A 50498-nucleotide genomic window follows, 5' to 3' on the forward strand; every position below is an offset into this window, starting at 1 on the left:
AGGGGTCGAACCTGCGACCCGCTGATTAAGAGTCAGCTGCTCTACCAACTGAGCTAATCATCCATAGTCGCTTAGGACGCGCACAATAATAGAATTAAAATGGAGCCCTGTCAAGGGGTGAAAACGCATTTTTTCAAAAAAATTGCCGAATTTCAGCGCCACGCGCAAACGGCCACCGATTAACGGTGATGATACGGATGATTCTGCATCACCATCTGCACGCGGTAAAGCTGTTCTGCAAAAAGTACGCGGGCGTGGTCATGGGTAAAGGTCAGCGGAGAAAGCGACAAGAGCAAGTCCGCCGTCTTTTTCAGGTTCTCGTCAATGCCGTAAGCCGACCCGATCAAAAAGACGATGTTGCCCGGAAAACGGTCGCGCAAGGTATCCGAAAGCTTTACCGTATCCATGAGCTTGCCTTCTTCAGACAAAATCACACGGCGGTATTCCGACTTCGGAAATTTCTTGTCAAAAAGTGTCGCTTCTTGGGCAAGGGCCTGCAGGCGGTCGTCAATTTTAGATTCCTTGAGCTCCACCACTTCCAGCGGGAACATTCCCCCACGCAGGCGCTTGACGTACTTGTCCACCTCGTCGGCAATGAACGGCGAGCCAGCCTTACCAAATACAGCAAGAACCCATTTCATGGGACTAGCGGCCTACACTCAGGCGGTCAATCAAGAAACTCGGCATGCCGGCCTTTTTCATGCGTTCCTGGGTCTGGTACACATCGTAGTCCACGCGAATCAGGCGCACGCACTTGGTCTCGGTATCCAGCAAGCACCAGCAAGAGCGCGGATCGCGGTCGCGGGGCTGGCCCACGCTACCCACGTTCACCAACAGGCGTTCCGTGTCTTCGATGGTGTATTCGTATTCGTCCAGAATCTTCGGAATGGCATTGGGGCGGCTAGCGACAATCACCGGACTGTGGGTGTGGCCCACAAAGCAATAGCGGCCCTTAAAGTGGTCAAAAGCGTCGAGGGCGTCTTCCAGTTCGGTCACGTACACCCAGTCGGCAGGCGAAAGGGGCGAAGCGTGCACAAAGCAAATATCGTTTTCTTCGCAAATGTACGGGAGCGTCCTCAAGTACGAGACGGATTCGTCAGACAAATGATTCTGAGTCCATTCAATCGCCTGCTTGGCATAGGGGTTGAACCCCGCGCTGGATTCGTGCTTAATAGCCACACTGTCATGGTTACCGATAATGCAAATATCCATATTCTCGCGAGCAAGACGAACGCATTCGTCCGGATCGGCACCATAACCCACTAAATCACCAAGGCAAACTTTCCTATCGACATTGTTGTCTTTCATAGAAGCAATAACCGCTTCAAAGGCAACCGCATTCGAATGGATGTCAGAGCAAATTCCGTAAAGCATAGAGCAAATTTAACAAAACTTGCTATATTTGGGCGCGTATGGAAACGATTCAAGACAAGCTGAAGGTCAGCATTGCCTACTCTTTAAAAGAACGCACCGGAAAAATTCTCGAAGAAGTGCCCGCGAGCTACCCGTTCGTGTATATCCACGGGTTCAACAACATTATTCCGGGACTTGAAGACGCCTTGGAAGGTCGCCACCTGAACGAATCATTTTCAGTCGATATTCCTTTTGAAAAGGGCTACGGCCCCTACCGCCCCGACCTGGTCATGGAAGTTCCCAAGGACGAACTCCGCGAAGTGGGCGAAATCTGGCTGGGCATGGAACTCGAGATGTACATGGACGAAGATGTGCGCGAATTCCAGCTGCCCGAAACTGCCGACGAATTCGTGGACGGCCTGAACCTGGACGACGATGACGAATCCGACGGGATTTACACCATCAAGGAAATCAAGAAGGACACGGTGATCGTGGACGGTAACCACCCCTTTGCCGGCAAAGACCTGACCTTCGACGTGACCGTGGTGGGCATTGACCAGCCGAGCTTTAGCGAGCTCGAAAGCGGTTACCCCGATCGCGACGAATATGACGATTTCGGCGATTTTGACGGCGAAAATGAAGATTTTAACGACAACAACCTCAATAGGAGATGGCGCTGATGGCATCGATGGATGAACTCAAGAAGGCTGCAGGCGTACGCGCTGCAGACATGATCAAGGACGGCATGACCGTGGGTCTCGGTACGGGAAGCACTGCTGCCCATATGGTGAACCGCCTGGCCGAACGCATCAAGACCGAAGGTTTGCATGTCGTGGGCGTGAGCACCAGCTGGAGCACCACGCTGCAGTGCCGCAGCCTGGGCATTCCGCTCAAGGAAATGGGCGAAGTCAGCCACCTGGACATGGTGATTGACGGTGCCGACGAAATCGACGACCAGCGCAATTTGATCAAGGGCCGCGGAGCTGCTCACCTGCTCGAAAAGATTGTGGCCTCCATGACCGACAACTACGTAATTATCGCCGATTCCGGCAAGAAGGTGAACAAGCTCGGCGAAAAGTTCGCAGTACCTCTGGAAATCATCCCGGGTGCTATCGCCGTGGTGACCGAACGCGTGAAGAAGCTGGGCGGCGACCTGAAGGTGCGCATGGGCGCTCCGGGCAAGGACGGTCCGGTGATTAGCGACTCGGGCAACCTGATTGCAGACGCCAAGTTCGGAATTATCGAAGACGCCGACAAGCTCGCCCGCGACCTGGAACACATCGTGGGTATCGTGGGTCACGGCCTGTTCGTTGGCATGGCCACCAAGGTGATTCTCGCTGACGCCGACAAGGGCCTGGTAGAGTTCTAATTTCAGATAAATTATTATGCCGAGCTGAGGCAACAGACAGCCAGTCTGTTGTCGAAGCGAAGGGCGAACAATGACATACTAATCCTTTTGGAGTTCTCATAGATCATTGTTCGCATTGGAAAAAAGAAAACCTCCGGTCAATGACCGGAGGCTTTTAATTTTTCGCGCTAGCGCGTGCTCAATTATGCTTCGTCGGCGAGTTCCGGAGCCTTCTTGATCACGTTGCGACGGCCATAGCGGACCTTGGACGGATCGAAGGTGGTTTCGACGGCTTCGACAGCGGCTTCAGCGACGGGTGCTGCAGGGGCAGCGACCGGAGCTTCAACGGCAGGAGCGGCCGGAGTTTCAACCGGAATACGCGGAGCCAGCGGGCGGCGAGCTTCAGGAGCTGCGGCCGGGGCGGCTTCGACGGCGGGGGCTGCTGCAACAGGAGCCTGGGCTTCGGCAGCGGCGTTCTGAGCTTCAACGTTCTGTTCACGACGGCCTTCGCGGCGGTCGCGACGATCGCGGCGGTTGCCACGGTCACGTTGTTCATTACGTTCGCGAGACGGCTGCTGCTGTTTGTCAGCGGAGCGGTTGTCGCGATTTTCCTTAGCAGGACGGTCCTTGCCATTGTTGTTCTGGCGATTTTCCTTGCGTTCACCGCGCTGAGCCATTTCCTGTGCGCTGATCGGGCGACGGGAAGCCGGCTTCAAGTTCATGTCCGGTGTGAGCTTCTTGAAAATCGGGGTACGAAGCATGGTAAGGAGCTTGTTAACCTTCGTGAGGATAACGATGCACAGAATCACTGCAACGAGTGAGAGTGCGAGTGCGATGTATTCCATTCGGGGCACCTCATAAGTAAGGGTTGACCGCAGGTGCAGGCTGGAAATAAACCCGCAGGCGGTGTGGCTGGTTCGTGTTTTTGTGTGCTTAAAGCCATCTTACTAGCGCCTCCTGAGAGGCTTGACGGCGATAAGGTTTCGGGCAAATTGGGCCTGCGAAACTATTTAAGGTGCCTCTGCCGTAGCAAGAGGCCATTGTGAGCCACGGCGGCAAATATAACAAAACTGTTAAATGATTGGGGATTAATGGTTAAGAAATATCCCTAAAACCGCTCTACCGGTGGCGGTTTAAGGATGCATATCGAGCTTTTCCAGCGATTTTTTGACAGAATCGCCGTAAGCGGTCAGTGAATCCAAGTTTTTCTGCAACGAATCCACCTGCCCCTGGAGCACGGCATTTTCGGCCGCCAAGCGATTCATTTCGGCCTCGGCCGCCTCGTCTGTGCATGCAGATAACGAAAAAAAGGCAAAAAAGGCGAAAGCGGAAAGGATGGTTGCAGACAAAGTAATTTTGGATTTCATACACAGAATATAGAAAAATAACGAAGATTTATATCAAGTTTTCTATCTTTGGCCATATGATTAATGCAACGACATCGCCGGAACTGCTTTTGCCGGTGGGAACCCGCGAAATGCTCGAAGCCGCCGTTAAAAACGGGGCCGATGCGGTTTACTTTGGAGTCCCCCACTGGAATGCCCGAGGCCGCACCGAAGACTTTACGTTCGACGATGTCCGCGACATGATCCGCTACGCCCGCATTCGCGGAGTACGCACTTTTTTGGCCATGAACGTGCTGGTTTTCGAACGGGAACTTTGGGAATTGCCCGAATTTCTGGAGAAAATCATCTCCCTGGAGCCCGACGCCTTCATTATTCAGGACATCGGCCTTGCCCGCCTGATCCGCGCCATAGCCCCCAATCAAGAGATTCATGCCAGCACTCAGATGACCCTGGCCAGCGCCGAAGGCGTCAATCTGGTAAAATCCATCGGTTTTAACCGCGCCGTCTTGGCTCGCGAACTTTCGGCCAAAGAAATCGCGACAATCAAGGGCGGAACCGACCTGGAACTCGAAGTTTTTATTCACGGGGCCCTTTGCGTTAGCTACTCGGGCCAGTGCCTCACCAGCGAAAACTTTGGCGGTCGCAGCGCGAACCGTGGCCAATGCGCCCAAAGTTGCCGACTTCCCTACCGCATTTTTGTAGACGGCAAGGAATTCCGGGACACCGACGCCCAATACCTTTTTAGCACCCGTGACTTGTGCGCCCTGCCGAAACTGGCCGAATTGGAAGAAATCGACGTAAATTCGCTCAAAGTCGAAGGCCGCCTCAAGAGCCCCGAATACGTGGCAGCCGTGTCCCGGGCCTACCGCAAGGCCCTGAACAAGATTCCGCTAGATTCCAAGGACATGGAACCCCTGGAAGTGCTCTTTAGTCGCGGGCTCAATACTGGCTGGCTCGATGGTGATAACCATCAGGAACTGGTGAACGGTACCTTCAGCAACCACCACGGCATGGCTCTCGGGCAAGTCGCGAAAACCGAACGCGGGCAGATTATCATCGCCCTCGATGAATCGGTAGGTTCCACTTACCCGCAACCCGGCGACGGCATCCTCTTCGAAAATGCAGCCCTCAGCGTTAGCATCGGCAGCAGACTCTACGCCGCGCAAGTCACCCATTTGCCGCACCCGAAGCGCGGCGAGCCCAAGTACTTGCGTATGGAATTCGGGCGCGATTTCGATACCCGCCAGATTGCCGTTGGCATGCAAGTTTACCGCAACGACTCCCCTGCGCTTGAACGTGAACTGCGCAAGACTTTCACGGACCGCAATCTCGAAGAACGCATTCCCGTGAACATGGAGCTTTCCGGAAAAATCGGCGAACCCCTGAAGCTTACGATGAGCGACGGACCGAGGCATTCCGCAGAAGTCGAAGCCGAAACGCCCCTCGAAGCCGCCCGAAACAGCGAAAATCGCAGCAAAAACGAAGCGGACAAGGCTCTCCATGATTTGGCCCAGAAGGAACTTTCGGGCCTGAGCGCCACCGCCTACCAGCTCAAGCATTTGGACATCCAGGTGGAACGGGGGGCATTCATCCCGGGGAAAGTCCTGAGGACTCTCCGCCAGAACGCCGCCGAAAAGCTGGACGAAATTCGCTGCCAATGGAAAGATCTTTCACCCAAGGCGGAGGCCGGCAAGGCGTTCCTGGAAAGCACTCGTGCCACATTTAAATCGGCGCAATCCTCGCCAGAAAAGCCGCAAAATACACGCCCGATGATCAGCGTACTCGTGCGTAACCCCGACCAGATTGCCGCCCTCAAGGGCCTTGATATCGACCGAGTCATCATGGATTTCGACTGGGGCGTCAAATACGACGAATCCCTGCAGCAGATTCGCGACCTCGGCTTTGCGGCGGGCATGGCGACGCTTCGCATCCACAAGCCGGGCGAAAGCCATTACCTCAAGAACATTTTACGGCTTTGCCCGGACTTTGCCCTGGTGCGCAATCTGGGGGCGCTCTCCATCCTCAAAGAAAGCGGAATCCCCCTCACCGGCGACTACAGCCTAAATGCCGCCAACAGTGCAAGTTACGACTGGCTCCTTTCGCAAGGCCTCTCGACACTCCACCCCTCTTGGGACTTGAACAGCACCCAGCTTTTCGACCTACTGCAAAACATCGACGGTTCGCGCCTGGAACTCACGCTGCACCAGTACATGCCCGCCTTCCATTCGGAATACTGCGCCTTCGCCCGCGCCCTCACCACGGGCCGTCGCTTCCCGGAATGCGGCAAGATTTGCACCAAGCACAAGGTGGAAATTCTGGACCACAAGGGCGAACGCCACTTCTTGCAGAGCGACGCGGAATGCCGCAACACTCTGTTTGTGGGCAAGCCTCAATCGGCCTTAAAGCTCTTGCCGAAACTCAACGCAGCCGGAGTCAACCACTACCGCCTAGAAATGCTCACCGAAGACACCGAAACCGTGCGCCGCAAAGTCGTCATTTACACCCAGGCCATCCGCGGTAAAATCGCCATCGAAGACGCCATCCGCGAAGCCGGAATTCAAGAAAAATACGGTCTTTCCGAAGGCCAGCTCTTTAACGAGAGTACCTGGCAAGACCGCAAGAAATAGCATTCCTGCGATTTAGAAAGAAGCCCCGCCGCACCTAGAATTGGCGGGACTCCCCAACTGAAAATTCGCCATCGGGTGGATAGCAAATTGCCGACATTCGCCGGCAAAAACAAATTTAGTCACAGTCCAGCCCCAAAAGCGAAAAAACATAAAAACCTGCAAACACGTGTTTGCAGAAATCTTCATTTTTTACAAATTGTCAAACTTTGATTGCAGAACAAACACCTGCCTCGGTCATGCCGACTTTATTTCTTGGCGCGGGCAATGGCGTCCTTGGCTAGCTTGTCTACAAGTTCATTCCACTTGACGCCGGTATGGGCTTCTACCTTCTCGAAACTCACACGATGCAAGTAAGGCTGGGCCGCCGCCACGTAACGCTTGGCGATATTGCTTTTGGCCTGCCATTCGCCTTTAGCCCAACGGGCGATGCCTTCGTAGTCATGGCAAATCACACCGCACTTGTCGTTGGCATCGAGCCAGCGCATGGCCTGGTAAGAGGCCATCACCTCGCCATCAATGTTACGACTTTCGGCATCGAAGGCCGTAATGCCGGAACCTCGGGCAATTTCCTTGTCGTTTTCGGTTACCACGAATGCCCAACCCGATTTTGCAAATCCTGGCGAGAAGGATCCGTCCACAAAAACCCGCAAGCCTTCGGGCACGGGAGCATCCATTCCAGAAATCCATGCTTCTGCTTCGGCACGGGAACCGAAGGATTTAAAGAGCACACCCTTGACCCCATGGGTCAATTTTTCGCACTCGGCCCAAGTCATGACGATTTTACTTTCGTTAGGGGACTTTATCGCATAAAATTTCTGTTTAGGCATGGCCCAAAATTAGTATATTTTGGACGTGAAACCGTCACCATATTTTAAAGATTGTTTTAAATACTTTTTTAAGCGATTCAAGAGCAAAGAATCGTTGTTCAAATGGTTTTTAAATCAGGCTGGCGAAGACTCCGGTGTGTTTGATTTTCCGGCATCCCTAAAAGGGTATCCCAAGACATTGGTTTTCTTGGACCGCAACTTGGAAAAGTCCGCCGTATTCATGCGAGCCATGCCCGATGTGTTTTTTAAGAATGCATTCCTGTGCGCTCACGAATCGCAGCAGGTCCTAGTTTCGGCAAGGCGTGCAACGGCCGTTTACTACAGCGACCTTGAATGCCGTTACGGCGAAAGTGTTTTTGAAGAAATGGAATCCAAGTGCAAAGAATTCGCTCCGAAGGTATGCATTTACCTGGGCGAAGCATTTTTGCCCACCCTTTACCTAGCCAAAGTCAGTGGCGCAGGTTGCAGAATCGGCTTCTCGGACGAGAACTGTTTCCCCTTCTTGAACGTCTGCCTGCACCCCACCCAATCCACTGAAGCGGCCCTGATTAGCCAGTACTACGGGGTCAAGTAATGCAAAAAGGTTATTCCACCATCATTACCGAAAGCGGTGGCTATGCGGACCTCCACATGCACACCAAACTCTCGGATGGTAACCTTTCTGTCGAAGAATTGCTGGTCCTTTGCAAACGCAAGGGGCTTCGCTGCATTTCCATTACCGACCACGACAACCTGGATAGCTACAACCTGGCCGCAGAACCGGCCAAGGATATTGGCCTCGAAATTATCCCCGGGATTGAGATTTCGGCCGTATGGCAGGGCAAGGACATCCATATTCTGGGCTACTACTGCGACCCCACGAACCTGGCCCTGAACATGGAACTTCAGGATTTCGCCAAGCAGAGAATTACCCGCGCCAAGGCCATTATCAAAAAGCTGAACGCCCTGGGCATCGACATTTCTTACGAAAAGGTCGTAAGCTACTGCAAGGGCAAGGTCATCGGTCGCCCCCACATCGCCATGTCCATGGTGGACGAAGAATACATTTCCAACTTCTCTGAAGCTTTCACCAAGTACCTGGGTGACGGCTGTGTGGCCTTTGTAGAAAAGAAGGGCCTGAACCCCCAGCAGACCATCAAGCTCATTGAAAATGCCGGTGGAATCGCCGTGCTCGCTCATCCCTACAAATCGGGCCTTTCCGATGAATTCATCGAAAATATGGTAGAATGGGGCGTACAGGGAATCGAAGTCTACAGCCCCGCCCAGAAGGGTGCCGTGGGCCGTAAGTACAAAGAGATGGCTCAAAAATTCGGCCTTATAGGCACCGGCGGTTCGGACTTCCATACCGAAGCTGGCGCATACCCGCCCAACTGCATGAAAATGCCCTATTCCGTAGTGAACGCCCTCCGTGAACGCCGTGAAAAACTGAGAGCAGAATGGTACTGATGCGCGCGCTCCTTCTTTTTATTCTTTTTTTGGTAGCTTCCCTATTTGCAGAGCCCCTGGTTCCTGACCGCTATGTGACGCCCTCTGCTCAAGATTCTGTCTACAAGACGCCATGGGGAATTGATCCGGCAGCCCGCGAAACCGACGCAGGCCGTTGGGTATTGCCTCACCGAGAACTCATGCAGCGCACCTACGACATTTCGGGCCAAAAATCCGAATGGTTGCTGGGCACATCCATTCTCGGAGCTCCCGAACTGGATCCCGACCATATGGGCATGGGTTCTATCCAGACCCGCTACCCCAGCAAGCTGGCAGGCATATTCACCACCCGCCTCGGTTATGACGCCACCACCCTGGGCTTGAACGGCGAAAACGGAATACTCTTTGAAGAACGGAAGGGAATCCCCGTCGATACCCCCGTGACCGACCTGAACTGGGAACGTCCAGCCTTCGGTGGAAACGCTTTACGCCTCGACTTTCGCAGACTGGTAACCGATTCCGTCTCCCTGGAATTCGGGCTAGCTAGCCACTCCGATATAGACTCCAAGGAATACAGCTACCAGAACGTGACCCACTCGCCCTATTTCGCCATGGGTCGCGACTCCTCGCAAATTCCTTTTGCCGGCCGCAACATCGCCATGAACAGCATGCACATCCAGCCCATTCTTACCTGGCGATTCGGATGGGGCAAGGCCTTCGCTAAGCTGAACTATGTTGACCTGAGAAATGCCGACAACCCCAATCACAAGGTTCTGCTGGATACTCTCGACAAGTCTGTTCGCACATTTCAGGCTGACCCCTACGTAACAGAAATCCATACCTTTGGTTATGGCGGAGGCATCGAAGTCTACCCCACTAAAAAGCTGACTCTTTCTACGGACTTCACCTACAACGAACACGAAATTGCACTGGATTCCCTGCCCCATATTTTCAAGGGAACCCGAGACTATGTAGACACCCTCGGCGAACAGCACACCGATACTCTCTATTACGATACCCTTAGGGCCACAATCTACGAATCCATGCTGGGCAACTTCGGCATCGCCTACCGCACCATTTTTAACCCGGCCATCAAATTCAAGTACGAATTCCTGAACACCGACAATACCGGCGACAACGACACCACCCGCTCTTATTTCCAGGATCGCGAAACAGGCTACCTGGAACTGAAAGACACCCTTTGGAACAGGTTTATTTTCCGGACCCAGACCGGCCTTCAGAGAAACAGTTCCGTCCGTAACGAAGTGGACATCGCCCCCGCCTATTCAGCCGACGTTCTGGCCTTTTTGCCATACCATCTGCGAGCAAACGTAGGAATGCGCCACGACAACAAGTTCCCCGACGTAGGTCAGCTCAAGATTGACGAAACTGGTCGCCTGGCCTTCCACCGCAAGGACCTCAAGTACGAAGAACGGGACCGCTACACCTTTAACCTGGGCTACCAGCAGCGGGAAGTTTTTTACGGAATCGGCCTGCGCTACGAAAACGTGGATAACCTCATAAAACCCCGCTGGGTCAAATGGGGCTATGCAGATTCGACCAACTCCTTGGAAGACGTCTATACCTGGACCAACATCGATAACGTGAACAGCCTGGACTGGCTTTTGCAGGTTGGCTTCAGACTGGGTAACTGGAAATTCTACCTGGAACGTGGCGAGACCCTGGACCGCAGCCTAAAACTGATTGATACGCCGGAACTCTACTACAAGGGCAGCATCCACTGGCAAAACCGCTTTGTGTATGACCGTCTGGGTGTAAGCGTCCGCGTAGACTGGCAATGGTTCGGCGAACGTTACGACTGCACCATCGGCGAAAGCGGTGGCCCTGAACTTGAACTCATGAAGAAATACCTGGCTCTGGACTTTGAAGCCCGCATGCAGATTCTTTCCTTCGAGCTCTACACTCGCATCGAGAACTTCAACCACAGCATTTACATGCCGGCCAGCGGTTATACTCCCGAAGGACTCCGCTTCGCTTACGGCATCGTGTGGTCCTTTAAAAATTAATCTTGTAAATCCACGGCCAGTTCTTGCCGGTAATCCACAGGTTCTTGCCGTCATAGGCGATTCCGTTCAGCACGTCCACATCAGGGTGCTGGCGCTGGATTTCGGCCACTTTACGGCTTAAATCCAAATAGCGCACCACCTTTCCGCTAGGGAGCGAAATCACGGCAATGACGCTAGTCTGCCAAACGTTGGCATAAAGAGTATCCCCTACGATTTCCAGCTCGTTCAAGAGTTTTAGAGGGTATCCGCCATCGGTAACGGAAATGACTCCCACTACATTGAACCCACCTAAGGCAATCTGCAAAAGTTCGCTGGAACCATTGCTCATCAAAAGGGCGTTTTTCCAGTAGGTCAGCCCCCAACCTTCTGTAGGAATGCGAAATTCACCTTTGGGGGCAAAAGGCTTGCGGCTATAGATAAAGGCCTTTTTCGATTTCCAAGTCAAATAAAAAATGTCTTCGCCAACAGCGATGGAACCTTCACCAAAATAGCGTTCCGAAAGCTTGGCAGAATCCAGAATCTTGCCATCCAGCGTGCGGCGGTATAGTCCCGACTGTCCGTATTGGCCGGTGGTTTCTATCAGTTCTTTTCCGTCAAAAAAAAGCCCCTGGGTAAAATGAGTCTTTTCGTGGGGAATGGAATCCAAAATTTCGGGAATAACGCGAGGGGCCTCGGCAAAGGCAATTGATGCGAGAATACAAATAACAAGTGGAAAACGCATGGGCAAAAATTACTAAAAAATTTCTAAATTACCGCCCATGGGTGAGCTAAGGACACCGGCAAAAGTAAAAATCATCGTGGGCATTCTCGCAAAGGATGCCCAGGCGGTTGAAGGTGTCCGGGGGATACTCCGCGAGCGTTTCGGCGAAGAAGAACTGGCTTTGCCGCCATTCCCCTTTACCTTTACCAATTACTATGTCGACGAAATCGGTGCAGCTCCCGTTCGCGCCTTTTTCAGCTACGAAACTCTGGTAGACCGCGAAACCATTGTGGACATCAAGCTCTGGAGCAACGATGTGGAACTGGAAATCGCCAAGCAGAATGGGACACCAGGACTGCGTCCCGTAAACCTGGACCCCGGCTACATGACCCTCGGACAATTCTTCTTGGCCACCACCAAGGACCAGCGCCAGCGCGTGTACATGCAACGCGGCATTTTCGTAGAACCTACGCTGTACTTCCAAGACGGGCATTTCCACGCCTTCGACTGGACCTACCGCGACTATCAAAGCGAAAAGTACATCACCTACCTGGAACAGGTCCGTGCCCGCCTAGCCTATCAACTCAGCACAGGCAAGCCTTACCGCCTACGCGCCAACCACTAAACTAAATCTATCATGAAAGTTGGAATTTTTACCATTATCCTCCTGATTATCAGTAACGTCTTTATGACCGCCGCCTGGTACGGCAACCTCAAACTCAAGGAAATGCACATCAGCACCGACTGGCCCCTGATTCTCGTAATCCTTGCCTCCTGGGGCGTAGCGCTCATCGAATACTTCTTCATGATTCCCGCCAACACCATGGGTAGCCGGATCAACGGAGGTCCCTTCACCCTTATGCAGCTGAAGGTCATCCAAGAAGCTATTTCCCTGACCGTATTCACCGTCATTGCCACCACGGTCTTCAATAACGAAGCACTGCAGTGGAACCACATCGTCGCCTTCGTCCTCATCGTCGCCGCCGTATTCTTCGCCTTCCTTAAATAGTTTCATGGTTCTTTCGGGATTTCACAAGTGGATGGGCTGGTTTGTCGCGATTCTCGTAGCGACCGCCCTCTTGTGCACACCCGCCGATGCCAAGAGCAATTCCAACTCCAAGGAATCTCACAAGACGTCTAGCAAGACAACCAAAAAAAGCAAACCGGCAAAGAAAAAGGCTGAAAAGAAAGTCGAAAAGAAATCCAAGAAAGTCAAAATCAACGAAGACGATCCCAAAGCATTCACCAAGGCGCTCCTTGCCGATAAAGAAGGCGTGGAGTACGAAATCGTTGAATCCCAAAAGAAAAAACGGGCGAAAAAGCAGAAAAAGCAAACGGAACAAGTTCAAGAAATCGGCGAGACCTTTGACTTTTCCACCATGCTGCTGCCCATCACCCACGAAGCCCTGGTGGGTTCCCCTTACGGTATCCGCAGCCATCGATTGCACCGCGGCGTAGACGTGAACGTTATCAAGGACGAGCCCGTAGTCGCAGCCTACCCCGGCGAAGTTACCATGTCCCGCTACAATAAGGGCGGCTACGGCAACTATGTACTTATCAAGCACCCCAATGGTCTAGAAACCCTTTACGCCCACCTTTCCAAACGCCTGCTAAAAGTCGGCGACCAGGTGTTCCCCGGCGACATCGTAGGCCTCGCAGGCAATTCCGGCAGGTCATCCGCCGCCCACCTCCATTTTGAAATCCGCTACGGCGAAGTCAACATCGACCCCTGTACCGTTATCGATTTCCCCCACTGGGCCCTCCGGGAAGGAGTGTCCAAGTTCTCCATGAAAAAAGCCATTGCGGACCACCGCAAAATTCAGGCAAAACTTCGTGACAGCAACTATTACGTTGTGCAAAAAGGCGACTCCCAAGGGGATGTCGCCAACTGGTTCAATATTTCAATCGAATCGCTCTGCCGCATCAATAACTTGAAGCCAGGCGCTCCCCTTAAGATCGGACAAAAGCTCCGCGGCAGCAAATAGTCTACGCATTGCGAGAAGCGCAGCGACGAAGCAATCCACTCTTAATTTAACTTAAGGAATGCGGCCTTCAATTCGCAGGCTGCGCTTTCCGGATCAGCGGCCTTCATAATCGCAGACACCGCACAAATTCCTGCAATGCCCGAATCCTTCAGCACAAAGATGTTGTCCTTGTTGAGCCCGCCAATGGCATTCACCGGAATGGGTACCGCCTTCACCACTTCTTTCAAAGTTTCTACCGGAGTAATAACCGTTTTCACGTGAGTCGTGGTTGGGTAAATCGCGCCACAGCCTAAGTAATCGGCTCCCTGTTCAAAAGCTTCAAGAGCCTGCGGCACCGTCTTCGTGGTAGCACCGATAATTGCGCTCTCGCCCATGAGCTTGCGAGCCACATGCACCGGCATATCGGACTGCCCCACATGAACACCCTCTGCACCAATCGCCAGCGCCACGTCCACGCGGTCATCGATAATCAGCGGAATATTGTAGCGGCTCGTAATCGCATGCACAGCCTCGGCAAGCTGCATATATTCGCGGGTAGACTTGTCCTTTTCGCGCAACTGAATGATTGTCGCGCCCCCCTTGCAAGCGGCCTCCACCACCGGCAAAAAACGTTCTTCCGGCACAGTCGTGCTATCCGTAATAAAGTAAAGCGTCGTATCAAGATTCTTCATTTCAAAACCTAATTATTTTCACCTACAAAAATAAAAAATCCGCTTCATCTGAAGCGGACTTTAAATTCATAATTTGGATTAGAGCCTAGTGAGACAAGGCGAAAAAAACACCTATCTCAACAAAATGAGATAGGTATTTTAAAGTCTTAAAGAAACTCAGAGAGCCTAGCGAAAGCAGGAGCCTTGACCGAAGGCGTATAAGTCATACGACGAGAGTCAAGGCGACGAACTATCGCGACGGCTATATGGGTTTCTTAGCCGAGAGTGACTTCGACCTTGTGAACACCCTTCGTGAACACCGGTGCGACGTTGGAATCGATTTCCTGACCGTCGACAACCATCTTAGCCACACCCTTGCACACGTGCTTCGGGTTCTTCACCGTGATCTGGTAGGTAGCACCGCGGAACTTACGGGTTGCTTCGAAGCCAGCCCATGCGCTCGGGATGCAAGGATCGACAACGAGACCGTCGAAGCTTGCACGGATACCGATGATGAACTGCGTTGCAGCCTGGTACGTCCAGGAGCTAGTGCCGGAGAGCCATGCGTTACGGCCCATACCGAACTGCTTGTGTTCGTCACCGAGGATGTTCTGCGGATAGCAATACGGTTCAGATTCGAAGATGTCGAGGATGCCGTTCTTGGAAGCCGGGTTGATCTGGCAGTAGTATTCAAATGCCTTGTCGCCACGGCCGAGGATCGTTTCGGCAATCATCACCCACGGGTTCGTGTGGAGGAAGATACCGCCGTTTTCCTTTGCTCCAGGAGGATAGGTGGAGATGCCACCGACCGCCGGTTCAAAGCCACGGTAACCCGGAGTAGAGCTCTTCACGCCGTACTTGGTGTTGAGGAGCTTGTTCAAGCTGTCCATGCCCTGCACTGCGCGGTCGCCGAAAGCGATACCGGAGATGACCGGCCAGGACTGACCGTTACAGTAGATCTTGCCGTACTTAGCAGAGGAAACACCGTAGCCGTTGCCGTCCTTGTCGAACCAACGAGTCCACCACTTGCCGTCCCAAGCGCTGTCGTTGAAAGCCTTCTTGACATCTTCGTACCAGCCCTTGTACATTTCAACGGCTTCCTTGTCGCCGAGGGCTTCTTCAATGCCCATCATTTCGAGCAAAGCCTTTGCGTACAAAGCAGTGTTGAACGTAGATTCAGCACCGAGCGGGAGGTTCATGCAGTCGTTCCAGTCAGCAAAGCCGAGGAGCGGAAGACCGTGCTTACCGAGGTGTTCGCGAGAGAACTTGACAGAACGCTTCAAGTGTTCAAGGACAGTGCCCTTTTCACGCTGAGCACGCTTCTTGCCTGCTTCGTAGAACGGAATTTCTTCCTTGAGGAGGTCCATCTTGCCAGTTTCTCTGAGGTAGTTGGCAACTGTGAGGACGATCCAGAGGTGGTCATCGCCGTACCAGTCTGCGTAAGCCGGGTTGCCGTTTTCGTCGAGCACGCCCTTCTTTTCGCGGGAGTCACCGGCGTTAGCTTCGTTGCCGTTGTCTTCTTCGAGGGCAAGCGGAGCGTACTGGTGCATAGCGTTACCTTCCGGACGCTGTACGGAGAGGAGGTTCTTCGTAAGAACGAGAGCTTCTTCCGGCATGTGGCTCATCACGCCCATGAGGTCCTGGCTGGAGTCACGGTAACCGATACCGCGGCTGGTGCCGTAGCCCAACTGGTAGAGGGACAAGTAGCGGCTCCAGTTCTTCGTGGTGTGGCACTGACGCGGGTTGTGTACGTTCACCATGGAGTTGAATGCAGCATCCGGAGTGTTGACCTGGATCGTGGAGAGATAGTTTTCCCAGAACTTGGCGAGTTCTTCGAAAGCCTTGTCGACGTTCTTGAGGTCGCGGTACTTCTTGATAGCCTTGGCTGCAACCTTGAGGCTCTGTTCCTGACCGAGCTGGGTGCAGGTACGGAAAGTCTTCTTGGCAGCGATCTTGCCAGCGTGGATCATGAGAGCGGCAATGTTGTCGCCACGGTCGCATTCGCTGTTAGCAAGTTCCTTGTTCTGGAGGCTGAGCGGATTTGCCCAGGAACCCATTTCGTTCTGGCCGAGGAATACACGGCGGTCGCCATCGAAGGAACCGACCTTGCAGTCAGCAGTAACATAGTTCACGGCGTAGTCACGCTTCATGTAAGCGTACTGTTCGAGAACAACGTGGCCGTCCTTTTCCCAGTGGCCCTTGAGGGTCATGGTCTGCGGAACCCAGTCGGCGTTCGTGAGCTGCTTTTCAGCTTCGAAGTGGCTGAATTCATAAACCGGGATAATGTCCACTTCCTTAGCGCCACCGGCGATGTTGGTCACCTGGATGTCCTGGAGGAGAGTGTTGGAGCCCGTCGGAACAAAAATCGTGACCTGCACGCGAAGACCGAAAGCTTCGGCAATCCAACGCATGTAGGAAAGACCCACGTGGCATTCCCACTTGTCCATCTTCGTCAAAGTCGGAACGTAGAACGGGGAGAAAATCTTGTAGTTCTTGCCATCCTTAATACGGATGTAGATAGTGCTGGCCTTGAAGTCAGAGCACGGCATCTGTGCAATGTACTTGGTGATACGGTTAAGAGCCGGGTCGCCTTTGCAAACGAGAGTGCCGCCGGTCGTATCGACGATACCGCCGAAGTTCAAAGTACCGACGTAGTTGCACCACTTGATCGGGGTAGCCGGGGTGGTGAGCACGTATTCTTTTGCAGCGTCATCAAAGTAGCCATACTTCGGGGCAGCGACCTTAGCGGTCTTCTTTGCCGGGGCCTTCTTTGCAGCGCTCTTCTTCACTGTTTTTGTAGCCATTTTATCTCCGTTAGAGAGGGGTTGTTAAAATTCAACGCGGTAAATATAGAAAAGTCAGAATGCGCTGTTTACTAAACATCGCTCTTCTGATTCGGTTTCACAAAATCTCTATTCCCAAAGTTGATATAAAAGTATCCGTTCAGTTTGCTGCTGCGAACAGGGTCGCGCAAAATTCCAATCGCGGCACGCACGTACTTGAGCTCCACCAGAATGTGGTCGCGGCTCATGCAGTTGAGGAACGGACCTTCGGCAAAAAGAGTCGGACGCGGTTCTTCGGCAATCATCTGCTCCAGACGTTCCACTTCTTTCACCAGGCGACGTTCATGGGCTTCCAGCGAACGAATCAGCTCCTTTTGGTCAGAGCCAAACAGGAACGCAAATCCCAGCGTTCTCGGGTCGTCGTTAAAGCCGGTCAAATGCTTGAGCACTTCCTTGCGCAAGGTTTCTCTACCCTTTTCGGTAATCGAGAACACTACACGTTCCGGACGGTTGCCGTCACGAACACTCTGGCCCGCGATGTCACCGTGTTTTTCAAGCGTAGCTAGCCTGTTGTAAACGGTAGATGTGCTGAGGTTTGCCCAGCGGTCCAATTCGCGGTTACGGACCTCGGTAATGATGTCGTAACCACTGCGCTGCTTCTCCAGGATCAGTCCCAGAAGAACCAAGTCATAACGATTCATATTTTACCCTCTTCTTCTTATTCCACAGAATTTCATCTGTTAGATTATTCCAATTTGGAATATAACTAAAAATTGGGCCCCGTGACGAAATTTTTTCAAAAAATGCTTTTTATACATAAATTTTTTCTATAGATGTAAAAAAGAACCGCGGCCAGCCATATAGCTAGTCGCGGTTTCTTTTAAGGATTTTCCGTTAGGAAACGATTATGCCTGGCGCTCTTACGAGCGCAAGCCTTTTGCCTCGGTCATGGACAAGCAAGCTTGTCCGCGACTCTCGGCTTATTAGGCTTTGTTCAGACGATCCTGGATCATGTCGATGATGTCGGAGAGTTCCTTCGGGAGGTGAGCGCCGAACTTCGGATAGTGATTTTCCTTAACGTCAGCGAGTTCCTTCTTCCAGCCTTCCACATCAACCTTGAGGATTTCCGGGAGGGTTTCCTTGTAGTAGTCAGCGAGACCATCGGTGTTGAGGGTCTTCGGCATGTAACCGATAGCGGTTTCAACAACGTTGGAGTTGTCGCCGTTGCAACGGTCGAAGATCCAAGCGAGCACGCGGCTGTTGTCACCGTAACCCGGCCACATGAAGCCACCCGGAAGCTTTTCGTTGTTGGCATCCTTACGGAACCAGTTAACGTAGAAGATCTTCGGGAGCTTGTCTTCAGAGGACTTCTTACCGATTTCGATCCAGTGCTTGAAGTAGTCACCCATGTTGTAGCCGCAGAACGGGAGGATTGCGAACGGGTCGCGACGGATCTTACCGACTTCAGCAGCGTTGATGGTGGAAGCAGCGGTGATTTCAGAACCCACGATGGAGCCGAGGAACACGCCGTGGTTCCAGCTGAGGGACTGGTGAACCAGAGGAATGGTAGACGGACGACGACCACCGAAGAGGATAGCGTCGATAGGCACGCCAGCAGGATCTTCCCATTCCTTAGCAATGCAGGGGCACTGGTTGGCAGGAGCGGTGAAGCGAGCGTTCGGGTGAGCCATTTCTTCGCCCTTCGGAGCCTTGTCCTTCGGGAGAGCGTCACGGGTATTGCCCTTCCAGTCAACGAGCTTGCCAGTTGCCGGGTAGCCAATGCCTTCCCACCAGATGTCGCCATCTTCAGTGAGTGCGCAGTTCGTGTAAATGGTGTTCTTTTCTGCAGAGATAAGAGCGTTCTTGTTGGATTCTGCAGAGGTGCCCGGAGCAACGCCGAAGAAGCCGGCTTCCGGGTTGATAGCATAGAGACGGCCATCCTTGCCAAACTTCATCCATGCAATATCGTCACCGATGGTTTCGACCTTCCAGCCCGGGATAGTCGGGATGAGCATGGCGAGGTTCGTCTTACCGCAAGCAGACGGGAATGCGCCAGTCACGTACTTGACTTCGCCCTTCGGGTTGGTGAGCTTGAGGATGAGCATGTGTTCAGCGAGCCAGCCTTCGTCGCGAGCGAGAACGGTAGCGATACGGAGAGCGAAGCACTTCTTACCGAGGAGGGCGTTTCCACCGTAGCCAGAACCGTAGGACCAAATGAGCTTTTCATCCGGGAACTGGGTGATGTACTTGTGTTCGACGTCTGCGCAGGGCCAGATACCGCCGTCGGTTTCACCGTTGTTGAGCGGCTTACCAACAGAGTGGAGGCAGGGCACGAATTCAGCGTTCTGGTCGGCATTGAGAATGTCGAGAACCTTCTTGCCGGCGCGAGTCATGATGTCCATGTTGAGCACGACGTATTCAGAGTCGGTCAGTTCGATACCGTTCTTGGAGATCGGAGAACCAAGGGGGCCCATGCAGAACGGAATCACGTACATGGTACGGCCGTGCATACAACCCTTGTAGAGGCCCTTCATGGTTTCCTTGAGTTCCTTCGGGTCGATCCAGTGGTTGGTCGGACCTGCATCTTCTTCCTTCACGGAAGAAATGAAGGTACGGGATTCGACGCGAGCCACGTCAGACGGAAGAGAACGGAACAGGTAGCAGTTTTCCTTCTTGGCGAGCTTCGTAGCGAGGCCGGCCTTAACGCACTTCTGCATGAGGGCGTCATATTCTTCCTTAGAACCGTCAACGACGACGACGTTGTCCGGTTCGCACATTGCGATGCATTCTTCAACCCAAGCCTTGATCTTGTTGTGCTTGATGTCGTTGAGTGTAAGACTCATATAGGAACTCCTATTTGGTTTAACGTTAAGTTTCGATAATTTCGAACGCGGTTAAATTTACAAAAAATAAAGTTTAAATTGCAGGGGCTTTCATAAAAATTTGAACGAAAACACCCCACCCGTCCGCCACACGCAGTCTGCCCTGTACAGACAAACGCAAAAAAAATCGATTTTTTTTGTAAAAATCTTTTCATTTTGCCTAAAATTACATAAATTAGGCTTGTATACACGAAAGGGGCATTTTTCCCCTGAATACAAGGTTATAAATATATGAGTTGGTCTTATTCTAGAGAACACCAGAAAAACATCCTTTGCATGATCATGGCCGGTGGCCAGGGCAGCCGTCTGCAACCCCTCACCCGCGACCGCGCCAAACCGGCAGTCCATTTTGGCGGAACCTACCGCATTATCGACTTTGTGCTGAACAACTTTATCAATTCCGGCATCTTCAAAATCAAGGTTTTGACCCAGTTCAAGAGCGATTCCTTGAACAAGCACATCTCTGCCGCCTGGAACCTGAACGCAAGTCTTGACCAATACGTGGACCTGGTACCTGCCCAGATGCGCACCGGTGATGACTGGTACAAGGGTACTGCCGACGCCATTTTCCAGAATATCAACTTGATTACCGACGAACGCCCGGACTTGGTGGCTATTTTCGGTGGCGACCACATTTACAAGATGGATATCAACCAGATGATTGATTTCCACCTGAGCCGCGCCGCCCTCTTGACCATCGCCGCTATCCCGGTGCCGGTCTCCGAAGCCCGCGAATTCGGCATTATCGAAGTGGATGCCGACAACCGTATGATCGGTTTCGAAGAAAAGCCCAAGAACCCCAAAGAAATGCCCGGCAATCCCGGCTACTGCCTCGCCAGCATGGGCAACTACATCTTTACGAGCAAGTTCCTGGTGCGCGAACTCTTGAAGGGTGCCGAAAACGGCGCGACCGACTTCGGCAAGCACATTATCCCGAGCCTTTACAAGGACTACCCCGTTTACGTGTACGACTTCAACACCAATATCGTGCGCGGCGAACAGGCCAGCACCAAGGGTTACTGGCGCGACGTGGGTACGCTGGACGCATTCTTCGAAGCAAACATGGACCTTTGCTCCGAAAACCCGCCTTTTGACCTTTACAACAACTACTGGCCCATCCGTACTTTCAACTGGAACCAGCCTCCTGCAAGATTCTTTGCCGGCGACGGCAACGCCCATCAGGGTGCCGCCATCGACTCCATCGTGTCTTCGGGCTGTATCATTGGCGGTGGCACCGTTGTCAAGAGCATCCTCTCCCCCGGTGTCTCTATCCAAAAGGACGCCCTGGTGGAAGAATCTATCCTCTTCCCGAACGTGACGATTGGCCCGGGTGCCAAAGTGCGCCGCGCCATCATCGAGAAGGGCCTGCACATTCCGGCCGGCTTCCAGATTGGCTACGACTTGGAACGCGACAAGAAGCTCTTCCACGTGACCGAATCCGGCATCGTGGTGCTTGCGAAGGATACGATTATCAAAGCCTAGCGCAACACTAAACGCAATAAAGCCGAGCGGTCTTAAAAAGCCTCCCGAACGGGAGGCCTTTTTGATGATTCACTATTTAATTCCAATTAAAAGACTTAATAATCACCATACTCTTCAAATTCAGCTTCCATTTCCTTACAGGACTCTTCAGCATCAACCCTCATCTCTTCGATAGTTGCATCTTCTGCATCCGTCGTATAAGTATGTGTATTGCCATCGCATGTGCCGCCACCGAATTGACGTTTCAAGTACTCACAAGTTTCATCTACTTCTGACGATGTAAAGCCTTTTAAAGTTGTAGAGACCACAAGCTTATCGCCCTGGAGAGTAGCTTCAGTCGACATAGATTGACCCATATTGCTCATGACCATCGTCACGGAATTTGCGTCGGACGTAACTCTACAAGAAAAATCATCAGAGCTACTAGAATCACCACAAGCAATGAGGCCAAAAGCGGCAGTAAGGGAAAGGGCCAGGCCCAAAATTTTCTTTTTCATTTGAAACTCCTTTTAAAATGACTAGCCGAAAAATATCTTTTTTTTATTAAAAAATCAATACCTTTTATAGAAATGTTGTCTGTAGCATCTAAATTAAGACAAAAGCCTCCCAGATGGGAGGCTTTTAGGGGATTTTAACAGAATTAGGGACTATTCAGCCGTTGCGCCACCGGCTCCACCGCCGAAGTTGCCACCACCAAAATCACCAAAGTTTCCGCCGCCGAAATCGCCGAGATTGAAGCCTCCAGTGCTATCACCGCCAAACATGTTGCCAAAGCTAGACATGTCTATAGTCCATTCGCCATCCTTACAGACATAGGTCATAGCTATCATGCCGCCCATGGATTCTGTTTTCGTGGCACCTTCTTCGTCGCACTTGTTGGCTTCAGCAGTTGCCGTGGAGTCATATTCCCATTTACCGTTCTTGCAGACAGACACGTAACCCATCTGGCTCTGAGTCGCCCCCTCTTCGTCACAAGAGAACATGTTCGCAATGGAAGAAGAATCAACGGTCCACTGGCCATTCTTACAAGTCTGCGTGATGCCGCCCATCATTTCTTGAGTAGCACCTTCTTCATCACACTTCATGTAATCCGCGTAGTTGAAGGTTGTATCCATAGTAAAGGGATTTTCCACTTCGCTGGAAGAGCTTGCGGCCGAAGGTTCCGTATCGGTTCCCGGATTCGTTTCTGTTCCAGAATTGCTTTCTGAACCAGAATTAGTTTCTGTACCCGTGTCGGACTCATTGTTGCCACCGGCATTCTGAGATTCCTGAGTCGTTGCACCTTCTTCGCTAGAAGAACTTACTGCAGTCTTGTCACCGCCATCATTGGAATCACTGGAGACGATGTTCTGGGTTTCACCCTTGGAATCGTCACTGCTTGCCGATGCGGAATTTTCACAAGCCATGAAGGTGAACACTGATGCAGCAAGAACTGCAAAGCCAATTTTTTTGAAATTCATAAATTCACTCCTTTCTGAATTCTTCGGGAAAATTATTTTTTCGTAAGAAAAAAGGTCCTTTTTTACGGCAAAAACTGTTGTATGATTCACCAACATCATCATACAAAAAAACACAAAACAGCCTATTTTTTCTAAATTTGGGCACATGAGCGAAGAACTGTGCGCAAATTTATCGAAAAAGTTACAAGAATTAGCCAAGGCCCCCAAGTACCGTGGAGCCATTTTCCAGATTGAAGCCGACGAAAAGGGACTTGCCCTCGTAGACGTGAAGGAAGCTAGTCTGAAGGTCTACTTGATGATCGATCCGGAATGCGACAAGATTCTGGAAACAAGATTCTTTACCTACGGCGGCCCAGTGTTTACCGCTCTTGCAGACACATTCTGCAAGAAGATCCAGATGGTTACCGTAGACGAAGCCTGCGCCATTACCGCCGAAAGCCTGGAACTGGAACTCCGCGACACGCCGGATGTGCCGGCCATTGCCGCAAACGCACCCGAAATCAAGCAGATGAATACGCTGATCCAGCGCATTCTCGAGACCTACCCCGAAAAGAAGGGAACGGCTATCCTGGTTCGTGAAAAGATGGAACGCATCAAGTATCGCACCCAGACCGCCGAAGGCCGTGCCGAAGCGGATGCCGAATGGAACGCCCTGACGAAGATCCAGAAAATCGAGAAAGTAGAAGCCTGGCTGCACCAGTCCGTCCGCGGCATGCTGCAGGGCGACGGTGGCGACGTGGAAATTCTTGATCTCACCGAAGACAACCGCCTGAAAATTCGTTACCAGGGTGCCTGCGCCGGTTGCGGCTCTGCCATGGGTGGAACGCTCTTCTACATCGAAGACGAACTCAAGAATAACGTCTATTACAACCTGATTGTGGAACCCGAAGACCCGCTGGACAACTTTACGCCGAACGAGATGTCCGATGCGGACCGCAATTTAGCCGGGTTGGACGACAACAATCCTCCCCCGAGTCTGTTCTAACCCCCATGTCATCCCCCGCGCAAGCGGGGATCTAACAAATAGTTTTTATATTAAAGTTTGAAAACAACAAAGGAAACCTTATGTCCGAAGAACTCGTTTTGAAATTCGTAGACCCCGTGCCGATGCGCTACGGCGAAAACTCCCACCAGTCCGCAGTGTTCTACCGCGACCCGACCTGCACCGAAGCAAGCCTCGCTACCGCAAAGCAGCTCTGGGGTAAGGAACTTTCTTACAACAACATCGTTGACGCTGACGCCGCCCTCGAAATGGCCCGCGAATTCGCAGAAGAAAATGCCGTTGTTATCGTAAAGCACATGAACCCCTGTGGCCTTGCTACCGGCAAGACCCTCCGCAACGCCATGGAAGCTGCTTGGGCAGGTGACCCGGTGTCGGCGTTCGGTTCCGTCATCGCCGTTACCCAGAAGGTGGATCTGAAGACCGCCGAATTCCTGAAGGGCAAGTTCGTTGAAATCCTTCTCGCTCCGGCATTCGACAAGGACGCTCTGGAATTTTTGAAGAACAAGTCCAAGGACATTCGTCTCCTTGAAGTTGGCAAGATCAAGAAAGCCACCAAGATGAAAGTTTACAAGCACGTCATCGGCGGCATGCTCGTCCAGGACCGCGACGTCGACGTTTACGAAAAGTTCGAATGCGTCACCAAGAAGAAGTTCGCAAAGAACAAGGAAGCCCTCGCCCGCTTCACTTGGATCGTGACCAAGCACACCAAGAGTAACGCAATCGTCATGGGCTACGAATACGCCCGCGGCTACTTCCAGGTCATCGGCCTTGGCCCCGGCCAGCCGAACCGCATCGATTCCAACCTCCGTCTTTGCCAGCCCCGCGTCCGTGACAACGTGGCCCGCATGAAGGCCGCCCAGAAGTTCTTCAACGAAAAGGGCAAGTGCATCGACAAGGCTGGTCTCAAGGCTCTGGAAAAGAAGGTGTTCAGCGAAGTCGTCATGGGCTCCGACGCCTTCTTCCCGTTCCCGGACAATGTGGAAGCCGCTGCCAAGGCTGGCGTCCAGTACATCGTGCAGCCGGGTGGTTCCAAGAAGGACAACCTTTCCATCGAAGCTTGCGACAAGCTTGGCGTGGCCATGGTGTTCACCGGCATGAGGCATTTCCGCCACTAAGGGTCGCCTATGGTTCCTACCTCCCAAAGGGAAATCAATCAGCGAGAAAAGGATCTGTATTACACGGTCCTTGGCTTTCTGAAGAAGATTCGCAAAGCCGGCAAGACAACCGCGAAAGAGTGGGACGAATACCGTTCCGCTATTAAAAGGGTTGCCATGACCGCCGACATGGGTAAGGCCGCTGATTTGTGGACCATGGACAACCTGGACCAGTTCAGTCCGGACAAGAGCCAGCTTCCGCCGCTCAACGACATGGAATACGTGGCACGCGTGTCACCGGAATTCCTGTCGCAGCTTATGGAAGCGCTCTATTACGGCATGCTGAACCCCACGCAAGCGAATATGATTTCTGACGAGATTCAGGACGCCGACCCCGAGTTCGTGACTTCGGCCTCGCTGGAAGAACTTTTGGTAAAGCTCTGGATCGGAAACGCCAAGAATTACCGCAAGACGGTGATGAATTAATGAATGAACGCGTACGTGTAATCGGCGGAGGACTCGCCGGATGCGAAGCGGCTTTGCAACTCGCTAGCCGCGGTTTTAAGGTGGATTTGTACGAAATGCGCCCGGTCAAGCCGACGCCCGCCCACAAGGACGGCCACCTGGCCCAATTAGTTTGTTCCAACAGCTTTAAGGCTTTGGGCATTACTAGTGCCCACGGCCTTTTGAAACAGGAACTCACCATGCTGGGGAGCTTTTTGCTGGACTCTGCCCGTGAGGCAGCCGTACCTGCAGGCGATTCCCTGACGGTGAACCGCGACATCTTTAGCGAATCTGTCGAGAAAAAGATCGCGGAATCCCCGAATATCACGTTACATCGTGAAGAAGTTACAAGCCTGGAAGGCGACTGCCCCACTCTGGTGGCCGCAGGGCCTTTGGCAAGTGATACGCTGGCCGACGACATTTTCAAGCGTCTCGGCAGCAACCGTTTGCACTTTTTCGATGCCATCGCTCCCGTTATTGAAACGGACAGTATCGACTTTAATCACGCCTTCTACCGCAACCGCTGGGAAAAGGGCGAAACGGCAGACTTTATCAACTGCCCGCTGGACAAGGAAACCTACGCCGAATTCGTGCGCAAGCTTTGCGAAGCCGAAAGCACGGAACCTCGCCCCTTCGAAAAGAACGAGTTGTTCGAAGGTTGCTTGCCAGTGGAAGAAATGGCGCGTCGTGGCTACGAAACGTTACGCCACGGGCCCATGCGCCCCATAGGGCTTGGGCTTGGAAACGACGGTCATTTGTGGTATGCCGTGATTCAGCTCCGCGCCGAGAACAAGCAAAAGACTTTGTTCAATATGGTGGGTTTCCAAACGCGCCTCAAGTGGGGTACGCAGAAAGAAATCTTCACCATGGTGCCGGCACTGCGCAATGCAAAGTTTGCGCGCCTGGGCTGCATGCATCGCAATACCTTCATAGAATCACCCAAGTTCCTGGATAAAACGCTCCGCCTGCGTCCGGATCTTGAATGCGCCAAGGGAATTCCGCCTACATGGTTTGCAGGCCAGATTACCGGAAGCGAAGGCTACACCGAAGCGGTTGCTACCGGCTGGTATGCCGCCTGGAACATGGCGCAGACCCTTTTGCACGGACACGCAGACCCACTGCCCGACGAAAGTTGCATCGGGTCGCTGATGAACCGTCTGGTGGAAGAAAACGAAGACTTCCAGCCCATGAACTTTAATTTCGGGCTGCTTCCCCACCATGAGGGCCTCAAGAAAAAAAATAAAAAAGAGATTCTTGCGGCAAGAGCTGAAGAAGCCGTGAGGAAGTGGATTGCGGATAGGAAACTGGTTTAAAACAGAGCGGGCGGTCAATGACCGCCCAAAATTGTTTATGAGTTTTGGAGCGCCTTCGGCGCAGGGGTAACCAGATTCGTTCTTGCCGCTATTCGGCTTTGCCGAGCGGCGCGAACCCTACGGGCTACGCCAATAGGCGTAGCGCAAAATTCGCCTTACGCACTCTCGCTGTTCGTGCATAGGCTAATTTTGTCGAACTGACTTCGCAGTTCGATCTGGCGTACCTTAGATACGAAAAGAGGACCCCTACAGGGGTCCTTTTTCGTATCGGGGTAGCCAGATTCGAACTGACGACATTCTGCTCCCAAAGCAGACGCTCTACCAGGCTGAGCTACACCCCGAGTGGCACAAATATAACAAAAAAATTGTCGTTGAACAACAAATTCTCAAAAAAGAAAAACCGATTCTGATAAATCAGAACCGGTTTCCTGAGCTACGAAGGGCTCGAACCTTCGACCCACGCCTTAAAAGGGCGTTGCTCTACCAACTGAGCTAGTAGCCCGAACGCACCCAAATATATTAAACGTTTCGTCTTTTGTAAAGGCAAAATCCCCTTTTATACGTAAAAATTAACGCTTTTTTGAGGATTTTTCCGCCCGCAGGGCAACAATATTTGTAAATTTCAATCATGAATTTCAAACACTTTCTGACAACGGTCTCGGCACTACTCGCAATCCCTGTAGCAAGCCATGCCTATTTCACTCAAGGCGATGCCGGACAAGAAGTGTTTTCTTTCATCAATACCTTTGATAGCCCCCGCAATGCTGCACTAGAAAAATCTGCCGGTGCCGGAGTTTCCACCGACCCGACCATCACGCAGCTGAACCCGGCCGCCATCATTATGCCCGAAAACAAGAACCACATTGCATCGGTTCACTGGCAGACAGGTGACATGGCCGAAAATCAGGGCAGCATCTACTACACCGGGCATATCGACAAGTATATTTTCCAGGTATCCTACAACTGGCTTTCTTACGGAAGCATCGACGGTTACGACGAATACGGCGAAGCTACAGGCAAGGCATACGAGCCCTTCAGCCAGCTGGCTACAGCCACCTTCGCCTTCCCGATGAAGCATTTCCGTTTCGGTGCGACGCTCAAGTTCGCATCCGATAAACTGACAGACGAATCTGGAGACCGTACCGCCTTGGGTGCAGCTTTTGACTGGGGTATTTCCTGGCAGTCCCAAAGCAATCGTTACGGTTTAGCCTTGATGGCACGTGATTTCGGATGCCTGCTTCGAGACTATGTGGACGACGGCGATGACGAATACTACCCCATGTCCCAAACCTTTGCCATTGCAACCTACTTCAGACCCAAGCTGCTCCCCCGCCTGACGGTCTTTGCAGATAGCGACTTTCCGCGATACCAAGAAGCATTCCTGAGCTTGGGTGGCGAATACGCCCTGGGCCAGCACTTCTTTATTCGCGCCGGTTTTCAACGCACTTGGCTTGACTTGATTCGCGACGCCAAGGAACTCATGGCCTCTGAAGACCGCCCGGACGAAACCAACAACGCCCACATGTTGAGCGCCGGTCTCGGCTACGCCATGGACCTTTTCTCGCTGGATTACGGATTTTCGTACCTGGCCGAAGGAATGGGCCACGAGCACAGGCTCGGAGTTCGAGTGAACTTCTAATTCAGGTGTGCGATGCGGCAGTTTGACGTCATTGTACTTGAAGAAAACGCCTCTCCCTCTGTTAAATGGATTCCCCCTTTTGAAGACCCTGCTTTAGGGTGGTTTCGTAATTCAGACTGGAACCAGTCCCTACAAAGCATAGATGCCGAATGGGTGGTTTTCGCCTACCCCGCAGCAAAAATCGACCGCGACTTTCTGAACAACTTGGCCGAGGTCATCGAAGGGTTCCCCATGGTAGACGCCTTCGCTCCGAGATTGAAATTCGAAGGGCATTTTTACGGTGGGTTGCTGCTTAATGGAGCCAAGGGCCTTGCTCCGATTTCTGAAAACGAGAAGATGCGGTATGTGGCTGCATCGAATCCCTTGATTGCCGTATTTTCAAGCCGAATCATCCAACGCACGGGCCAGTTCGACATGGAATTGCCTCCAGAATTCAGGCTGATGGATTATGCACTCCGCATGGCTCATGCCGGCGGAAAAATGTTCAGCGTTCCCTACCTGGTGACGACTTTGGAAAGTGACTCGGCAAGCCTTGTAAACGGGCTTTATTTGAAGGATAAAAACGCTGTCGCTCCGTTGTGGGAAATCTACTACAAAACGCTCCCCATCTCTTTCTTGATAGGGTTCACGTTCCGTCATCTGACTACGATTCCCAAATTCCTGGGATTCGACAAGGACAAGAAACGTCGGCAGTTCAAGCGAGACAAGGCAACTGCGCTCTCGAAGTTCCGTGCAGAATATTTAAAAGAAGTCTCTATTTAGAACAAGTTTAAATTGAAATATATGGATCCTGACTGCTTTGCGTCTAGGATGACTTTAGAAGAATACCCAGACGGCGAGCCAGAAGACCATCAGGCAGAATTCCATCTCTTTCGAAATCTTCGAGAGGAACGTACTGCAAAGAGTCATCCCCAAGACCGCAAGGATACGGGTCCAAGCGATATCGATGCCGCGGTAATACAAGGCAATACCGCCAAAGAGTTCAATCCAGCACCAGAGCGATTGCGACAGCACCAGGTAACGCCTGCGGTAAAGGGGCAGCGACGTGGTCGAGAGGCAAAGGCACAAAGCCAGCATGCGGAATGGGTAATGCTCCAGTGTCGGATCCGCAGAGATGTCACCGGCAAGATATGTGAACAGGCTAAACAGAACCAGGAATCCGGCAAGAAGCGCTCCATTACGGTACGGCGACGAGCCCTTGCGCCACAAGAACATGGCGCAACCGAGAGCAATCAGGCAAGAAAGTGAATTGGCAAGAGGAGTCATTACTCACCCTCCTTTACCGATTCGGGAGCCGACTCTTTGGCAAGCGTTTCGGCAAGCTGCCGCATATAATTCACCAGCCCAAGGGCTTCTTCAGGAGTCAAGCGGCCCGCATAGGGGTTCATGTTGACACGGCCATTCAAGATAACTTTAACAAGGGAATCGACGCCCAAGCTATCGAGCCTTTGCACACTCAACTTTTGAGGAAGCGGGTAAAACTCCCGGACAAATTTTTCATTGAAGCGGCCGTCTGTCCCATGACACGTGGCACAGCGGGCATTCCAAATGAACTTAGAATCTTGGCTATGGTTCAGGGAGGCAATCGTTAACGAGGCCTGGGATTCATTGGATTTTTGCGAAGCGCCGCCCGCAAAGAAGGCTCCCAAACAGGCCGCCAGCAGCACAAACAGCACCATGCACAGCGTTTTTTCACGGCGGGTCATGACGAAAGATTTTTCCACCAGATACGCACGGATGCACAGAGTAACGGCAGTCACCGCTGCAATAATCGGATACAAGAGCGGAATCACGTTGGCAATGGAAAGATCCACATTGGCAAAAACGCTTTGCCCCCAAGCCCAAACCACAAACAGAATCGCTGCCGCAAAACCCACTAGCAAGGGGAATCGCAGCACATAGTATTCTTCTGAAGACCAGGGCTGAATGTAGAAGCCTTTTTTAGGTTTTACAACGCCGCGCAAACCCGTAGAATTTTCTTTTTCAAGTTCTTCTTGCTCCGCTTCGGCCAAATCGGTTCCATCGACTTCGCCAAAGTAAGAGCCAGCCCCTTCCATATTGCGGTTCAAGAAACGGCGAATTCCGAAGAAAAGCAACACAAATCCGCCCACCGAGAACGCCACAAGCCCCCAGTCGATCCAATTAAAGGGCGACGATGCCTGCAAGCCAAATTCCGGCGAAACGATGTAAACTCTTTCAAGGAAAAGACCTACCAAGATGCTCACGGAGAAAGCGATTCGGCCCCACTTGTTTTCGCGAATAATCGAAACCATACGGAACTGAGGAAGAATTCCGGCAAATACCAGAGCCCACGTGCAAATGGAGCCTTTGAGCATCAAATCCCAAATCCAGATGGCGCAGAGAACCCAGGTGCAAATGAGTTGCAGGCGTTCCAAGAGGCGTACGCGGTAACCTTCAGCGCAAATCAAAAGGTTCATGAGCGCAAGGCCAGAAAGGATTGCCCCCGCGATAAAGTAAACCGGGAAGAACGCCCCGCGCCACTCCGGCACAAATGTCGTCGCAAAATCCAAGCTCACCACCGTATGCACCCAGAGCACCAGCGGGAACAAGAGCCACGCCAAGGGCTTGCGGTAACGTTCCAGCAGCGGGTTCTCGCGGGATTTCAAATGCACGCCAAAGAACAGCAGCGACAAAAGCGCGTACACCGCAATGCAGCAGAAGTCCCAAACCAGAGGCGACCGCACGTTGGCGAAGTTGCCGCGGGCATCGAGGAAGGGGGCCACCATGTAGAAGTTATCGATGACGCCTAAATGCATCAGCGGGAAGATTCCCGCAAACACGAGGCTCACCAGCGTAGATAGTTCCGCAATCAAGGCCGTGCGACGATCCAACTTGATATCCAGCGCGAGGAAAATCGCCGACAGGAGCGTGCCGGCATGGGCAAGCCCAATCCAGAAAACAAACAGGCTGATAGGCGTACCCCAGAAGGTACGAGAATCCACCATCCAGGCAAAAGGACCCTGATAAATCGAATAACCCAGCGCATACACGCCCGGCAAGAACAGCGCAAGCCCTGCAAGCATCAAGTACTTGAACATCAGCGCCTCCCCCGCATAAATACCACGGAAGGATCAAGGTTCGCAAGCTCACGGGGCGCGTAAAGGACGCGGTTCTTGGTAAGCTTTACCAGCGGAGATTTATCGTCTAACCAGTTTCCAAAGATGATTGCATTTTTGGGGCAAGCTTCGGCGCAAGCGGTTTTGACACCGCGGCCACGCCACTCGGCGTCTTGAGTTGTTGCACCGACGTTAAGCTTTGACTTGAAAGCGAGGCGGTCGTTTTGCAGGCGGTGCAGGCACAGGCTGCATTTTTCCATGACGCCCTGGTCGCGGAGCGGGACTTCCCTGTTGAATTGGCGAGCAAGCCCCAGCTTTTGAGCATCGTTAAAATTGAACTTGCGGGCCTGAGCCGGGCAGTTCGCGCCACAGAAACGGCTTCCGGTGCAGCGCTTGTACATCATGGCGCTGAGGCCATCGGGAGTGTGGTTAGCAGCCCCCGTCGGGCATACGCGCTCGCAAGGGGCGTTGCCACAATGAGCGCACATGAAAGGGGCGTCGCTGCGCATTTCGATCCAGTGCATAAAGCGGTTGCGTGCAGCGTCTTCAGCAGGCACTAGCGGCACGTTATTTTCGAGGTTGCAGGCCAGAATACACTCGCCGCAGCCGTCGCACAAGTCTAAATCGATAGCCATCCCGAAACGATTCTGGGGCGAGGCTCCCGGAATCTTGAGAGCACCCGGGGTCGGAATTTTCACGAGGTCCAGCGTTTTTTTCGCCTGAGACATGGCGAGCTTGACTTCGTCTTCGAAACGCTTGAGGCTAGGAAGGTCGCCCGCCACTTCGCTAAAGGGAATCTTGCGGCACCCAAACAGGAGCCCCATGACTGCCACCAGCGAGCAACTCTTGATGAATTCGCGACGATCCATACCCATAAGATACCTTCAAGCGCTAGCGGTGGCAAGCGGCGCAATACGTGGCCGCCGGTTTAAAGCCTTTTTCTTTGAAAGTCTGCCCGCGATGGCACATGAGGCAGGTCTGCATGTCAAATTTTTCGCCGCCGTAACGGTTCAGCCTGTGGCCCTCACCATGGCAGTCGCTACAAGCGACCCCAGCCGCAGCATGCACGCCATGATGGAACACCACATGTTCCGGCAAAAGGCGCTTGTGAGACCAAGGCTGGTCATCGGCTTTGGCCAGCATGGAATCCAACGTTTCAATTCCCGGATTTTCGGTAAGCGGTAGGCGGTGGCAGTCCATGCAATCCGCCTTCGATGGCATGTAGGCGTTCTTTACCGAACGGGAACCCGTATGGCAAGCGGCACAATCCATGCCGATAGAATCACCGTGCAAGGCGTGGTCAAAGGGAATCGGGCCCGGAGCATGTTCAGGAACACTCGGCTCCCCCATCAAGAAATCCGCCAAGAAAAATGCGAAAACGACGCCAAATACAAGCAATGCCCACTTGAAAGACGTCATTTCGGTCTCCCCGGGTCATCTGGATTCTTTAAAATGTACAGGAGCCAGGCCGTCATCATTTTAGCCTGATCTTCCGTCAGCGGAGTGATGTCCATGGCAGGCCACTGTTCGGGGTGCTGCGGTGTGGGGTGCATCAGGTAACGCACCATGCCTTCCGGATTTTCAGCGTAATTTGCCACATTGTCCCGCATCGGGGGTGCAGCAAACTTGCGTGCCCAGCGGTGGCAGGCCTTACATTCGTTATTGTAATATTCTTGGGCGTCGCGTTTTAATTCGGGCGTAACCGGCGGAAGCACGGACAAATTCGTAACAGCATCTACCGCAAAAAGCGTACATGCCACTCCAAATACAATTGCTGCAACGCGCAAATTCACTAAAACACCATCCTTACAGGGCAAAAACCCCACATATCAAATATATGTTTTTATTTTTACGTGTAGGAGACACAAATGAAAAAGATTCTATTTAGCCTAATGATTATGGCAATTTATGCTAGCGCGAATACTTGCACCGAAGCGGTATTTGAAATATCCAAGCCAAGCCTTTATATTCCAAAGGATAAACCGCATATTGATTCTGTTTTTTCTTCTCAGACTTTAAAGGTTTCAGATACACTAGAATACGCACAAGAAATATTTAAAAAACGCATCTACAACAATGGTTATCTTGAAAAAGAAATTGACGGCTATGTTGGCGACATAAATTATGAATATGCTGAGACGTATTATTACATATATTCTAAGGACGAAAGTGTTCTTTCTGGAAATGGCATTGAAATACTATTCTCAGATTCAACATCCGGTGACACAAGTATTTGGCATCTAAAGTTCAGTTACAATGGTTCTTTTGAACAAGAAGACTATTATAAGGTCACAAATTCATACATAGCTAATTTAAGCTATAGTCTTGATCACAAACCTTTGGAATATCTAACTGAATTTTTTTTTAGAAACGATACACTTGTAGAAAAAAACACCGACAACAACAGTCATGGGTATGAACAAAAAACAGAATTCACTTACTTTGTAGAAGATCCCAAAGATGATAAAAAATGCTACAAATACGAAAATGATTCTTTAATTGACACACTAGTTTATCATCCTAAAGAAAACGGTTATTCCATTGTGCTTAGTCATGAAAAAGCCTTCAGAGAAATTTTCATGATTTACCCCACCGGCACTACCGCCATCAACAAGCGCCGCGCTCCGGTAAAGATTTCGCCCAAGGCTCGCTACTTCGATTTGCTGGGCCGCTACAAGTTCACAAAGTAAAATGAGCATTGTTGAAATCATCATTATCGCGATTGTAGAAGCCATGGATTGCTTCGCAGTCGCCGTTTCTACAGGTCTTGCCAAATCAGGAATCCGCTACAGCCGCGCCTTTATGCAGGCTGTGAGTTTCGGCGTATTCCAGGGCGGCATGACATTGCTTGGATTTTTCCTGGGTGGCTTTGCAGAACGCTGGTTCAATGCAGTGGGCACACCCATCGCCTGCACCATCCTCTGCATCTTAGGCGGGCGCATGATTTGGGGTGCTATCCGTGGAGATGCGGGCGAAGAAGAAGGCGAACAGATTGCCGCCAAGAACTTGACCGTCGCAAACATTCTGCTTTTGTCCGTTGCCACAAGCATCGACGCTTTTGCCGTCGGGATTTCGTTTGCATTCATCAACGCCAACATGGTATTTGCCACCAGCGCCATTGCCCTTGCCAGCTTTATCATGGGCATTGTGGGCTACGAAATTGGTCGCCATACCGCCAAACGATTCAAGACCAAGATTCCTGAAATCGTCGCAGGCGTTATCTTAATCGGCATCGGCGTCAAAATGTTCTTTTAAGCCCATAAACTTGCTATATTGGTAAGTATGGACCAGAAAGAAATTGACCGCACCCGATATTTTGAGCTGAAGAAACAACTGGAAGAAGCTAGCCGCCTGTATTATAAAGACGGCATTTCGCCCATGAGCGACCAGGATTTTGACTTCGGTCTCAAGGAGATGGAAGCTCTCGAAGTCAAGTACCCAGAGCTGCGCGGCAAAGATTCCCTGACCCAACGCGTAGGTAGCGACCTCACCAACGACTTTGCGAAGGTCACCCACGCTGTGCCCATGCTCAGCATTGCAAACGTGTACAGTGCCGAAGAAATGGCTGAATTCGTGAAAGCGGCTGAAGATGGAATTGCAAGTTTAGACGAATCGACTCAGGGTGGATTGCTTCGCTCCGCTCGCAATGACGTGTCTAAAAAATGGATTTGCGAACGTAAAATTGACGGGGTGTCGCTTTCGATTGTTTACGAAAACGGAAGATTGAAGCAAGCGGCCACCCGTGGCGATGGCGTGCAGGGCGATGACGTGACCTTGAACGCGCTCACGATTGCTGACATTCCCGAAACTTTGGACGCGAAGAAGCTGAAGATTGACCCCAGCGAAATTCCGCAGGGCACCTTCGAAGTCCGCGGCGAAGTCTATATGGAACGCGAAGCCTTTGAACGGCTGAACGAGCAGTTCATTCTAGAAGGCAAGAAGATTTTCCAGAACCCGCGCAACACGGTTTCGGGATCCCTCAAGCTCAAGAGCGTTGCCGAATGCAAGACGCGACCGATGCGTTTCTTTGCCTACCACATTCCGCAGAGCAACAACGCGACCCACGAAGAGAACCTGCAGCAGTTGAAAAGGCTCGGGTTCCATACGAATGATTTTTGGAAGGCCGATTCCGTCGACGAGATCATGAAGATTTCCGAAGACATCGGTGCTAGCCGCGACAGCCTCCCCTTCGAAATTGACGGCATGGTGGTGAAGCTGAACGACCTTGCCATGCAGCGCGAATTGGGTACCACCAGCAAGAGCCCCCGCTGGGCTATCGCCTACAAGTTCAAGGCCGAGCGCGCCTACACCCCGCTTCTTTCCGTGGAATTTCAGGTGGGCCGCACCGGGGCCGTGACTCCGGTAGCAAACCTCGCCCCCGTACGCCTCGCAGGCACCACGGTCAAGCGCGCCACCCTCCACAACTTTGACGAAGTCGCCCGCCTGGACCTCCACTTCGGCGACACCGTCGGCGTCGAGAAGGGCGGCGAAATCATCCCGAAAATCACCGACGTCAAGAAAGAGCTTCGCCCGGCCGGGGCCGTCCCTGTGACCGCCCCTGAAAAATGCCCCGTGTGCGGCGAGCCGCTTACCCACATCGATGGCGAAGTCATTCTCCGCTGCGAAAACATGCACTGCCCAGCACAAGTGCAATGCCTCTTTGAGCATTTCGTGAGCCGCGAGGCCATGAACATCGAAAACCTGGGCCCCGCCCTGATCGCAAGCCTCATTGCCACGGGCAAAATCAAGCGCATTCCGGACCTGTACCGCCTCACCCTCGAAGACCTGGAATCCCAGGAACGCATGGCCAAGAAGAGCGCCAAAAACGTCTTCGACGCTATTGCCGCCTCCAAGGAGCGTAGCCTCGAAAATCTGCTGCACGGTCTCGGCATCCGCTTCGTGGGCCGCACCAGTGCCCGAAACTTGGCCAAGCATTTCCGCAACCTCGAGGCGATCCGTACCGCCACCGTCGAAGACCTGCAAAACGTCACCGACGTCGGCGAACGCATCGGAAAATCCGTCTACGACTTTTTCCACACCGAGCGCTACACCAACGAAGTCGACGAGCTCGTAGCCCTCGGCTGCCCCACCGAATTCAAGGGCGTCGTCAAGACCCTGTTCCAGGGTCAAACAGCCGTCATTACCGGCACCCTCCCCAACATGGACCGCGACGAAGCCCGCAAGCTTATCGAAGAAAACGGCGGCAAAGTCAGCGGCTCCGTGAGCAAGAAAACCAGCTGGGTTTTGGCCGGCGAAGCCGCTGGTTCCAAGCTCACCAAGGCCAACGAACTGGGCATTCCTGTGCATGATGAAGCCTGGCTTTTGGCACAAATTGCTTACGCAGATGCCGAAAACGCTCAAGAATCGCCAAAAACAGAGATCCCTGCTTCCGCGGGGATGACATCCTCCCAAAACGAGCCCCTTCAAACAAGTCTTTTCTAGCCATATTTTCTATATATATGGGCGAAAAACAACCTCAACCAGGTTATCCCTATGGAAATCAATAAGGACATCGCTGACATCCGCGCCGCCGAAGAAATTTTGCACAAGAAGAAAAAGTATCTGCTGTGCTACCATAATTTCAATGTGAAGAACTGCAAGAAATCTGCCGAAGAAATCCGCAAGATTGCCGCTGCAGCCGGTTCCCCCATTTCGATTGCCGTGGTACCCTCTATCGGAGGTGTTCCTGAATCCGAAGCAGACGCTTTCCGCGAAGAAATCGGCAAGTTCGTGCAAGAAGGCTATGAAATCTTGCTCCACGGAGTCCGTCATAACGCCGACCTGTTTATCAAGCGTAACCCCATAGGCAAGTTCGCCCTCTCCATTTCTAACAATGGGGCCGAATTCGCCGGACTCAACAAGAAACTTTCCCAGATGCTTCTGAACCGAAGCATCGCCCTCTGGAAGGCCCACGGCTTTGGCCGCCCGGCAGGCTTCATTGCCCCGGTATGGCTGGACAACAAGCACCTCAAGAAGCAGGTTCTTGAACAGTTCAACTTCTACGAAGACATGTTCTATATCTACCGCAAGGTCGGAAACCGCGTGAAGCAGGCCTTCTCGCAGATTCTCACCTTCTCGGTGATTCCGAAGCCCCTGCTCGGTGCCATGCAGATTTTCTCTAGACTCGCCATTTTGCTCTACCGCGGCACACCGCGCTTGGTGTTCCACGCAGGCGACATGCAAGCCATGGGTGAAGAGAACCTGCTTTCCCTTGTTAAATTCGCCTCTGCCAAGCGCGAAAAAATCATGTACGGTGATTTGTAGTACCACGGGAGAGACACACGATGATACTCAACAAATTTCTAGAACGTACAGAGTACACCTCATACGAGGACCTGTACAACAACTTTAAGCTGACAATCCCCGAAGACTTTAACTTTGCCTACGATGTGGTCGATGAATACGCCAAGACCGAACCCAAGCGCGAAGCTTTAGTCTGGGTCGATGACAACGACGAAAGCCACATTTTCACCTTCAGGGACCTTTCCATCGCCTCCCAGCGCACGGCAAACTTCCTGAAGGATCAGGGCGTCAAGAAGGGCGACCGCGTGATGCTTATTCTGCGCCGCCGCTATGAATTCTGGTTCTTCCTTTTGGCTCTGCACCGCATCGGTGCCATCGCCATTCCGGCAACCAACATGCTGGCCGCCGAAGACCTGGAATACCGTTTCAAGGCCGCCGACATCAAGATGGTGGTTTCGTACGACGACCCCTCGCTCCAAAAAGAAATCGAAACAGCCCGCGAGCACACCCACATCGTAGAAAAGCTGGTAACCATCGGCCAATCCCGCCAGGACTGGATCAACTTCTACGACGAATACGAAATCTGCTCGCCCAGTTTCCCGCGCCCGACCGGCGAAGAAGCCACCCACAACGACGACATCATGATCGTCTACTTTACCAGTGGCACCAGCAGCAACCCCAAGATGGTTGCCCACACCTTCAGCTACCCCCTTGGCCATATCGTGACCGCCAAGTACTGGCAGAACGTGGTCGACGGAGGCCGCCACCTGACCGTTGCCGAAACGGGTTGGGCCAAGGCTCTCTGGGGCAAGATTTATGGACAGTGGATTGCCGGTTCTGCCGTATTCACCTACGATATGAACGTGTTCATTCCGGGTAAGCTCCTGGAAAAAATGCAGGAATACAAGGTGACCACCTTCTGCGCGCCGCCCACCGTGTACCGCTACATTTTGCAGCACGGCGTCGAAAAGTACGACCTTTCGAGCCTCAAGTACTGCACCACCGCCGGCGAAGCGCTGAACCTGGACATTTACAAGAAGTTCTTTGAAAAGACGGGCCTCAAGCTCCACGAAGGCTACGGCCAGACGGAACTGACGCTCACTACCGGCAACTTCGAATGGATGGAAAGCCGCCCGGGTTCCATGGGCAAGCCCTCCCCCGGTTACCGCATGGACATCGTGGATGCCGAAGGCAAGAGCTGCGGTCCCGATGAAGTCGGCGAAATCATCATCAAGATTGACGAAGGCAAGCCCTTTGGCATGTTCGGCGGCTACTACCGCGACGCAGAACGCACCGAAAAAGTCTTTGAAGGCGGCGTTTACCATACCGGCGATACCGCCACCCGCGACAAGGATGGATTCTTCTGGTTCGTAGGCCGAACCGATGACTTGATCAAGAGTTCCGGCTACCGCATTAGCCCCTTCGAAGTGGAAGAAGTGCTCCACAAGCACCCCGCTGTGCTCGAAGTGGCCGTGACCGGCGTAGAAGACAAGTCCCGCGGCCAGGCCGTGAAGGCAACCGTGGTGCTCCAGAAGGGTTACGAAGCCTCCAAGGATTTGGCCAAGGAAATCCAGCTGTTCGCCAAGAACGTGGCCGCCTCTTACAAGAGCCCGCGTATCATTGACTTTGTGTCGGAACTGCCGAAGACCATCAGCGGAAAGATCCGCCGCGCCTCTATCCGTGACAAGGATAAGGACGAAGCCGCCGCTAAGGAAGCCACCAATGCCGCAACCACTCCGGAAACCGAAAAGAAAGAAGATTAACCAAAAACCATTTAAAATTCATGACTAGAAGACGTATCGTTATCACTGGCATGGGAGCCGTGACTCCCATTGGAAAGAACATTCCTGATTTTTGGAAGGCCATTCAAGAGGGCAAGTGCGGCGTAGGCCCCATTACCCTGTTCGATGCAAGCACCAACCCGGTGAAGATTGCAGCCGAAGTGAAGGACTTTAAGCCCGAAGAACACGGCATTGACCCCAAGGAAGCTCGCCGCATGGCCCGCTTCACGCAGTTCCTGCTCGCCGCCTCTAAGGAAGCTGTGGCCGACGCAAAGCTTTCTGCCGAAGATCTGGCCGCTGACACTACCGGTATCGTTGCCGGTACGGGCCTCGGCGGTATGGACATTATCGATTCTACCTACACGCAGTACATGGACGGCGGCAAGCGCAGGGTTTCCCCGCTGGCTATGCCCCAGCTGATTCCGAACGAAGCAGGCGCTAACGTGTCTATCGCCCTCGGCATCACGGGTCTCGCCCACACCATTTGCACCGCTTGCGCCTCCGGTACCGACGCCATCGGCGTTGCCCTCGACGCCGTACGTTCCGGCCGTTTGGATATCTGCCTTGCCGGCGGTTCCGAAAGCGGAATTACCGACTATAGCATCAAGAGCTTTGCAGGCATGCACGCCCTTACCGACAAGTTCAACGACTGCCCCGAAAAGGCCAGCCGCCCCTTCGACAAGGACCGTTCCGGCTTTGTGATGGGTGAAGGCGGTGCCGTGCTCGTTCTCGAAGAATTGGAACACGCCAAGGCCCGCGGCGCCAAGATTTACGCCGAACTCGCCGGCTACGGTGCCTCTGCCGATGCTTACCACATCACGAGCCCGCGCCCGGGTGGAGAAACCTGTGCCAAGGCCCTCACCCGCGCCATCAAGGACGCAGGCATTGCCCCCACGGACATTGACTACTACAATGCCCACGGTACTTCGACTCATTTGAACGATTCTACCGAAACAGCCATGCTCAAGATTGCGCTGGGCGAACACGCCTACAAGATCAAGGTGTCCAGCACCAAGAGCATGACCGGCCACTGCGTGGGTGCTGCAGGCGTCTGCGAAGCCATCGTTTCCACGCTGGCGATTCGCGACTCCTTCTACCCCGCGACCATCAACCTGGATTGCCCCGATGACGATTGCGACCTGGATTACGTGCCGAACAAGGGCGTGCCGGGCAACATCGATGTCGCGGCCTCCGCCTCACTTGGGTTCGGCGGCCACAACGGTGTCGTGATTATCAAGAAATACAAGGAATAAAAGAGATGCCCGATCAAATCGGGCATGACAACTTAAGATTGTTCATCCAACCATCTTTGGAGAATAATGGCGGCGGCGAGTTGATCGATCACCGCCTTATTCTTTTGCTTTTTCTTTTTACTGAAATGGGCGGTGCGTTCCTGCGCCTGGACGCTGGAATAGGATTCATCCTGCGTGTACACCGGAAGGTTCGGGAAACGCAGTTTCAAGTCCTCGATGAACTTCTCCACCACCACATTCTTGCCATCGGTACGGCCATCCGGATGGTAGGGCATCCCCACTACAAATGCGTCAATTTTGTTGATTTTGACCAATTCATCGAGGCGGACAAACAGATTTGTCGTCTTCTGGTCAATCGTTTCACGCGAAAAAGCCATGCGGAATTCGGAATCGGCAAAGGCCACTCCGACGCGGTGTTCACCATAATCAAGGGCTAAGTAGTTCATCGACCACAATATAGAAATTGCATCAGCACGGGTTTTAACATATATATGGGCTTCATTTAGGGATTTTTTCAAAAATTCCTTGTTCAAATCGTTTTAATCTTTATATTTTTCATCTTGGATTTTTCACTTTTGGCTCCAAATGGGCTAAAGGCGCTTTTAAATCAGAATTTTTTTTGAAATAAAACTCATAACTGGAGACACACACATGGCAAAAAAGATGATTGCGTGTGACGGTAACGAGGCCACCGCTAGCGTAGCGTTTGCTGTTAGCGAAGTTGCTGCTATTTACCCGATTACACCGTCTAGTCCTATGGCTGAGCACGCCGACAACTGGAGTGCTGCTGGTAAGAAGAATATTTGGGGACAGGTTCCCCGCGTGTTTGAAATGCAGTCCGAAGGTGGCGCTGCCGGTACCGTTCACGGTGCTCTGCAGGCCGGTGCTCTGACCACGACCTTCACCGCTTCCCAGGGTCTTCTCCTGATGATCCCGAACATGTACAAGATTGCGGGCGAACTGACCCCCACGGTCTTCCATGTGACTGCTCGTGCCCTCGCCATGCAGGGTCTTTCTATTTTCGGTGACCATTCCGACGTGATGGCCTGCCGCCAGACCGGTTTCGCCATGCTCGCCTCCAGCTGCGTGCAGGAATGCCAGGACCTCGCTCTCGTGGCCCACGCTTCCACCCTCGAAAGCCGCGTTCCGTTCATGCACTTCTTCGACGGTTTCCGTACCTCTCACGAAGTGATGAAGATCGAAGCTCTCGAAGACGGCGTTATCCGTAACGTTATCGACGAAAAGTATGTGAAGGCTTGCCGCGAACGCTGCCTCACTCCGGACCGTCCGACCATGCGCGGTACCGCTCAGAACCCGGACGTCTACTTCCAGGGCCGCGAAACGGTGAACCCGTTCTACAACAAGGTCCCGGAAATTGTCCAGAAGTACATGGACAAGGTCGCTAGCTACACTGGCCGTCAGTACCACATCGTGGACTACGTCGGTGCCGCCGACGCTGACCGCGTGATTATTTCCATGGGTTCTTCGACCTGCACCATCGGTGACACCGTCAAGTACCTCAACTCCAAGGGCGAAAAGGTCGGTCTCGTCAACATCCGCCTGTACCGTCCGTTCCCGATGGAAGCCGTCGTTGCTGCCCTCCCGAAGACTGTCAAGAAGATTGCCGTCCTCGACCGCTGCAAGGAACCGGGTTCCGCTGGCGAACCGCTCTTCCAGGACGCCCTGACCGCTATTTCCGAAGCCGTGATGGCCGGCAAGATGGCTATGCCGAAGATGATCGGCGGCCGCTACGGTCTTTCCTCCAAGGAATTCACCCCGGCTATGGTCAAGGCCATTTACGACGAACTTGCCAAGGACGCTCCGAAGGCACGCTTCACCGTCGGTATCAACGACGACGTCTGCCACACAAGCCTCACCATCGACCCGAACTTCAAGCTGGAAAGCGACTTCTTCCAGGCTATGTTCTTCGGTCTGGGTTCCGACGGTACCGTGGGTGCCAACAAGAACTCCATCAAAATTATCGGTAACGAAACCGACAACTACGCTCAGGGCTACTTCGTTTACGACTCCAAGAAGTCCGGCTCCATGACCACCTCTCACCTCCGCTTTGGTAAGAGCATCATCGACGCCCCGTACCTGATTGGTGAAAACGAAGCTGACTTCGTGGCTTGCCACCATACTCCGCATCTCGAATCCATCGACATGCTCAAGTATGCCAAGGTCGGTGCTACGTTCCTCGTGAACACCCCGCACTCCGCCGACACCGTCTGGGATACCTTCCCGCGTCCGGTGCAGGAAGCCATCATCAAGAAGCAACTCAAGGTGTACGTGATCGACGCTTACGCCGTTGCCGCGAAGACCGGCATGGGCCGCCGCATCAACACCGTGATGCAGACCTGCTTCTTCTCTAAGCTCGGTAACGTGCTCGATGCCGAAACCGCCATCAAGTACATCAAGAAGTATGCCGAAAAGACTTACGCCAAGAAGGGTCAGGAAGTGGTCCAGAAGAACTGGGACGCTATCGACGCTTCTCTTGCCAACCTGTTCGAAGTCAAGGTTCCGTCCGCTGTCACCAGCAAGAAGGAATTCCGCGCTCCGATCCACGGCAACGCTCCGGCATTCGTGAACGAAGTCACTGCCGAAATCATCAAGGGCAACGGCGAACAGCTCCCCGTTTCCAAGATGCCTTGCGACGGTGTGTTCCCGACCGCTACTACCAAGTACGAAAAGCGCGACCTCGCCCTCAACATCCCGTCCTGGAATCCGGACGCTTGCGTGCAGTGCGGCAAGTGCGCCATGGTCTGCCCGCATGCAGCCATCCGCGTGAAGGTTGTCGATGAAGCCGCCGTGAAGAACGCTCCGGAAGGCTTCAAGTACACCCCGGCCAAGGGCTTCAAGCTCGAAGGTTCCGACAAGCCGGTGTTCGCTATTTCCGTGTCCAGCTACGACTGTACGGGTTGCGGCGTTTGTACGCAGGCCTGTATCGGTAAGGACAAGGCCGACGAAACCAAGAAGGCCATCAACATGGTGCCGCAGGAACCCATCAAGGTCCAGGAAGGCAAGTGCTGGGACTTCTTCGTCGATCTCCCGGAATTCGACCGCACCAAGGTCAACAAGAACCTCGTCAAGCAGGCCATGCTCCTCGAACCGCTGTTCGAATTCTCCGGCTCCTGCGCAGGCTGCGGCGAAACCGCTTACGTCCGCCTCGTTTCTCAGTTGTTCGGTGACCGCATGGTTGTCGCCAACGCTACGGGTTGCTCCTCCATTTACGGCGGTAATCTCCCGACCACTCCGTGGGCAAAGAACAAGGAAGGCCGCGGCCCCGCTTGGGCGAACTCCCTCTTCGAAGACAACGCTGAATTCGGTCTCGGTATGCGCCTCGCTATCACGAAGCATGCCAAGCAGGCTTTGAGCCTCCTCGAAGCCGTGAACGTTCCTGCCGAACTCAAGGAAAAGCTCACGACCCAGGAGCAGAATGACGAAGCCGGCATCAAGGCCCAGCGTGAAAACGTCGCCGCCCTGAAGGCAGCCCTCGCCGGTGCTACCGACGAAGCTTCTGTAAGCCTCCGCGACGAATTCGCCGATTACCTCGTGAAGAAGTCCGTGTGGATCTTCGGTGGTGACGGTTGGGCATACGACATCGGTTACGGTGGTCTCGACCACGTGATGGCCACGGGTGAAAACGTGAACATCTGCGTCCTCGATACCGAAGTGTACTCCAACACCGGTGGACAGGCTTCCAAGGCCACGAACCGTGGCGCAGTCGCCCTCTTCGCTGCCGCTGGTAAGCGCGCCGGCAAGAAGGACCTCGGCCTTATCGCCATGAGCTACAAGAACGTGTACGTGGGCCGCATCGCCCTCGGCGCAAACGACGCTCAGGCACTGAAGGTTCTCCAGGAAGCAGAAGCACACAATGGTCCGTCCCTGATTATCTGCTACTGCCCCTGCATCAACCACGGCTTCGATCTCAACAGCCAGCTTACACACCAGAAGATGGCTGTGGATTCCGGTTACTGGACTCTGCTCCGCTACAACCCGGCTCTCGCCGCCGAAGGAAAGGCTCCGCTTATCCTCGACTCCAAGAAGCCGACGATCCCGGTTGCAGAATACATCTACACCGAAAACCGCTACAAGCAGCTCACCCGTAACAACCCGGAAGTTGCCAAGAAGCTCGCCGACGACCTCCAGAAGGAAGTGGACGCTCGCTACGCATTCTACGACGCGATGTCCAAGGATACTGAAGGCCTGATCAGCCTGTAAGGAATGTCTTCCCCGCTAACGCGGGGATCTCCCTTTACAAGAAACGCCCCGTCACCAAAAGTGACGGGGTGTTTTTTATATTTTATCCATAACATGGAGGAAAACATGAAGTTTTTCATTTTCAGTTTGATGTTGGCAGCGGCAGCCCATGCCATTACTTGTACAGAAGGACATTTCTTATTTTCGAAAGACAAGGGCAGTTTTTACCTTAATGAAGACGATGTCATCATTGATAAATACTTTGTGGATTTCATCGATAGCGAGGACTCCAGTTCTTATAAATATATACGTGAGCAAGGTCGAGTTGTAATTGAACGCGAAATGACAGACCGAGGTGCATTAACATCGGATACAAACGTCTTTTATCTGATAAACGACATCAACTCCCCTGCTGTAGACAACAGCATCGCTTACACCAAAAGCCTTCTCGGCGATACAACGCTTATAGAAGCCATTTTAAGAGAACCAGGCGATGATGAAAATGAGGCTAGCGTTACAGAAGTTCGTATGAAATTTTTTAAGAATGGTGCCACAGCCAATTATCATGAACTCACCCCAAAAGACCAGCAATATATTTCTGAAATTCACCTGAAAAATGACACCCTATTTAGTTTTAACATTTCATCATCAAATGATACAGTCGGTTATTCTTTCATTGTGAACGACAAAGACGACAAACAGGTATGCCACGAATTCTACAAGATGAAAGAAGACGCAAGCTCCAGCAATATGGAAACCCGAGAACTCACCGACCGTTACTACAGGGTTAAAGAGAACGAAACGGGATTTGTCTTCGAAAAGGTCAGGGAATATCGAATTGACCAGTATTTCATGACCTACACCGATGGCCACACGACTTCCATCGCCAAGCGCCCCGTCGCACGCATGAAACAGCCCAGCCGAAATTATTACTTCGACACCAAGGGCCGCAAACAATTTAAGGCGATTCCCTACCGGGTGCAGTTCTAGCAGAATATTTTTAACAAAGCACCCCGTCACTCAAAAGTGGCGGGGATTTTTCAATTTATAATCAAGCGATATTCAGCAGGCTCATAAAGCCGGTCAATTCCAGAACATCACGGACGCCCTCATGCAAATTGATAAGCGTCATTTTGCCCTTTTCGGCATTCATCTTCTTTTGCGAAGTCAAAAGTACCCGGAGCCCTGCAGAAGAAATGAAATTGACCTTGTCAAAATCAGCAACGATATTTTTGCATTTAGAACAAGCAGACGCCATTTCGGCTGCAAAAATTTCCGCTGTCGAAGATTCAATTACACCATGCAACGAGAGTGTCAAAGTTCCACCATTTTCAGAAACTTCGACACCAAATTTTGGATGTCCAAACATGACAAACACCTCAATAAAAAACACCAGTACAATATTAAGTAATCCCCACACCTATTTCAAGAGGCTATTCAAGCACATGTGATTATACGCACTCGACTTTTTTTATCAAAATTCCACTTTTTTTGCCAATATCCCTTGACAGGCGGGAATATTCTTTTTATATTTGGCTCGTTCGGTTAGGAAACTGACCAAACAAAAACCACTGGGGTGGTAGCTCAATTTTGGTTAGAGCACCGGCCTGTCACGCCGGAGGTTGCGAGTTCAAGCCTCGTCTATCCCGCTAAAAAGACCTTCTTCAAGAAGGTCTTTTTTGTTTATTGAGCAAAATTTCTCCCGTTTATATCCTCCTAAACATTTTCTATAATTTACATTGATGTTAGGAGGATTTATGCGATTATCTGCCGCCTTTGTATACGCATTCTTGTTCACGGCCACCGCACTGGTGGGATGTGGCGGAGATGATTCCAACTACGGCACCAATCTTTTCGATAGTCCGTTCAACGATCGGAGTTCGTCTTCGATCACCAAATACAGTTCCTCTTCAAGCTCCCGCAACAGCTCGTCTTCTAGCGAAGACGAAGACTATTTGAGCTCAAGCAGCGACTTCAACGGCAGCGAACAGCTTTACTCCGCAGACACGACAGTCAAGAAAACTTCGGACCTCCCCGATAGCTGTTCCGACTACGACAGGGCCTACGTACAACAGAACGAAAACCTGTACCGTTGCATGTACGGCAAATGGTTCCAGGAAGTCCACAAGATTCCCGAATGCAACGAGAAAAACGAATGGACTTCATACTTCAGGAACTTCCTCTATGTCTGCCAGGACGAAGAATGGCGCGAAATGACCGAGATAGAAGTACGAGTCGGTTTTTGCACGAAAGACAAACAGGGTAAAACCGCCACGGCGGACAACGTGTCGTATACCTGCGACTCCCTGACCTGGAAAAAACAGACCGTTACAGACGTATTCGGAGAATGCAAAGACTCCAATGCCGGCGATTCCATTTTCTACAGCGGAAAAAGCTACGTATGCCGCAAAGGCAACTGGAACACCCTTTCTTCGGAAGAAAAAGAATTCGGCATTTGCACCAAGAGCCGCTCTGGCGAAGTCGTGAACGAAAACAACCGCTACTATTACATCTGCAAGGATTACGCCTGGACATCGACCACCAAGCCCGACGATATTCTTGGCAAGTGCAACAGCTCCAAGACGGACAGCATCTTCCGCATCTCAAGTTCCAGCTACGTCTGCGAAAACGGCACCTGGCGTTCAGCCACATCCGCCGAAACTTCTTACGGCTTATGCAACGCCAAGAGACAGGACAGCATCAGGACCTCGGGCAGCTACAAGTACGTTTGCGACCAGGGAACCTGGCGCTTGGCCACCGCCGAAGAATATTACGGGGCCTGCACCGACTCCCTCAAGGACCAGACCTACGTTAGCAATTCCATTACCTATGCCTGCTTCAACCTCAAGTGGAACGTTCTCCCTGAACCGCCCGTCAGCAGCATGGCTTACTGCACCAAGAAAAACAATGGCGCAACCTACAGAATCTCTAGCAGCAAGACCTACTACGCATGCATTAATTACAAATGGACCACCATCGACTCGCTCTCCTACTATTACGCCTTGTGCATCGCAGATAGCCTGAGTCACAGGATATACCCCAACAAGGACTCCCTGGGCTACGAATGCAAAAAGACCCAGGACAATACATACCAGTGGGTCCGAATGACAATCAAGGAACAATTCGGACTAGAATGCGACGCTACCACCCAAGACACCATGGTGGTGGGCAAAGTTTGCGACAACGGCTCCTGGAGGGCCTACAATGCACTTGAAAAAACAGTCGGCAAATTCTGCACCCAGAAGAACATTGGCGAAGTCATAAAGAGTGGTACAAAGTATTACGAATGTAAATCTACCGGGTGGGAATCCGCAACCGAAACCGATTACCTCTTGTACACCACTCCCTGCAACGCAGACAACGACAGTACCTTTATGAAGGGAAAGCCGGTCATCTTTATGTGCAGCGAAGGCAAATGGTCCATGGTCGTCGGTACCAGCGTGCAGAGCTGCAACATAAGCAACGAAGGTCACGTCGGGTGCGACGACGGCATGACCAAGCTCTACCAATGTCAAAACCGTTCCTGGGTCACTCTCGATCCGATTACTCTCACAGAAGGCATGTGCACCCACAAAAGAGACGGAGAGGTCATCGACTTCAAGAAATGTGAAAACGGTGTATGGAGAAACATTTCATTAAAAGAAAAGTTCGAAGTAACCCCCTGCAGCGAAAAAATCTCTTACGCCGGGCAGACTTACACCTGCACCAACGGAAACTGGTCTATCGTCTATTCGACAGTTACGGATCCTGCCGGATATAGCTACAGAGCCATCAAACTGGGAGAACAGACATGGATGATTGACAATTTAAACTACGCGACACCAAACAGCTGGTGTTACCAGAATATAAATAGCAATTGTAGTACCTTCGGAAGACTCTACACATGGGATGCCGCACAGAAAGCATGTCCTACGGGCTGGCACCTTCCCGATGCCTACGAGTTCCGTGACTTGTTGAGCGCCTTGTCTTACACCGAAATACGCGACCTTGACTACTGGCAACAGGACCCCTATGGTGGTAGCGGCTATGGAGTCACCTTATTCGAACTCAGGGGTACTGGCATACGCACGGACAACGGTACATTCGATTACGACCACCGTTTGGCAGGACTCTGGTATAAAGATTCATCCCTTACAAATGCAGATACCGCTTACGCCTATATCAAGTATGTCGCCTCCACCATTCCTTCAGAGTATTACAGCTCTAGCAACATCCATCACTTTGAAATGGTCGGAAACGGAGTCGTATCAGGTTCGCCACAAGGATACCGCTTTACCAAAGGTACCGGCCTAAATGTCCGCTGCGTAAAGGACGATTAAAAGAAAGCACCCTCAAGGGTGCTTTTAAATTTTAGAGACTAAGCCAATCGGCTTACTCGTGCATAATCACATTATCAAGTGTCTGGCCGCTGACCTTGACTGCGTCCCACAGCACGGCGTTGCTGATGGTGCTGTTCTCGATGACGCAGCCATCGCCCACAGACACGTTCGGGCCAATCGTGCTGTTTTCAATCTTGACATCCTTTCCGATATAGCACGGAGCGATTACCTTCACGCCCGGCAGGTTCACCGAGGCGGAATTGTCAACACGCTTGAGCACATGGGCGTTAGTATCCAGCAGGGTTTCTGCCAGGCCGCAATCCAGCCACTTTTGCACCGGAGCCGTACGGAAGCGGCAACCCCTCTCGAGCATCATCTGGAGGGCGTCGGTCAGCTGGAATTCATTATTGGTGCGGATGTTGTTATCCATCAGGAACTTGAGACACTGCTTAAGGGCCTTGGTATCCTTGATGTAATAGATGCCCACAATGGCTTCGTCAGACACAAATTGCTGGGGCTTTTCCACCAGGCGCATAATGCGACCAGTACCGTCAGTCACGGCCACGCCAAAACGACGAGGATCGCCGACCTTATAGGTATAAAGGATATTTTCGTCCACATTATGGAGAATGGAAAGGTCTGCTTCGAAAAGGGTATCGCCCAAGATAATCAGCAAAGGTTCGTCATCGCCCACAAAAGGCAAAGCGAGGCTAATGGCTTCGCCTAGACCTTGAGGGTCGGACTGGATCACGGTGCGGGTCTTGCCCCAAGCAGGCCGTGTCGTCAAAAAAGTGTCTACAACTTCGGCCTTATATCCCGTAATAAAAATCGTTTCCGAGGGCTTTAAGCTCAGGGAATCATCAACAATCCAATCCAAAATAGTCTTGCCGGCTACAGGAAGCAGGCATTTCGGCACATTCTCGGTGTAGGGCCGCAGACGCAGTCCGTTACCGGCGACGGGCAGAACAATCTTCATTAATCCAAATTCCTCAAAAACAATTTTTTACAACTTCAATATAGCATTTTACGTGGAGCAAAGTTATGGTTAAATAATAATATTGTTGTAAACAACGAAAACAAGGGAAAAACGAAAAAAACCGCCTCGGGGTGAGACGGTTTTTAGTGGATGATGCAGGGGTCGAACCTGCGACCCGCTGATTAAGAGTCAGCTGCTCTA

General features: G+C 52.3%; 45 protein-coding genes and 3 tRNA genes. 26 read left to right on the plus strand and 22 right to left on the minus strand.

What is annotated here, in order from left to right; translation table 11 throughout:
* Positions 1-179 precede the first annotated feature (179 nt).
* On the minus strand, positions 180-641 hold the full coding sequence (locus ACJMNB_RS10590; protein ID WP_405342235.1) for a 23S rRNA (pseudouridine(1915)-N(3))-methyltransferase RlmH: 462 nt from the start codon (positions 639-641) through the stop codon (positions 180-182).
* Positions 642-645: 4 nt separating this feature from the next.
* Positions 646-1374, minus strand: coding sequence for a metallophosphoesterase family protein (locus ACJMNB_RS10595; RefSeq protein ID WP_405342237.1), 729 nt, complete (start codon positions 1372-1374; stop codon positions 646-648).
* 38 nt (positions 1375-1412) lie between these two features.
* Between ACJMNB_RS10595 and ACJMNB_RS10600 the strand changes: the two genes are divergently transcribed.
* Entirely contained in the window at positions 1413-2033 is a 621-nt protein-coding gene (locus ACJMNB_RS10600) for a peptidylprolyl isomerase (RefSeq protein WP_405342239.1), read from the plus strand.
* Positions 2033-2722, plus strand: coding sequence for a ribose-5-phosphate isomerase RpiA (rpiA, locus tag ACJMNB_RS10605; RefSeq protein WP_233144359.1), 690 nt, complete (start codon positions 2033-2035; stop codon positions 2720-2722). The genes ACJMNB_RS10600 and rpiA overlap by 1 nt, the downstream gene beginning before the upstream one ends.
* Before the next feature lie 182 nt (positions 2723-2904).
* Here the strand turns inward: rpiA and ACJMNB_RS10610 are convergent, their stop codons facing one another.
* Positions 2905-3546 (minus strand): hypothetical protein, encoded by a 642-nt coding sequence (locus ACJMNB_RS10610; RefSeq protein ID WP_405342241.1) that lies wholly within the window; start codon positions 3544-3546, stop codon positions 2905-2907.
* Between the two features lie 288 nt (positions 3547-3834).
* On the minus strand, positions 3835-4068 hold the full coding sequence (locus ACJMNB_RS10615; RefSeq protein WP_405342243.1) for a hypothetical protein: 234 nt from the start codon (positions 4066-4068) through the stop codon (positions 3835-3837).
* 56 nt (positions 4069-4124) lie between these two features.
* Between ACJMNB_RS10615 and ACJMNB_RS10620 the strand changes: the two genes are divergently transcribed.
* The gene (locus ACJMNB_RS10620; RefSeq protein WP_405342245.1) at positions 4125-6674 is read left to right on the plus strand and encodes a DUF3656 domain-containing protein; all 2550 of its coding nucleotides are present in this window, start codon (positions 4125-4127) and stop codon (positions 6672-6674) included.
* A gap of 245 nt (positions 6675-6919) precedes the next feature.
* Here ACJMNB_RS10620 and ACJMNB_RS10625 read toward each other — a convergent pair whose 3' ends face one another.
* Positions 6920-7501: a viroplasmin family protein gene (locus tag ACJMNB_RS10625; protein WP_405342247.1), complete on the minus strand. Its 582-nt coding sequence runs from the start codon at positions 7499-7501 to the stop codon at positions 6920-6922.
* A 94-nt stretch (positions 7502-7595) separates the two neighbouring features.
* Between ACJMNB_RS10625 and ACJMNB_RS10630 the strand changes: the two genes are divergently transcribed.
* From ACJMNB_RS10630 to ACJMNB_RS10640, 3 genes are read left to right on the plus strand one after another with little or no spacing between them, the layout of a single operon-like run.
* Complete coding sequence (locus ACJMNB_RS10630; RefSeq protein ID WP_405342249.1) at positions 7596-8075, plus strand: hypothetical protein; 480 nt, start codon at positions 7596-7598, stop codon at positions 8073-8075.
* Positions 8075-8947: a PHP domain-containing protein gene (locus ACJMNB_RS10635; RefSeq protein WP_405342251.1), complete on the plus strand. Its 873-nt coding sequence runs from the start codon at positions 8075-8077 to the stop codon at positions 8945-8947. Before ACJMNB_RS10630 ends, ACJMNB_RS10635 begins: the two co-directional genes overlap by 1 nt.
* Positions 8948-8976: 29 nt before the next feature.
* Positions 8977-10953: a hypothetical protein gene (locus ACJMNB_RS10640; RefSeq protein ID WP_405342253.1), complete on the plus strand. Its 1977-nt coding sequence runs from the start codon at positions 8977-8979 to the stop codon at positions 10951-10953.
* Here the strand turns inward: ACJMNB_RS10640 and ACJMNB_RS10645 are convergent.
* A complete protein-coding gene (locus ACJMNB_RS10645) occupies positions 10943-11674 on the minus strand; it encodes a glutaminyl-peptide cyclotransferase (RefSeq protein WP_405342255.1) in 732 nt (243 codons plus the stop codon). The genes ACJMNB_RS10640 and ACJMNB_RS10645 overlap by 11 nt on opposite strands.
* Positions 11675-11711: 37 nt before the next feature.
* Here ACJMNB_RS10645 and ACJMNB_RS10650 point away from each other — a divergent pair, with 37 nt between their 5' ends.
* The 3 genes from ACJMNB_RS10650 to ACJMNB_RS10660 are packed head-to-tail and all read left to right on the plus strand — an operon-like array spanning position 11712 to position 13638.
* Positions 11712-12278 (plus strand): DUF4416 family protein, encoded by a 567-nt coding sequence (locus ACJMNB_RS10650; protein WP_405342257.1) that lies wholly within the window; start codon positions 11712-11714, stop codon positions 12276-12278.
* A gap of 12 nt (positions 12279-12290) precedes the next feature.
* Positions 12291-12662 (plus strand): DMT family protein, encoded by a 372-nt coding sequence (locus ACJMNB_RS10655; protein ID WP_405342259.1) that lies wholly within the window; start codon positions 12291-12293, stop codon positions 12660-12662.
* A gap of 4 nt (positions 12663-12666) precedes the next feature.
* Complete coding sequence (locus ACJMNB_RS10660; protein WP_405342261.1) at positions 12667-13638, plus strand: peptidoglycan DD-metalloendopeptidase family protein; 972 nt, start codon at positions 12667-12669, stop codon at positions 13636-13638.
* Positions 13639-13679: 41 nt separating this feature from the next.
* On the opposite strand, the gene thiE is transcribed toward ACJMNB_RS10660, so the two are convergent.
* The 4 genes from thiE to ACJMNB_RS10680 form a co-directional block, all read right to left on the minus strand.
* Positions 13680-14309 carry a thiamine phosphate synthase gene (gene thiE / locus ACJMNB_RS10665; RefSeq protein ID WP_405342263.1) on the minus strand — a complete coding sequence of 210 codons (630 nt, stop codon included), beginning with the start codon at positions 14307-14309 and terminating at the stop codon, positions 13680-13682.
* Between the two features lie 254 nt (positions 14310-14563).
* Entirely contained in the window at positions 14564-17092 is a 2529-nt protein-coding gene (locus ACJMNB_RS10670) for a GH36-type glycosyl hydrolase domain-containing protein (RefSeq protein ID WP_405342265.1), read from the minus strand.
* 71 nt (positions 17093-17163) lie between these two features.
* Positions 17164-17772, minus strand: a complete 609-nt coding sequence (locus ACJMNB_RS10675) for a PadR family transcriptional regulator (protein WP_405342267.1) — start codon at positions 17770-17772, stop codon at positions 17164-17166.
* Between the two features lie 282 nt (positions 17773-18054).
* The gene (locus ACJMNB_RS10680) at positions 18055-19914 is read right to left on the minus strand and encodes a phosphoenolpyruvate carboxykinase (GTP) (protein ID WP_405342269.1); all 1860 of its coding nucleotides are present in this window, start codon (positions 19912-19914) and stop codon (positions 18055-18057) included.
* Positions 19915-20184: 270 nt separating this feature from the next.
* Here ACJMNB_RS10680 and glgC point away from each other — a divergent pair, with 270 nt between their 5' ends.
* Complete coding sequence (gene glgC / locus ACJMNB_RS10685; protein WP_298770368.1) at positions 20185-21435, plus strand: glucose-1-phosphate adenylyltransferase; 1251 nt, start codon at positions 20185-20187, stop codon at positions 21433-21435.
* 95 nt (positions 21436-21530) lie between these two features.
* On the opposite strand, the gene ACJMNB_RS10690 is transcribed toward glgC, so the two are convergent.
* Entirely contained in the window at positions 21531-21932 is a 402-nt protein-coding gene (locus ACJMNB_RS10690; protein ID WP_405342271.1) for a hypothetical protein, read from the minus strand.
* A 150-nt stretch (positions 21933-22082) separates the two neighbouring features.
* Complete coding sequence (locus ACJMNB_RS10695) at positions 22083-22895, minus strand: hypothetical protein (RefSeq protein ID WP_405342273.1); 813 nt, start codon at positions 22893-22895, stop codon at positions 22083-22085.
* Positions 22896-23040: 145 nt separating this feature from the next.
* Here ACJMNB_RS10695 and ACJMNB_RS10700 point away from each other — a divergent pair, with 145 nt between their 5' ends.
* Genes ACJMNB_RS10700 through trmFO form a run of 4 tightly spaced genes read left to right on the plus strand, consistent with a single transcriptional unit; the run spans position 23041 to position 26809 of the window.
* A complete protein-coding gene (locus tag ACJMNB_RS10700) occupies positions 23041-23880 on the plus strand; it encodes a NifU family protein (RefSeq protein WP_405342275.1) in 840 nt (279 codons plus the stop codon).
* A 47-nt stretch (positions 23881-23927) separates the two neighbouring features.
* Positions 23928-25013 carry an IMP cyclohydrolase gene (locus ACJMNB_RS10705; RefSeq protein WP_405342319.1) on the plus strand — a complete coding sequence of 362 codons (1086 nt, stop codon included), beginning with the start codon at positions 23928-23930 and terminating at the stop codon, positions 25011-25013.
* Between the two features lie 9 nt (positions 25014-25022).
* Positions 25023-25478, plus strand: a complete 456-nt coding sequence (locus tag ACJMNB_RS10710) for a hypothetical protein (RefSeq protein ID WP_405342277.1) — start codon at positions 25023-25025, stop codon at positions 25476-25478.
* Positions 25478-26809: a methylenetetrahydrofolate--tRNA-(uracil(54)-C(5))-methyltransferase (FADH(2)-oxidizing) TrmFO gene (gene trmFO, locus ACJMNB_RS10715; protein WP_405342279.1), complete on the plus strand. Its 1332-nt coding sequence runs from the start codon at positions 25478-25480 to the stop codon at positions 26807-26809. The genes ACJMNB_RS10710 and trmFO overlap by 1 nt, the downstream gene beginning before the upstream one ends.
* A gap of 267 nt (positions 26810-27076) precedes the next feature.
* Here the strand turns inward: trmFO and ACJMNB_RS10720 are convergent.
* Both ACJMNB_RS10720 and ACJMNB_RS10725 read right to left on the minus strand, forming a co-directional pair.
* A tRNA-Pro gene (locus ACJMNB_RS10720) sits at positions 27077-27150 on the minus strand.
* An 88-nt stretch (positions 27151-27238) separates the two neighbouring features.
* Positions 27239-27311, minus strand: a tRNA-Lys gene (locus tag ACJMNB_RS10725).
* Positions 27312-27437: 126 nt separating this feature from the next.
* Between ACJMNB_RS10725 and ACJMNB_RS10730 the strand changes: the two genes are divergently transcribed.
* A complete protein-coding gene (locus ACJMNB_RS10730; protein WP_405342281.1) occupies positions 27438-28448 on the plus strand; it encodes a hypothetical protein in 1011 nt (336 codons plus the stop codon).
* Positions 28449-28460: 12 nt separating this feature from the next.
* On the plus strand, positions 28461-29210 hold the full coding sequence (locus ACJMNB_RS10735) for a hypothetical protein (protein WP_405342283.1): 750 nt from the start codon (positions 28461-28463) through the stop codon (positions 29208-29210).
* Between the two features lie 54 nt (positions 29211-29264).
* Here ACJMNB_RS10735 and ACJMNB_RS10740 read toward each other — a convergent pair whose 3' ends face one another.
* Genes ACJMNB_RS10740 through ACJMNB_RS10760 form a run of 5 tightly spaced genes read right to left on the minus strand, consistent with a single transcriptional unit; the run spans position 29265 to position 33285 of the window.
* Positions 29265-29714 (minus strand): hypothetical protein, encoded by a 450-nt coding sequence (locus ACJMNB_RS10740; RefSeq protein ID WP_405342285.1) that lies wholly within the window; start codon positions 29712-29714, stop codon positions 29265-29267.
* A complete protein-coding gene (gene nrfD, locus ACJMNB_RS10745; protein WP_405342287.1) occupies positions 29714-31507 on the minus strand; it encodes an NrfD/PsrC family molybdoenzyme membrane anchor subunit in 1794 nt (597 codons plus the stop codon). The genes ACJMNB_RS10740 and nrfD overlap by 1 nt, the downstream gene beginning before the upstream one ends.
* Positions 31507-32394, minus strand: a complete 888-nt coding sequence (locus ACJMNB_RS10750; protein WP_405342289.1) for a 4Fe-4S dicluster domain-containing protein — start codon at positions 32392-32394, stop codon at positions 31507-31509. The genes nrfD and ACJMNB_RS10750 overlap by 1 nt, the downstream gene beginning before the upstream one ends.
* 22 nt (positions 32395-32416) lie before the next feature.
* Complete coding sequence (locus ACJMNB_RS10755) at positions 32417-32944, minus strand: cytochrome c3 family protein (protein ID WP_405342291.1); 528 nt, start codon at positions 32942-32944, stop codon at positions 32417-32419.
* Positions 32941-33285 (minus strand): c-type cytochrome, encoded by a 345-nt coding sequence (locus tag ACJMNB_RS10760; protein WP_405342293.1) that lies wholly within the window; start codon positions 33283-33285, stop codon positions 32941-32943. Before ACJMNB_RS10760 ends, ACJMNB_RS10755 begins: the two co-directional genes overlap by 4 nt.
* A gap of 108 nt (positions 33286-33393) precedes the next feature.
* Between ACJMNB_RS10760 and ACJMNB_RS10765 the strand changes: the two genes are divergently transcribed.
* From ACJMNB_RS10765 to fabF, 6 genes are read left to right on the plus strand one after another with little or no spacing between them, the layout of a single operon-like run.
* Complete coding sequence (locus tag ACJMNB_RS10765; protein ID WP_405342295.1) at positions 33394-34215, plus strand: hypothetical protein; 822 nt, start codon at positions 33394-33396, stop codon at positions 34213-34215.
* A 1-nt stretch (position 34216) separates the two neighbouring features.
* Entirely contained in the window at positions 34217-34780 is a 564-nt protein-coding gene (locus ACJMNB_RS10770; protein WP_405342297.1) for a manganese efflux pump MntP family protein, read from the plus strand.
* A 27-nt stretch (positions 34781-34807) separates the two neighbouring features.
* Positions 34808-36967, plus strand: a complete 2160-nt coding sequence (gene ligA, locus ACJMNB_RS10775; RefSeq protein WP_405342299.1) for an NAD-dependent DNA ligase LigA — start codon at positions 34808-34810, stop codon at positions 36965-36967.
* A 51-nt stretch (positions 36968-37018) separates the two neighbouring features.
* The gene (locus ACJMNB_RS10780; RefSeq protein WP_405342301.1) at positions 37019-37789 is read left to right on the plus strand and encodes a DUF2334 domain-containing protein; all 771 of its coding nucleotides are present in this window, start codon (positions 37019-37021) and stop codon (positions 37787-37789) included.
* Between the two features lie 20 nt (positions 37790-37809).
* Complete coding sequence (locus ACJMNB_RS10785) at positions 37810-39531, plus strand: AMP-binding protein (RefSeq protein ID WP_405342303.1); 1722 nt, start codon at positions 37810-37812, stop codon at positions 39529-39531.
* Between the two features lie 20 nt (positions 39532-39551).
* Positions 39552-40802 carry a beta-ketoacyl-ACP synthase II gene (gene fabF, locus ACJMNB_RS10790; protein WP_405342305.1) on the plus strand — a complete coding sequence of 417 codons (1251 nt, stop codon included), beginning with the start codon at positions 39552-39554 and terminating at the stop codon, positions 40800-40802.
* 32 nt (positions 40803-40834) lie between these two features.
* On the opposite strand, the gene ruvX is transcribed toward fabF, so the two are convergent.
* Entirely contained in the window at positions 40835-41248 is a 414-nt protein-coding gene (ruvX, locus tag ACJMNB_RS10795) for a Holliday junction resolvase RuvX (protein WP_405342307.1), read from the minus strand.
* Positions 41249-41453: 205 nt separating this feature from the next.
* Between ruvX and nifJ the strand changes: the two genes are divergently transcribed.
* Both nifJ and ACJMNB_RS10805 read left to right on the plus strand, forming a co-directional pair.
* Entirely contained in the window at positions 41454-45023 is a 3570-nt protein-coding gene (gene nifJ / locus ACJMNB_RS10800) for a pyruvate:ferredoxin (flavodoxin) oxidoreductase (RefSeq protein WP_405342309.1), read from the plus strand.
* A gap of 105 nt (positions 45024-45128) precedes the next feature.
* A complete protein-coding gene (locus ACJMNB_RS10805; RefSeq protein WP_405342311.1) occupies positions 45129-45992 on the plus strand; it encodes a hypothetical protein in 864 nt (287 codons plus the stop codon).
* A gap of 61 nt (positions 45993-46053) precedes the next feature.
* On the opposite strand, the gene ACJMNB_RS10810 is transcribed toward ACJMNB_RS10805, so the two are convergent.
* Positions 46054-46371 carry an STAS domain-containing protein gene (locus ACJMNB_RS10810; protein WP_405342313.1) on the minus strand — a complete coding sequence of 106 codons (318 nt, stop codon included), beginning with the start codon at positions 46369-46371 and terminating at the stop codon, positions 46054-46056.
* Between the two features lie 204 nt (positions 46372-46575).
* Between ACJMNB_RS10810 and ACJMNB_RS10815 the strand changes: the two genes are divergently transcribed.
* Both ACJMNB_RS10815 and ACJMNB_RS10820 read left to right on the plus strand, forming a co-directional pair.
* Positions 46576-46651 (plus strand) — tRNA-Asp (locus ACJMNB_RS10815).
* A gap of 108 nt (positions 46652-46759) precedes the next feature.
* Entirely contained in the window at positions 46760-49321 is a 2562-nt protein-coding gene (locus ACJMNB_RS10820; protein WP_405342315.1) for an FISUMP domain-containing protein, read from the plus strand.
* Between the two features lie 52 nt (positions 49322-49373).
* On the opposite strand, the gene ACJMNB_RS10825 is transcribed toward ACJMNB_RS10820, so the two are convergent.
* Entirely contained in the window at positions 49374-50297 is a 924-nt protein-coding gene (locus ACJMNB_RS10825) for a sugar phosphate nucleotidyltransferase (protein ID WP_405342317.1), read from the minus strand.
* Between the last annotated feature and the right edge of the window lie 201 nt (positions 50298-50498).

The sequence above is a fragment of the Fibrobacter sp. genome, assembly GCF_045131395.1.
Lineage (GTDB): Bacteria > Fibrobacterota > Fibrobacteria > Fibrobacterales > Fibrobacteraceae > Fibrobacter.

Bases quoted from the DNA above. Each gene is read 5' to 3' on its own strand.
- ACJMNB_RS10590 (WP_405342235.1), bottom strand. From the start codon at position 641: ATGAAATGGGTTCTTGCTGTATTTGGTAAGGCTGGCTCGCCGTTCATT.
- ACJMNB_RS10595 (WP_405342237.1), bottom strand. From the start codon at position 1,374: ATGCTTTACGGAATTTGCTCTGACATCCATTCGAATGCGGTTGCCTTT.
- ACJMNB_RS10600 (WP_405342239.1), top strand. From the start codon at position 1,413: ATGGAAACGATTCAAGACAAGCTGAAGGTCAGCATTGCCTACTCTTTA.
- rpiA (WP_233144359.1), top strand. From the start codon at position 2,033: ATGGCATCGATGGATGAACTCAAGAAGGCTGCAGGCGTACGCGCTGCA.
- ACJMNB_RS10610 (WP_405342241.1), bottom strand. From the start codon at position 3,546: ATGGAATACATCGCACTCGCACTCTCACTCGTTGCAGTGATTCTGTGC.
- ACJMNB_RS10615 (WP_405342243.1), bottom strand. From the start codon at position 4,068: ATGAAATCCAAAATTACTTTGTCTGCAACCATCCTTTCCGCTTTCGCC.
- ACJMNB_RS10620 (WP_405342245.1), top strand. From the start codon at position 4,125: ATGATTAATGCAACGACATCGCCGGAACTGCTTTTGCCGGTGGGAACC.
- ACJMNB_RS10625 (WP_405342247.1), bottom strand. From the start codon at position 7,501: ATGCCTAAACAGAAATTTTATGCGATAAAGTCCCCTAACGAAAGTAAA.
- ACJMNB_RS10635 (WP_405342251.1), top strand. From the start codon at position 8,075: ATGCAAAAAGGTTATTCCACCATCATTACCGAAAGCGGTGGCTATGCG.
- ACJMNB_RS10645 (WP_405342255.1), bottom strand. From the start codon at position 11,674: ATGCGTTTTCCACTTGTTATTTGTATTCTCGCATCAATTGCCTTTGCC.
- ACJMNB_RS10650 (WP_405342257.1), top strand. From the start codon at position 11,712: ATGGGTGAGCTAAGGACACCGGCAAAAGTAAAAATCATCGTGGGCATT.
- ACJMNB_RS10655 (WP_405342259.1), top strand. From the start codon at position 12,291: ATGAAAGTTGGAATTTTTACCATTATCCTCCTGATTATCAGTAACGTC.
- ACJMNB_RS10660 (WP_405342261.1), top strand. From the start codon at position 12,667: ATGGTTCTTTCGGGATTTCACAAGTGGATGGGCTGGTTTGTCGCGATT.
- thiE (WP_405342263.1), bottom strand. From the start codon at position 14,309: ATGAAGAATCTTGATACGACGCTTTACTTTATTACGGATAGCACGACT.
- ACJMNB_RS10670 (WP_405342265.1), bottom strand. From the start codon at position 17,092: ATGGCTACAAAAACAGTGAAGAAGAGCGCTGCAAAGAAGGCCCCGGCA.
- ACJMNB_RS10675 (WP_405342267.1), bottom strand. From the start codon at position 17,772: ATGAATCGTTATGACTTGGTTCTTCTGGGACTGATCCTGGAGAAGCAG.
- ACJMNB_RS10680 (WP_405342269.1), bottom strand. From the start codon at position 19,914: ATGAGTCTTACACTCAACGACATCAAGCACAACAAGATCAAGGCTTGG.
- glgC (WP_298770368.1), top strand. From the start codon at position 20,185: ATGAGTTGGTCTTATTCTAGAGAACACCAGAAAAACATCCTTTGCATG.
- ACJMNB_RS10690 (WP_405342271.1), bottom strand. From the start codon at position 21,932: ATGAAAAAGAAAATTTTGGGCCTGGCCCTTTCCCTTACTGCCGCTTTT.
- ACJMNB_RS10695 (WP_405342273.1), bottom strand. From the start codon at position 22,895: ATGAATTTCAAAAAAATTGGCTTTGCAGTTCTTGCTGCATCAGTGTTC.
- ACJMNB_RS10700 (WP_405342275.1), top strand. From the start codon at position 23,041: ATGAGCGAAGAACTGTGCGCAAATTTATCGAAAAAGTTACAAGAATTA.
- ACJMNB_RS10710 (WP_405342277.1), top strand. From the start codon at position 25,023: ATGGTTCCTACCTCCCAAAGGGAAATCAATCAGCGAGAAAAGGATCTG.
- trmFO (WP_405342279.1), top strand. From the start codon at position 25,478: ATGAATGAACGCGTACGTGTAATCGGCGGAGGACTCGCCGGATGCGAA.
- ACJMNB_RS10730 (WP_405342281.1), top strand. From the start codon at position 27,438: ATGAATTTCAAACACTTTCTGACAACGGTCTCGGCACTACTCGCAATC.
- ACJMNB_RS10735 (WP_405342283.1), top strand. From the start codon at position 28,461: ATGCGGCAGTTTGACGTCATTGTACTTGAAGAAAACGCCTCTCCCTCT.
- ACJMNB_RS10740 (WP_405342285.1), bottom strand. From the start codon at position 29,714: ATGACTCCTCTTGCCAATTCACTTTCTTGCCTGATTGCTCTCGGTTGC.
- nrfD (WP_405342287.1), bottom strand. From the start codon at position 31,507: ATGTTCAAGTACTTGATGCTTGCAGGGCTTGCGCTGTTCTTGCCGGGC.
- ACJMNB_RS10750 (WP_405342289.1), bottom strand. From the start codon at position 32,394: ATGGATCGTCGCGAATTCATCAAGAGTTGCTCGCTGGTGGCAGTCATG.
- ACJMNB_RS10755 (WP_405342291.1), bottom strand. From the start codon at position 32,944: ATGACGTCTTTCAAGTGGGCATTGCTTGTATTTGGCGTCGTTTTCGCA.
- ACJMNB_RS10765 (WP_405342295.1), top strand. From the start codon at position 33,394: ATGAAAAAGATTCTATTTAGCCTAATGATTATGGCAATTTATGCTAGC.
- ACJMNB_RS10770 (WP_405342297.1), top strand. From the start codon at position 34,217: ATGAGCATTGTTGAAATCATCATTATCGCGATTGTAGAAGCCATGGAT.
- ligA (WP_405342299.1), top strand. From the start codon at position 34,808: ATGGACCAGAAAGAAATTGACCGCACCCGATATTTTGAGCTGAAGAAA.
- ACJMNB_RS10780 (WP_405342301.1), top strand. From the start codon at position 37,019: ATGGAAATCAATAAGGACATCGCTGACATCCGCGCCGCCGAAGAAATT.
- ACJMNB_RS10785 (WP_405342303.1), top strand. From the start codon at position 37,810: ATGATACTCAACAAATTTCTAGAACGTACAGAGTACACCTCATACGAG.
- fabF (WP_405342305.1), top strand. From the start codon at position 39,552: ATGACTAGAAGACGTATCGTTATCACTGGCATGGGAGCCGTGACTCCC.
- ruvX (WP_405342307.1), bottom strand. From the start codon at position 41,248: ATGAACTACTTAGCCCTTGATTATGGTGAACACCGCGTCGGAGTGGCC.
- nifJ (WP_405342309.1), top strand. From the start codon at position 41,454: ATGGCAAAAAAGATGATTGCGTGTGACGGTAACGAGGCCACCGCTAGC.
- ACJMNB_RS10805 (WP_405342311.1), top strand. From the start codon at position 45,129: ATGAAGTTTTTCATTTTCAGTTTGATGTTGGCAGCGGCAGCCCATGCC.
- ACJMNB_RS10810 (WP_405342313.1), bottom strand. From the start codon at position 46,371: ATGTTTGGACATCCAAAATTTGGTGTCGAAGTTTCTGAAAATGGTGGA.
- ACJMNB_RS10820 (WP_405342315.1), top strand. From the start codon at position 46,760: ATGCGATTATCTGCCGCCTTTGTATACGCATTCTTGTTCACGGCCACC.
- ACJMNB_RS10825 (WP_405342317.1), bottom strand. From the start codon at position 50,297: ATGAAGATTGTTCTGCCCGTCGCCGGTAACGGACTGCGTCTGCGGCCC.